Annotated in this window: 54 protein-coding genes, 1 rRNA gene and 1 pseudogene (1 of these 56 cut by a window edge); 38 read left to right on the plus strand and 18 right to left on the minus strand. The window is 69.4% G+C overall.

The features are described 5' to 3' along the window. From rrf to ACWGI2_RS15380, 10 genes are all read left to right on the plus strand, one after another. Positions 1-88, plus strand: a 5S ribosomal RNA gene (rrf, locus tag ACWGI2_RS15335); the annotation flags it as partial. Positions 89-152: 64 nt separating this feature from the next. Next, positions 153-797, plus strand: coding sequence for an HAD family hydrolase (locus tag ACWGI2_RS15340; protein WP_453695782.1), 645 nt, complete (start codon positions 153-155; stop codon positions 795-797). Positions 798-992: 195 nt separating this feature from the next. Continuing rightward, complete coding sequence (locus ACWGI2_RS15345) at positions 993-1,706, plus strand: VC0807 family protein (RefSeq protein ID WP_453695784.1); 714 nt, start codon at positions 993-995, stop codon at positions 1,704-1,706. Between the two features lie 94 nt (positions 1,707-1,800). Further along, positions 1,801-3,063: an MFS transporter gene (locus ACWGI2_RS15350; RefSeq protein WP_453695785.1), complete on the plus strand. Its 1,263-nt coding sequence runs from the start codon at positions 1,801-1,803 to the stop codon at positions 3,061-3,063. After that, on the plus strand, positions 3,014-4,189 hold the full coding sequence (locus tag ACWGI2_RS15355) for an acetoin utilization protein AcuC (RefSeq protein ID WP_453695786.1): 1,176 nt from the start codon (positions 3,014-3,016) through the stop codon (positions 4,187-4,189). The genes ACWGI2_RS15350 and ACWGI2_RS15355 overlap by 50 nt, the downstream gene beginning before the upstream one ends. A 250-nt stretch (positions 4,190-4,439) precedes the next feature. Then, the gene (locus ACWGI2_RS15360) at positions 4,440-5,255 is read left to right on the plus strand and encodes a phosphatase (protein ID WP_453397630.1); all 816 of its coding nucleotides are present in this window, start codon (positions 4,440-4,442) and stop codon (positions 5,253-5,255) included. A 132-nt stretch (positions 5,256-5,387) separates the two neighbouring features. Beyond that, a complete protein-coding gene (locus tag ACWGI2_RS15365; RefSeq protein WP_157869005.1) occupies positions 5,388-5,597 on the plus strand; it encodes a helix-turn-helix domain-containing protein in 210 nt (69 codons plus the stop codon). A 126-nt stretch (positions 5,598-5,723) separates the two neighbouring features. Then, positions 5,724-5,822 carry a 30S ribosomal protein bS22 gene (locus ACWGI2_RS15370; protein WP_003948845.1) on the plus strand — a complete coding sequence of 33 codons (99 nt, stop codon included), beginning with the start codon at positions 5,724-5,726 and terminating at the stop codon, positions 5,820-5,822. A 349-nt stretch (positions 5,823-6,171) separates the two neighbouring features. After that, positions 6,172-7,218, plus strand: a complete 1,047-nt coding sequence (locus ACWGI2_RS15375) for an NAD-dependent epimerase/dehydratase family protein (RefSeq protein ID WP_453397629.1) — start codon at positions 6,172-6,174, stop codon at positions 7,216-7,218. 14 nt (positions 7,219-7,232) lie between these two features. Then, positions 7,233-8,318 (plus strand): lysophospholipid acyltransferase family protein, encoded by a 1,086-nt coding sequence (locus ACWGI2_RS15380; RefSeq protein ID WP_453695788.1) that lies wholly within the window; start codon positions 7,233-7,235, stop codon positions 8,316-8,318. 83 nt (positions 8,319-8,401) lie between these two features. Here ACWGI2_RS15380 and ACWGI2_RS15385 read toward each other — a convergent pair whose 3' ends face one another. The 3 genes from ACWGI2_RS15385 to ACWGI2_RS15395 all read right to left on the minus strand — a co-directional run bounded on the left by ACWGI2_RS15385 (position 8,402) and on the right by ACWGI2_RS15395 (position 11,948). Then, positions 8,402-9,643: a DUF5667 domain-containing protein gene (locus tag ACWGI2_RS15385; protein ID WP_453695789.1), complete on the minus strand. Its 1,242-nt coding sequence runs from the start codon at positions 9,641-9,643 to the stop codon at positions 8,402-8,404. Positions 9,644-9,910: 267 nt separating this feature from the next. Further along, positions 9,911-10,702 (minus strand): ECF subfamily RNA polymerase sigma factor, BldN family, encoded by a 792-nt coding sequence (locus tag ACWGI2_RS15390; RefSeq protein WP_160506459.1) that lies wholly within the window; start codon positions 10,700-10,702, stop codon positions 9,911-9,913. A 301-nt stretch (positions 10,703-11,003) separates the two neighbouring features. Next, a complete protein-coding gene (locus tag ACWGI2_RS15395; protein ID WP_160506460.1) occupies positions 11,004-11,948 on the minus strand; it encodes an HAD family hydrolase in 945 nt (314 codons plus the stop codon). A 149-nt stretch (positions 11,949-12,097) separates the two neighbouring features. Here ACWGI2_RS15395 and ACWGI2_RS15400 point away from each other — a divergent pair, with 149 nt between their 5' ends. The 7 genes from ACWGI2_RS15400 to ACWGI2_RS15430 all read left to right on the plus strand — a co-directional run bounded on the left by ACWGI2_RS15400 (position 12,098) and on the right by ACWGI2_RS15430 (position 19,972). Then, positions 12,098-12,376: a glutaredoxin family protein gene (locus ACWGI2_RS15400; protein ID WP_399397822.1), complete on the plus strand. Its 279-nt coding sequence runs from the start codon at positions 12,098-12,100 to the stop codon at positions 12,374-12,376. 305 nt (positions 12,377-12,681) lie between these two features. After that, positions 12,682-13,437 carry a redox-sensing transcriptional repressor Rex gene (locus ACWGI2_RS15405; protein ID WP_160506462.1) on the plus strand — a complete coding sequence of 252 codons (756 nt, stop codon included), beginning with the start codon at positions 12,682-12,684 and terminating at the stop codon, positions 13,435-13,437. After that, positions 13,434-15,164, plus strand: coding sequence for a glutamyl-tRNA reductase (locus tag ACWGI2_RS15410; protein ID WP_453397625.1), 1,731 nt, complete (start codon positions 13,434-13,436; stop codon positions 15,162-15,164). The genes ACWGI2_RS15405 and ACWGI2_RS15410 overlap by 4 nt, the downstream gene beginning before the upstream one ends. Continuing rightward, positions 15,161-16,120: a hydroxymethylbilane synthase gene (hemC, locus tag ACWGI2_RS15415; protein ID WP_160506464.1), complete on the plus strand. Its 960-nt coding sequence runs from the start codon at positions 15,161-15,163 to the stop codon at positions 16,118-16,120. Before ACWGI2_RS15410 ends, hemC begins: the two co-directional genes overlap by 4 nt. Continuing rightward, positions 16,117-17,775 (plus strand): uroporphyrinogen-III synthase, encoded by a 1,659-nt coding sequence (locus ACWGI2_RS15420; RefSeq protein WP_453695791.1) that lies wholly within the window; start codon positions 16,117-16,119, stop codon positions 17,773-17,775. The genes hemC and ACWGI2_RS15420 overlap by 4 nt, the downstream gene beginning before the upstream one ends. A gap of 142 nt (positions 17,776-17,917) precedes the next feature. Then, positions 17,918-18,910, plus strand: coding sequence for a porphobilinogen synthase (hemB, locus tag ACWGI2_RS15425; RefSeq protein ID WP_453397623.1), 993 nt, complete (start codon positions 17,918-17,920; stop codon positions 18,908-18,910). Positions 18,911-18,994: 84 nt separating this feature from the next. Further along, positions 18,995-19,972, plus strand: coding sequence for a zinc-binding dehydrogenase (locus tag ACWGI2_RS15430; protein ID WP_453695793.1), 978 nt, complete (start codon positions 18,995-18,997; stop codon positions 19,970-19,972). Positions 19,973-19,998: 26 nt separating this feature from the next. Here the strand turns inward: ACWGI2_RS15430 and ACWGI2_RS15435 are convergent, their stop codons facing one another. Further along, positions 19,999-20,916, minus strand: a complete 918-nt coding sequence (locus ACWGI2_RS15435) for an NAD(P)-dependent oxidoreductase (RefSeq protein WP_453695794.1) — start codon at positions 20,914-20,916, stop codon at positions 19,999-20,001. Positions 20,917-22,337: 1,421 nt separating this feature from the next. Next, positions 22,338-22,868 (minus strand): DUF4232 domain-containing protein, encoded by a 531-nt coding sequence (locus ACWGI2_RS15440; RefSeq protein ID WP_453695795.1) that lies wholly within the window; start codon positions 22,866-22,868, stop codon positions 22,338-22,340. A 203-nt stretch (positions 22,869-23,071) separates the two neighbouring features. Here ACWGI2_RS15440 and ACWGI2_RS15445 point away from each other — a divergent pair. The 3 genes and pseudogenes from ACWGI2_RS15445 to ACWGI2_RS15455 form a co-directional block, all read left to right on the plus strand. Then, positions 23,072-23,257, plus strand: a pseudogene (locus ACWGI2_RS15445) (helix-turn-helix domain-containing protein); the annotation flags it as partial. Between the two features lie 285 nt (positions 23,258-23,542). Then, entirely contained in the window at positions 23,543-24,430 is an 888-nt protein-coding gene (locus ACWGI2_RS15450; protein WP_453696789.1) for a hypothetical protein, read from the plus strand. Between the two features lie 119 nt (positions 24,431-24,549). Continuing rightward, entirely contained in the window at positions 24,550-25,758 is a 1,209-nt protein-coding gene (locus ACWGI2_RS15455) for an aminotransferase-like domain-containing protein (protein WP_453695796.1), read from the plus strand. Here ACWGI2_RS15455 and argS read toward each other — a convergent pair. Next, a complete protein-coding gene (gene argS, locus ACWGI2_RS15460; RefSeq protein WP_453695797.1) occupies positions 25,755-27,527 on the minus strand; it encodes an arginine--tRNA ligase in 1,773 nt (590 codons plus the stop codon). The two genes, ACWGI2_RS15455 and argS, sit on opposite strands and share 4 nt — an antisense overlap. Positions 27,528-27,683: 156 nt before the next feature. Here argS and lysS point away from each other — a divergent pair, with 156 nt between their 5' ends. Together lysS and ACWGI2_RS15470 are read left to right on the plus strand one after the other, a co-directional pair. Beyond that, positions 27,684-29,438: a lysine--tRNA ligase gene (gene lysS / locus ACWGI2_RS15465; protein WP_453397617.1), complete on the plus strand. Its 1,755-nt coding sequence runs from the start codon at positions 27,684-27,686 to the stop codon at positions 29,436-29,438. Positions 29,439-30,051: 613 nt separating this feature from the next. Next, positions 30,052-30,261: a hypothetical protein gene (locus tag ACWGI2_RS15470; RefSeq protein ID WP_453695798.1), complete on the plus strand. Its 210-nt coding sequence runs from the start codon at positions 30,052-30,054 to the stop codon at positions 30,259-30,261. Positions 30,262-30,267: 6 nt separating this feature from the next. Here the strand turns inward: ACWGI2_RS15470 and ACWGI2_RS15475 are convergent, their stop codons facing one another. From ACWGI2_RS15475 to ACWGI2_RS15485, 3 genes are all read right to left on the minus strand, one after another. Then, the gene (locus tag ACWGI2_RS15475; protein ID WP_453695800.1) at positions 30,268-31,659 is read right to left on the minus strand and encodes a DUF2637 domain-containing protein; all 1,392 of its coding nucleotides are present in this window, start codon (positions 31,657-31,659) and stop codon (positions 30,268-30,270) included. 195 nt (positions 31,660-31,854) lie between these two features. Further along, positions 31,855-32,748, minus strand: a complete 894-nt coding sequence (locus ACWGI2_RS15480; RefSeq protein ID WP_453695801.1) for a DUF3558 domain-containing protein — start codon at positions 32,746-32,748, stop codon at positions 31,855-31,857. Positions 32,749-32,864: 116 nt separating this feature from the next. Then, positions 32,865-33,776 (minus strand): DUF3558 domain-containing protein, encoded by a 912-nt coding sequence (locus ACWGI2_RS15485; protein WP_453695802.1) that lies wholly within the window; start codon positions 33,774-33,776, stop codon positions 32,865-32,867. A gap of 182 nt (positions 33,777-33,958) precedes the next feature. Here ACWGI2_RS15485 and ACWGI2_RS15490 point away from each other — a divergent pair, with 182 nt between their 5' ends. Further along, complete coding sequence (locus ACWGI2_RS15490; RefSeq protein WP_453695804.1) at positions 33,959-35,152, plus strand: RtcB family protein; 1,194 nt, start codon at positions 33,959-33,961, stop codon at positions 35,150-35,152. A gap of 18 nt (positions 35,153-35,170) precedes the next feature. Here the strand turns inward: ACWGI2_RS15490 and ACWGI2_RS15495 are convergent, their stop codons facing one another. From ACWGI2_RS15495 to ACWGI2_RS15510, 4 genes are all read right to left on the minus strand, one after another. Continuing rightward, entirely contained in the window at positions 35,171-35,953 is a 783-nt protein-coding gene (locus ACWGI2_RS15495; RefSeq protein ID WP_453397611.1) for an SDR family NAD(P)-dependent oxidoreductase, read from the minus strand. A gap of 70 nt (positions 35,954-36,023) precedes the next feature. After that, the gene (locus ACWGI2_RS15500) at positions 36,024-36,359 is read right to left on the minus strand and encodes a YnfA family protein (protein ID WP_160506481.1); all 336 of its coding nucleotides are present in this window, start codon (positions 36,357-36,359) and stop codon (positions 36,024-36,026) included. Between the two features lie 29 nt (positions 36,360-36,388). Continuing rightward, positions 36,389-36,916 (minus strand): GNAT family N-acetyltransferase, encoded by a 528-nt coding sequence (locus ACWGI2_RS15505; protein WP_453695805.1) that lies wholly within the window; start codon positions 36,914-36,916, stop codon positions 36,389-36,391. Positions 36,917-36,992: 76 nt separating this feature from the next. Then, positions 36,993-37,847 carry an AraC family transcriptional regulator gene (locus tag ACWGI2_RS15510; protein WP_453695807.1) on the minus strand — a complete coding sequence of 285 codons (855 nt, stop codon included), beginning with the start codon at positions 37,845-37,847 and terminating at the stop codon, positions 36,993-36,995. 81 nt (positions 37,848-37,928) lie between these two features. Here ACWGI2_RS15510 and ACWGI2_RS15515 point away from each other — a divergent pair, with 81 nt between their 5' ends. Further along, positions 37,929-38,531 carry a TIGR03086 family metal-binding protein gene (locus tag ACWGI2_RS15515; RefSeq protein ID WP_453695808.1) on the plus strand — a complete coding sequence of 201 codons (603 nt, stop codon included), beginning with the start codon at positions 37,929-37,931 and terminating at the stop codon, positions 38,529-38,531. A gap of 2 nt (positions 38,532-38,533) precedes the next feature. Here ACWGI2_RS15515 and ACWGI2_RS15520 read toward each other — a convergent pair whose 3' ends face one another. Continuing rightward, positions 38,534-39,562, minus strand: coding sequence for a hypothetical protein (locus ACWGI2_RS15520; RefSeq protein ID WP_453695810.1), 1,029 nt, complete (start codon positions 39,560-39,562; stop codon positions 38,534-38,536). A gap of 230 nt (positions 39,563-39,792) precedes the next feature. Here ACWGI2_RS15520 and ACWGI2_RS15525 point away from each other — a divergent pair, with 230 nt between their 5' ends. Beyond that, positions 39,793-40,884 carry an LLM class flavin-dependent oxidoreductase gene (locus ACWGI2_RS15525; RefSeq protein ID WP_453696730.1) on the plus strand — a complete coding sequence of 364 codons (1,092 nt, stop codon included), beginning with the start codon at positions 39,793-39,795 and terminating at the stop codon, positions 40,882-40,884. Further along, a complete protein-coding gene (locus tag ACWGI2_RS15530; protein WP_453695811.1) occupies positions 40,881-41,474 on the plus strand; it encodes an FMN reductase in 594 nt (197 codons plus the stop codon). The genes ACWGI2_RS15525 and ACWGI2_RS15530 overlap by 4 nt, the downstream gene beginning before the upstream one ends. Before the next feature lie 31 nt (positions 41,475-41,505). Here ACWGI2_RS15530 and ACWGI2_RS15535 read toward each other — a convergent pair whose 3' ends face one another. Beyond that, on the minus strand, positions 41,506-41,946 hold the full coding sequence (locus ACWGI2_RS15535) for a hypothetical protein (RefSeq protein ID WP_160510430.1): 441 nt from the start codon (positions 41,944-41,946) through the stop codon (positions 41,506-41,508). 321 nt (positions 41,947-42,267) lie between these two features. Between ACWGI2_RS15535 and hemL the strand changes: the two genes are divergently transcribed. From hemL to ACWGI2_RS15585, 10 genes are all read left to right on the plus strand, one after another. After that, positions 42,268-43,605 (plus strand): glutamate-1-semialdehyde 2,1-aminomutase, encoded by a 1,338-nt coding sequence (hemL, locus tag ACWGI2_RS15540; RefSeq protein WP_453696732.1) that lies wholly within the window; start codon positions 42,268-42,270, stop codon positions 43,603-43,605. Further along, a complete protein-coding gene (locus tag ACWGI2_RS15545; RefSeq protein WP_453695812.1) occupies positions 43,602-44,285 on the plus strand; it encodes a histidine phosphatase family protein in 684 nt (227 codons plus the stop codon). Before hemL ends, ACWGI2_RS15545 begins: the two co-directional genes overlap by 4 nt. A 241-nt stretch (positions 44,286-44,526) precedes the next feature. Continuing rightward, the gene (locus ACWGI2_RS15550; protein WP_453397604.1) at positions 44,527-45,756 is read left to right on the plus strand and encodes a hypothetical protein; all 1,230 of its coding nucleotides are present in this window, start codon (positions 44,527-44,529) and stop codon (positions 45,754-45,756) included. 66 nt (positions 45,757-45,822) lie between these two features. Then, complete coding sequence (locus tag ACWGI2_RS15555; RefSeq protein ID WP_453397603.1) at positions 45,823-46,452, plus strand: TlpA family protein disulfide reductase; 630 nt, start codon at positions 45,823-45,825, stop codon at positions 46,450-46,452. 10 nt (positions 46,453-46,462) lie between these two features. Further along, entirely contained in the window at positions 46,463-47,227 is a 765-nt protein-coding gene (locus ACWGI2_RS15560; RefSeq protein WP_160510432.1) for a cytochrome c biogenesis CcdA family protein, read from the plus strand. 3 nt (positions 47,228-47,230) lie between these two features. Further along, on the plus strand, positions 47,231-49,018 hold the full coding sequence (gene resB / locus ACWGI2_RS15565; protein WP_453695813.1) for a cytochrome c biogenesis protein ResB: 1,788 nt from the start codon (positions 47,231-47,233) through the stop codon (positions 49,016-49,018). Further along, positions 49,015-50,121, plus strand: coding sequence for a c-type cytochrome biogenesis protein CcsB (gene ccsB, locus ACWGI2_RS15570; RefSeq protein WP_453695815.1), 1,107 nt, complete (start codon positions 49,015-49,017; stop codon positions 50,119-50,121). Before resB ends, ccsB begins: the two co-directional genes overlap by 4 nt. Before the next feature lie 127 nt (positions 50,122-50,248). Next, positions 50,249-50,842 (plus strand): RNA polymerase sigma factor, encoded by a 594-nt coding sequence (locus tag ACWGI2_RS15575; protein ID WP_453695816.1) that lies wholly within the window; start codon positions 50,249-50,251, stop codon positions 50,840-50,842. Beyond that, entirely contained in the window at positions 50,839-51,765 is a 927-nt protein-coding gene (locus tag ACWGI2_RS15580) for a CU044_5270 family protein (RefSeq protein ID WP_453695818.1), read from the plus strand. Before ACWGI2_RS15575 ends, ACWGI2_RS15580 begins: the two co-directional genes overlap by 4 nt. Before the next feature lie 62 nt (positions 51,766-51,827). After that, the gene (locus ACWGI2_RS15585) at positions 51,828-52,349 is read left to right on the plus strand and encodes an SRPBCC domain-containing protein (RefSeq protein WP_453695820.1); all 522 of its coding nucleotides are present in this window, start codon (positions 51,828-51,830) and stop codon (positions 52,347-52,349) included. Here ACWGI2_RS15585 and ACWGI2_RS15590 read toward each other — a convergent pair whose 3' ends face one another. Beyond that, positions 52,350-53,381: a quinone oxidoreductase family protein gene (locus ACWGI2_RS15590; RefSeq protein WP_453696733.1), complete on the minus strand. Its 1,032-nt coding sequence runs from the start codon at positions 53,379-53,381 to the stop codon at positions 52,350-52,352. A gap of 126 nt (positions 53,382-53,507) precedes the next feature. Here ACWGI2_RS15590 and ACWGI2_RS15595 point away from each other — a divergent pair, with 126 nt between their 5' ends. Beyond that, positions 53,508-53,831: an ArsR/SmtB family transcription factor gene (locus ACWGI2_RS15595; protein WP_453695822.1), complete on the plus strand. Its 324-nt coding sequence runs from the start codon at positions 53,508-53,510 to the stop codon at positions 53,829-53,831. Here the strand turns inward: ACWGI2_RS15595 and ACWGI2_RS15600 are convergent. Next, positions 53,828-54,289 (minus strand): nucleoside deaminase, encoded by a 462-nt coding sequence (locus ACWGI2_RS15600; protein ID WP_453695824.1) that lies wholly within the window; start codon positions 54,287-54,289, stop codon positions 53,828-53,830. The genes ACWGI2_RS15595 and ACWGI2_RS15600 overlap by 4 nt on opposite strands. Positions 54,290-54,403: 114 nt before the next feature. On the opposite strand from ACWGI2_RS15600, the gene ACWGI2_RS15605 reads away from it, so the two are divergent. After that, a complete protein-coding gene (locus ACWGI2_RS15605) occupies positions 54,404-55,321 on the plus strand; it encodes a DMT family transporter (RefSeq protein WP_453696735.1) in 918 nt (305 codons plus the stop codon). On the opposite strand, the gene ACWGI2_RS15610 is transcribed toward ACWGI2_RS15605, so the two are convergent. Continuing rightward, positions 55,266-55,528: the 3' end of a LysR family transcriptional regulator gene (locus ACWGI2_RS15610; protein ID WP_453695826.1), read on the minus strand. The gene runs 649 nt beyond the window's last position; only the last 263 of its 912 coding nucleotides appear in the window; its start codon lies beyond the right edge, outside the window; the stop codon is at positions 55,266-55,268. The genes ACWGI2_RS15605 and ACWGI2_RS15610 overlap by 56 nt on opposite strands.

Below are 55,528 nucleotides of genomic sequence, written 5' to 3' on the forward strand. Positions count from 1 at the left end.
CGGTTACATTCCGAACCCGGAAGCTAAGCCTCACAGCGCCGATGGTACTGCAGGGGGGACCCTGTGGGAGAGTAGGACGCCGCCGAACTATTATTGACGGGAAACCCCCGCACCCTCTGGGTGCGGGGGTTTTCTGCGTTTAGGGTCGAGTTATGCGATACGACTTGGTCATCTTCGACAATGACGGCGTTCTCGTGGACAGCGAGCCGCTTTCCAACACCATTCTCGCCGCCTATCTGACCGAGCTCGGCCACCCCACCACGTACGAGGACTCCCTCCGTGACTACATGGGGGCCGCCGTCCATCGCGTACACGATCTTGTTCTTGAGCGCAGTGGGCAGCGGCTGCCCGAGGATTTTGATGTGACCTTCCATGCTCGTGTCTTTGCCGCCTTCGAGCGGGAGTTGCAGCCCGTGGCGGGGGCCGTCTACGTACTGGAGAAGCTGGCGGCTGACGGAGTGCCGTACTGCCTTGCCTCGTCCGGGAGTCATGAGCGGATTCGTGTCGGGCATCGGCGGACCGGGCTCGACCGGTGGTTCGGGGACGAGCGGATCTTCAGTTCCGAGGATGTGGGTCGGGGGAAGCCGGCGCCGGATCTCTTTCTGTACGCCGCCGAGCGCATGGGAGTGGCGCCTGAGAGGTGTGTGGTGATCGAGGACAGTCCGTTGGGGGTGAAGGCGGCTGTGGCGGCGGGCATGGATGTGTACGGGTTCACCGCCATGACGCCGGCCGAGCGACTTTCGGGGGCCACTGAACTCTTCGGGGACATGGCGGAGTTGGCTGACCTGCTCGTATGACGTGGGGCGGGGGGAGCGGGCTGACATTTGTCATTGTCAGGTCCGGACGATCGTTTCTGTCGGCCGATGGGCGGCCGCGGCGAAGGTGAGTACGTCGAGAACGAACGCGACGCACCCAGTACGCGACGCACCCAGTACGCGACGCACCCAGTACGCGACGCACCCAGTGACAGTGACGACGGAGGACCGATCGCCGTGAGCCAGCTCGCCACCTCAGCCATAGCCGCAGGTACTGAAAAGACGCCTGCCGTTCGGCAGTCCCGCTGGGAGTCGCTGAAGCCGCTCGTCCTTGACGCGGTGGTGCCCACAGCCTCGTACTACCTGCTCAGCAAGGGTTTTGGGATGGGCACGATGGCTGCGCTCGCCTGGAGCAGCGTGGTGCCCGCCGGGCGGACGCTGTGGGGCGTGGTCAGGGAGCGGAGGGTCAATGGCCTCGCGGCGCTCATCCTGGCCGCCAACATCGTCGGGCTGCTGCTCAGCCTGCTTTCCGGTGACCCGCGCCTGATGCTCGCCAAGGACAGTGGGATCACCGCGACGATCGGGATAGCCGTGCTGGTGTCCGTGGCTGCGGGGCGGCCTTTGATGACCGTGGCGCTCAAGCCCTGGGTGACCAAGGGGAATCCGGTGCGGACCGCTGTGTGGGAGCGGCTGATCGCCGAGCGGGGGCGGTTCGCGCGGATGGAGCGGATGTTCTCGGTGATGTGGGGTGTGGCGCTGTTCGGTGAGGCGGTGGTGCGGGTCGTGGGGGCCTACACGCTGCCGGTCGACACCATGGTGTGGCTCGGTGGCGCGATCGCCGGCGTCACCATCACGGCGACGGTTTTCGCGAGCGGCCGTCTGGTCGTCGGCCCTATGGAGAAGGTGGTGAGCGAGGAGGTGAGTGAGGAGCTCGGCGCGCTCGGGCGGTGAGGACGTGGCGGGAAGGCGTCGCGGGACCGGCCGTCGGAATTGGGTGAGTGATCTATCTACCCACTGGTAGTCAGGGGTCCTACGCTCAGCAGCCATGACAGATGAGCTGCGGCGCGGCAGGGCCTCTTTGGCGTTCAGCTTCCTGGTGCAGGGCGTCACCTTCGCGTTGCTGGTGACGCGGATTCCCGCCATTCAGGATCGGTACGGGATATCCGACGGCCTGTTGCCGGTGTTCCTCGCCGCTGTGCCGATCCTCGCGGGGGTCGGAAGCGTCAGCACGGAATGGCTGGTCAAGAGGGTGCCGCCCAGCCGCGTGCTGCGGTGGTCGCAGCCCGTGGTGCTCCTGGCGCTGCTCGGGGCCGGTGCCGGCGACGCGCTGTGGCAAGTGGCCGTGGCGCTGGGGGCGTTCGGGCTCGCGGTGGGCGCGCTGGACGCGTCCATGAACATGCTCGGGGTGAGTCTGCAGCGGGCGTACGGGCGCAGCATCATGCTGGGGTTTCACGCGGCGTACAGCCTGGGTGGGATCGCGGGGGCGTCGATCGCGTGGGCGGGGGCGCACTGGGATCTGTCGCTCTTCGTCTCGTATCTGCCGGTGGTCGTGGTGCTGTTGCCGGCCGCTCTGGTGGGGAGCCGGTGGTACGTCGACGCCAATGTCAACGCCAATGTCGACGCCAATGGGGATACGGGGGGCGGCGCCGCTGATGCCGGTGAGGGGAAGGGCGGGCCCGTTGCCTTCAAGCTGCTCCTGCCGCTCTGCCTGGTGATGACCTTCGCGTACATCGGGGATTCGACCGTCTCCAACTGGAGCGCGAAGTATCTGCAGGACGTGCTGGGGAGTTCGGAGGAGGTCTCGACCGTCCCCTACAACGTCTACATGGTCATGACCTTGCTGGGGCGGGGCCTCGGGGACCTGGGCGTGCGGCGGTTCGGGGCCGTGGCGGTCGTGCGGGTCGGGTCGGTGGTGGCCGCTCTCGGGTTCGCGCTTGTGGCCGTGGCGCCCGGGGCGTGGACCGGGATCCTGGGCTTCACGGTGCTCGGGTTCGGGTTGAGCGTGATCGTTCCGCAGACCTTCGCCGCGGCGGGGCGGCAGGCTTTTGAACGTCACGGCCCTGGGGCGTCGGACGCCGCTGTCGCGCGGCTCAATGTCTTCAACTACGTGGGGTTCCTGATCGGTTCACCGCTGGTGGGCGCGCTGGGTGATGCCTGGAACTACCGCGGGGCGATGCTCGTTCCCATGGTGTTGGTGCTCGTGACCTTGTTGTACGCCCGGTCTTTCGCCCCCGGAGCGGACCGATACGGTGACGGGCATGAGCGGCCGCGCACAGCTGATGTGGGACGAGGCAGTAACGGGCTATGACTTCGGTCCTGAGCACCCGATGGACCCGGTCCGGCTCGCGCTGACCAGAAGCCTGGTCGGTGCCTTCGGGCTCGACCGTGAGTTGGACGTGGTCGCGGCCAAGCGTGCCGGTGACTCGACGTTGCGGCTCGTGCATCGCGAGGACTATGTGGAGGCGGTCAAGGCCGCGTCCGCCGATCCGGCGTCGGCGGACGGCAGCTATGGCCTCGGGACCATGGATGATCCCGCCTTCGCGGGGATGCACGAGGTGTCGGCGCTGATCGCCGGGCAGTCGGTGGGTGCGGCCGAGGCGGTGTGGCGCGGGGAAGCGCTGCATGCGGTGAACTTCGCGGGCGGGCTGCATCATGCGATGCCGGGGTCCGCTTCGGGGTTCTGTATCTACAACGATGCCTCGCTGGCCATCGCGCGGCTCCTTGAACTGGGCGCCGAGCGGGTCGCGTACGTGGATGTGGATGTGCACCACGGGGACGGGGTGCAGGCGTCCTTCTGGGACGATCCGCGGGTCCTGACGATCTCGCTGCACGAGCATCCGCGGACGCTGTTCCCGCAGACCGGGTGGCCCGAGGAGACGGGTGCGGCCGGGGACGCCGAGGGGACGGCTGTGAACGTGGCGTTGCCGGCCGGGACCGGGGACGCGGGGTGGCTGCGGGCGTTTCACGCCGTGGTGCCTGAGTTGTTGGCGGAGTTCCGGCCGCAGGTGCTTGTCACTCAGCATGGGGCTGATACGCACTTCGAGGATCCGTTGGCGCATCTTGCCGTTTCGCTCGATGCTCAGAGGGCCGTGCAGGTGGCCTGCCATGAGCTGGCGCATTCGTACGCCGATGGGCGGTGGGTCGCCCTGGGTGGGGGTGGGTACGCCGTGGTGGATGTCGTGCCTCGGTCCTGGACGCATCTGACCGCTATCGCCGCGGGGCGGGAGATCGATCCTTCGGAGATGATTCCGGAGGCCTGGCGGCAGGAAGTCTTCGCTCGTACGCGGCAGTTGGCTCCTGCGCGGATGACGGATGGGCGGTGGCCTGTCTCCTGGGCGGAGTGGGAGGACGGGTACGATCCCGCTGATCGGCTCGACCAGGCGGTGCTTGCTGCTCGCCGCTCGGCGTTTCCGCTGCGGGGGTTGTTGCCGTAGGGGGCGGTGCGGGTCGGGTGGGCCCTGCGGGGCTTTCCCCAATCCCGCCCCTTCCCGAAACTGGGGCTCCGCCCCAGTCCCCGCCTCTGACCTGGCGCCCTGTTGATCGGTGCTCGGGAGCTTCGGTGTTGTGCCCACCCGTTCCGCCCTGCGGAACGTCTGCCCACAACGGTACGGCGTGTTAGCCCAACTGTGGGGGTTTTTCTGGGTTTTAGAGGTATGCGGCGGCTCTCTGCGGCACGCTCGCAGCGTGTTGAGCACCGGAGCGTTGCGTGCGCATCTGTTGGCTGCCCGGCTGGCCGGGCCCGTAGCCACCACGCGGGAAGAGAGCCTGCGGAGCTATCGGCTCTTCGCGGCCCGTGACCCGCGGATACTGCTCGGTCTCGATCCCGAGTGGAGCTGGGGGCCCGGTGACTTGCTGGGGCTCATGGCCGACAAGTGCGGGGTCTCCGCCGATCCGCGGCACACCTCGGGGGGCGATGTCATCGACCCGGAGCGGACGCTGGCCGCGCTCGACGCCTTCGCCGAGAGGCTCGCGGACGCGGCGCGAAGGCGGCTTCCGGTGCTCTTCGGGACGGGACATCCGCACCGGCTCATCGGCTTCTACGCCGCCCTGGCGGACGCTTTGTCGGCGGCCGGGTGCACCGTTCTCACCCCCGCGCAGGGCAACAGTGTCGACATAACGACCCGGTTCGGCCTACGCACGTACAACCTTGACTACGTACAAGGAGTCGCGCTGGTGCGGGAACCCGGCGCGCGTCCCACCGGGAGTGAGACCGGCGCACACACCCACTCCCCGCTCCCGGTTCGAGCCGCTCTCGCGGCCGCCGCGGAGGGTGAAGGACCGCTTCCCGAGCTCGTCATCGGGGACCACGGATGGGTCTGCGGGGCAGGTCAGCTGGGGTTTGAGGCGATCGGTCTGGCGGATACGGACGATCCCGCGCTGTTCGTCGGAGAGGCCGAGGGGCAGGTGTCCGTCGTCGTTCCGCTTGATGACGCTGTGCGGTCTGATTACTACCGACCGCTTACTCGCTATGTACTCAATCGAGCGTGTCTGTCACAGTAGGCGGCCGATCGCTACTCCTCTTCCCCACTCGCATCATCCGCCCCTAGTCTGGGGAGTGAGCGCGCAGCGACGAAGCGTCACCGGAAGGGGAAGCCGGTGCCCGTCATGTGCGGAAGGTTCAGGTGGGGTGTCATGGCTGCAGACCAGAGGCCGCTGAACGAGGTTCAGTTCTTGACCGTGGCGGAAGTCGCCTCGGTGATGCGAGTGTCCAAGATGACCGTGTACCGCTTGGTGCACAGCGGTCATCTGCCCGCCATCCGGGTCGGAAGGTCCTTCCGGGTCCCGGAGCAGGCGGTTCACGAGTACCTCCGCGAATCCTATGTAGGAGTCGAGGCGGGCTGACCGGAGCCGGTCGATCCCCCTCGATTACGTCCCTCACCCGGGGGCGGGTAGGCTAGGGCCGACGTAGGTCGTGTGGGCCCAGTCAGCTGCCCCGCACCGAGTGATGAGAAGTGAGCGAGGGTAGTCGTGGGCTCTGTTATCAAGAAGCGGCGTAAGCGGATGGCCAAGAAGAAGCACCGCAAGCTGCTGAAGCGCACTCGCGTTCAGCGTCGCAACAAGAAGTAAGCGACAGCTGTTCAGCGCGTATCGAAGCCCTCCCGCCATCCGGCGGGAGGGCTTCGGCGTTTCCAGGGTTTCCAGGGGTACCCTCCAGGGCGTCTTCCGGCCGGATTTCGGGCCTCGGTGGGTTGCCTGGGGGCTTGTTTGGAACGTACGTACTAGGCAGGATGTGCGTCCCGATCCGGCGTACGTCCTGGTCTGGGCGTAGGGCCTGGTCTGTGCGCTTGTATGTGGCTGTCGTCACTTCCTGCATCAGGCGGTCATCACAGCGCAACATCGACCCGCTAGCGTGTGCCGGGAGAGAAATGATGGGGCGCGGCAGGACTTCGAGGGCTGGGGAAGGCAGGCGCTGATCTTGGGCAAGGTCGTGCTCGTGACCGGGGTGGCCCGACAACTGGGCGGACGGTTCGTCCGACGTGTCCTGCGCGATCCCGAGGTCGACCGGGTGGTCGCCGTGGACGCGGTCCCTCCCGAGCACCATCTGGGCGGTGCCGACTTCGTCCAGGCCGACATCCGGCAGCCCGCGATAGCCAAGGTGCTCGCCGAGTTCTCCGTCGACACCGTCGTGCACATGGACGTCACGGGCACGGCGCTGGCCGGCGGCAATCGCGGCTCGCTCAAGGAAACCAACGTCATCGGCACCATGCAGCTGCTCGGTGCCTGCCAGAAGTCGCCGACGGTCAAGCGGCTCGTGGTGAAGTCGAGCACCAACGTGTACGGCTCCGCGCCCCGTGACCCCGCGGTCTTCACCGAGACGACGCCGCCGAAGTCGCTGCCGAGCGGCGGCTTCGCCAAGGACACCGTCGAGGTCGAGGGCTACGTACGCGGCTTCGCGCGCCGCCGCCCGGACGTGGCGGTCTGCGTGCTGCGCTTCGCGAACATCCTGGGGCCCACCGCGGACTCCCCGCTCGCCGAGTACTTCTCGCTGCCGGTCCTGCCGACCGTCTTCGGCTATGACCCGCGGCTGCAGTTCGTGCACGAGGACGACGCGATCGAGGTCCTGCGCCTGGGGGCGCACGACCCGGCGCGCGGGACGCTCAACAGCGGCACGTTCAACATCGCCGGTGACGGCCTGCTGCTGCTCTCGCAGTGCTCGCGGCGCCTGGGGCGCCCGACGCTGCCGGTGTTCATGCCCGCGGTCACCTGGGTCGGCCAGGCGCTGCGCACCGTGGGCGTGACGGACTTCTCGCCCGAGCAGATCAGGCTGCTCACCCACGGCCGGGTCGTGGCCACCCGGCAGATGCGCGAGACACTGGGCTTCAGCCCCAAGTACACGACCGCGGAGACCTTCGCGGATTTCGTACGCAGTCGGGGTCCGGGACTCTTGCCGCCGCAGGCCGTCGCGGGGGCCATCGACCGGATCGCCACGCTGCCCTTCGCGGGCAACCAGAGCGCCAACTGAGGAGAGCGTCAACGATGGCGGACGCCAAGGTCATTCCGTTCGACGACGACCGGTCGCGCACGGGTGCGCAGCGCCCGTCGCGGCGCAGGGGCGCGGGCCGGCGCAAGAACGATCCGGCAGCCGTGCGTGAGGTCACGGCCATGCCGGGCCAGCAGGACGGAGAGCCGAAGATGGAGCGGGCCGAGCCGCAGCCTTCGCGCCGGGCGGCTCCTGAGGCCGGTGCCGGTGCCGGTGCCGAACCGGAGACGCGGGGCGGTGGCGGTGGTCTGGAGCGGCGTATCGCGGGTGGCCTCGCGTTTCTGCGCCGGCGGCTCACGGGTGACTACGAGGTCGACGACTTCGGTTACGACGAGGAGCTCACCGACCAGGTCCTGATGTCCCTGGTGAGGCCGCTGTACGAGAAGTACTTCCGCGTCGAGGTGAAGGGCATCGAGAACATCCCGTCGGAGGGCGGGGCGCTGATCGTCGCCAACCACTCGGGGACGCTGCCGCTGGACGGCCTGATGATGCAGGTCGGCGTGCACGACAACCACCCCGAGGGGCGGCATCTGCGGCTGCTCGCGGCGGACCTCGTCTTCATGCTGCCGGTGGTCAACGAACTGGCCCGCAAGGCGGGGCACACGCTGGCGTGCGCCGAGGATGCCGAGCGGCTGCTCGCGCGGGGCGAGCTGGTGGGGGTGATGCCGGAGGGGTTCAAGGGCATCGGGAAGCCGTTCAGCGAGCGCTACAAGTTGCAGCGGTTCGGGCGGGGCGGGTTCGTCTCCACGGCGCTGAGGGCCGGGACCCCGATCGTTCCCTGCTCGATCGTGGGGGCGGAGGAGATCTACCCGATGATCGGCAACGCGAAGACGTTGGCGCGGGTCCTTGGCTTCCCCTACTTCCCGATCACGCCTACGTTCCCTTGGCTCGGGCCGCTGGGTGCGTTGCCGTTGCCGACGAAGTGGACGATCCAGTTCGGGGAGCCGATTCCCACGGACGGTTATCCGCCGGAGGCTGCGGAGGATCCGATGCTGATGTTCAACCTGACCGATCAGGTCCGGGAGCAGATTCAGCACACGTTGTACAAGCTGCTGGTGCAGCGGCGGTCCGTGTTTTTCTGAGGGCCGCCATGCCCGCGTTCTTCTGAGGGCCGACATGAGGGAGGGCCGGACCCACCGGGTCCGGCCCTCCCTCATGCGTACCGCTACTTCGCGTCCTCTTCGTCGATCCCCAGGCCCGGCAGCAGACCGGGCAGGATCGGCGGCACCGTGACATCCGGCTTGGCCGACGGGGACTCCTTGGCGGAGGAACCGCTGTCCAGCGGGTTGCTCGGGGTCGTGTCGGACTTCGGGGGGTCCAGGAGACCGCCCGTGTTGCCGCCGAGGAGGCCGTCGTCCTCGCTGCCGCCGTCCGATGTGGAGGGGCGAGGCCTGCTGTTGTCGGCGCTGGAGCCCTCCCTCGGAGACGAATCCGGGGACGCGGGGCGGTCCGGGGCCGAGGAGCCGGAGGAGTCGCCCTGGCTCGGCTGTCCGGGGGCGTCGCTCGTGTCCGGGGTGCTGGGGAAGAGGGAGCGGAGGGGGTCCACTTCCTGGTCCATCGCGTCGAAGACCGAGGTCACCTCCTCGCCCACGTCGCCGAGCTGGACGGGCAGCCGGCTCTGCAGGTCGCTCCAGCTCCTGCGGTGCGACTCGGCGAAGGCGGACAGGGTCTGGATGTGGCCGAGCGAGCCGTCTCTCTCGTACGCCTGGTGGAGAAGGCGGTGGCCTTCCGTGGCGTCGTGCCGCATGCCCGAGAGGGCTCGCCTGACCTCGCCCAGGGATTCGTGGTCGAGGTCGCCGGTGCGGCCACGCTCCATCAGCCGACGGGCTTCGTTCAGGCGCGTCGACGCGTGGTCGAGATAGACCCCGCCCTTGTCGCTGTCGCCGTCGGCCATGCCCAGCTTGAGGTCCTCCATGCCGCGCTTCAGGCCGTACAGCGAATCGCCCGGCAGCGCGTCGGAGCTGGCCGCGGCCACCCCGCTGAACGCGCCGGCGGCCACGCCGACGGTGAGCCCACCCGCGGCGATGCCTTTCGACAGCCGGGAGCGCGGCTTCAGTTTGCGCAGTCCCGTGGCCCGGTGGGCACCCTTGCGGGACCGCTGTTCGGGCACCGAGGTGCCGATGGTCCCACCGCCCGCGGCCGTGCCCTCAAGGAGCATGGCCTCCATGGCAGCTACGAGCTGGGCCCGCTGGACCACTTTGACCTCGGGATCAAGCTCCGGCTTCGGCAGCTCGCCGAGGCCGGTCGCCAGGGTCAACATCCTGTCCGGGGCCGCCTTTTCGGACGGCATGGGATCAGGCGTGACGGAACCTTCGGACTGCTCGGCCGCCGGGCTCTGGTCGGATTGCTCCTCCAGGGCCTGGGCGAAGGCGTTCGCCCGCCGGTGTGCCGATACGTTCGCGATCACTGGCGGCACCTCCTCTCGTCATGACGGTCGACTCCCCAGGGGGTCCTGAGGGTTGCCCGACCTGAACACTTCCACACGAAAGAGTGAGCGGAGGTAGTCAGGGGGCGACCACAGGGAGCCTGCATCCCGCACAACGAGCGTCGCGGCACTTGGGTTACGGACGGAGGATGATCGGACCGCCCAAATTCCGTGACGGCCATCTGGCCGCCACGGAGCGTGAGTTGAGCGCTCCGTACGGCTACAGAGGGCGATGGACGGCGTACGGCGCTAGCGCACGTCGTCGGGGAGGAGCCGGGCAAGCGTGCGCACGGCGCGGTACTGGAGGGTCTTGATCGCGCCCTCGTTCTTGCCCATGACCCGAGCGGTCTCGGCGACCGAGAGGCCTTGCAGGAAGCGCAGGGTCACGCACTCCTGCTGCTGGGGGTTGAGGCGGCGCACGGCGTCGAGCAGTGCGGCGTTCGAGAGGGACTCCAGGACGGAGTCCTCGGGGCTGCGCTCGACCTCGTTGGCGTCGAGCATTTCGCCTGTGGTCACTTCGAGGCGGAAACGGCTCGATTTGAAGTGGTCGGCGACCAGATTGCGAGCGATGGTGACGAGCCAGGCGCCGAAGTCGCGGCCCTGCCAGGTGAACGTGCTGATGCGGCGCAGGGCGCGCAGAAAGGTCTCGCTGGTGAGGTCCTCGGCGGTCGCCTTGCCGCCGACGCGGTAGTAGATGTAGCGGTAGACCGTGTCGCTGTACTGGTCGTAGAGACGGCCGAAGGCGTCGGACTCGCCCGCCTGGGCGCGCTCGACGAGGTCCATCATGCGGGCGCTGTCGCTGTCCGCGGCGGGACGGCGGGGGGTGGGGGTTGAGGTGGCGGCAGAGGCGGAACGAGCCCGTCTGCTGACCGCCGCGCCGCTGTCCGCCAGGGCATAGACGGGCCCGGCGGGTGTGGGGACGGCAAATGCGGGGACGGCGGGGCCGGCGTACGCGGTGGGGACGAAGCCGCGCAAGCGGTCGGCGACCGTTGCGCGCAGCGTAGCCAGGCCCGAGGCGTCAACCCCGACGTGTGGGTACACGGGACTCCCAGAGGCAGAGCTTCCATCACGTGCAGTGCGGAACCGTTCACCCGTCGTAGCGACGTGTGGGGTCCGTAATGCGTCTGAGGAGAATAACGCTTCGTACAGGCGGCACTACACCCAGTTGCTCAAATCACCGATTACGTCGCTTCTGTTACCGGTCTATGCCCGTTCAAGTAGCGCACAGTGAACGCTTGTTGATCGAAAAGGGTCACATTCCGTCTAAGCACAGGGCGTGTTGTGGCCGAGTGCTACCAACGTGACTGGCGAGAGCCCGGGCGGGGTAGGACCGAGAGAATGTTCAGTGGCGGCGGCGGTGCAGGGCGATGGCCGCGGCCGTGCCGCCCGCGATGGCGCCGACGCCCGCGGCGGCCGGGATGCCGACCTTGGCGGCCTTGCGGCCGGTGCGGTAGTCCCGCAGGCGCCAGTCCCGCTCACGTGCGTGTTTGCGCAGCTTGGCGTCGGGATTGATCGCGTACGGATGCCCGACGAGCGAGAGCATCGGGATGTCGTTGTGCGAATCGCTGTACGCCGCGCAGCGGGCCAGGTCCAGGCCCTCGGCCGACGCGAGCGCGCGTACCGCCTCGGCCTTCGCCGGGCCGTGCAGGGGCTCGCCGACGAGCTTTCCCGTATAGACGCCGTCCACGGACTCCGCGACCGTGCCGAGCGCGCCCGTCAGGCCGAGGCGGCGGGCGATGATCGTCGCCGTCTCCACCGGGGCGGCCGTGACCAGCCAGACCTTCTGGCCCGCGTCCAGGTGGGCCTGGGCCAGGGCGCGCGTGCCGGGCCAGATGCGCTCGGCCATGTACTCGTCGTAGATCTCCTCGCCGATGGACATCAGCTCGGCGACGCGGTGGCCCTTGACGATGGACAGGGCGCTGTCGCGCGCGTCCTGCATGTGCTCGGGGTCCTCGACCCCCGCGAGCCTGAACCACGCCTGCTGCCAGGCGAATCTGGCCAGCTCCTGGCGCTCGAAGAACTTCCGCTTGTAGAGGCCTCGGCCGAAGTGGAAGATCGCGGCGCCCTGCATCACGGTGTTGTCGAGGTCGAAGAAGGCGGCGGCCTTGTCGTCGCCGAAGACCGGGAACTCCGGCTCCTGCTCGGCTTCGTCGGGCGCGGCGGCCTCCGCCAGTTCCTCCAGCTCCTGCGAGGACTTGCGCGCTGCCTCAGCCGAGGCCTCGCCTGCCAACACGCTCCGCGCGGTGGCGGAGCGCCTACGGGGGGTGAGCCATCCGAGAGCGGCCATGTCGTGAGCATAGCTAGTTCGTTCGGTCGTTCCGGAGTCGGCAGGATTCGGTGCTGTGAACTCTGCGCGACCGCACCGTTAAAGGGGCGCCCGAAGAGGCGACCGAAGAGACGGCCCGTGCGGCGCGTCGGCGGGGCGAGAATGGTGTCATGAGCCCGATTTTTCGCCGTACGGAGAAGAAGAAGCCCCAGGACCGGACGGTCACCCTGATCGGAAAGCCCGGCTGTCATCTGTGCGATGAAGCACAGCTGGTGATCGAGAAGGTCTGCGGCGAGCTGGGAGTCGTATGGGAGAAGAAGGACATCACTCAGGACGAAGAGCTCAACCGGGCCTACTGGGAACAGATTCCGGTGGTTCTGGTCGATGGGGAGCAGCACACCTTCTGGCGCGTGAACGAAGATCGACTGCGCCGCGAGCTCGCTCCGTAGTCCGAATCGTCACTGACCGACGAGTCCAAACGGCCCGAATGGTCCCTTAGGATCGTGGGCGGTTTTGGTCTCGGGGGCGATGATCGTGAGGAGAGTGTGCGGTTTTGCCCCCATCAAGTGAGCGCCGCAGCCTCATGTGCGCCGGTTCCCGAAAGGTGCGCCGGGGGCGCGTGACCCCGGTCACGTTGGCCGGGCAAATCGGACACCATCTTTGTGCACGCGTTCACAAAGACATAGCCTGCATTCGACGGGGCGGTCTGGGGACGTGTGACCGCCTGCAGCCCCGCTCTACCCGCAGGAGCACCGTGGCAACTGGCCGAACTCACCGACCGGCGACCCGCAGCCGAGGGATTCCCGAGGCCACCGTCGCCAGGCTTCCGCTGTACCTCCGAGCCCTCACCGCACTGTCGGAGCGCTCGGTGCCCACGGTCTCCTCCGAGGAGCTCGCGGCCGCCGCGGGGGTCAACTCCGCGAAGCTGCGCAAGGACTTCTCCTACCTCGGTTCCTACGGGACGCGTGGTGTGGGCTACGACGTCGAGTACCTCGTCTACCAGATCTCACGCGAGCTCGGCCTGACGCAGGACTGGCCCGTCGTGATCGTCGGCATCGGTAACCTCGGTGCGGCGCTCGCCAATTACGGCGGGTTCGCCTCGCGTGGCTTCCGCGTCGCGGCGCTGATCGACGCCGACCCGGCGATGGCGGGCACCCCCGTCGCGGGCATGCCGGTGCAGCACACGGACGACCTCGAAAAGATCATCAGCGACAACGGCGTCTCCATCGGCGTCATCTCCACCCCGGCGGGCGCCGCCCAGCAGGTCTGCGAGCGGCTCGTCGCCGCCGGCGTGACCTCGATCCTGAACTTCGCGCCCACCGTTCTCTCCGTGCCCGACGGCGTCGACGTACGCAAGGTCGACCTCTCCATCGAGCTGCAGATCCTCGCCTTCCACGAGCAGCGCAAGGCCGGCGAGGAAGCCGCGGCCGACGGTGCCGTGCCGCCCGCTGCCGCCAAGCAGCAGCGGAAAGGACCCGACGGGGACGTCCCCGCCGTGATGCCGGCATGAGTCTCCTCGTCGTAGGGCTGAGCCACCGCAGTGCTCCGGTGAGCGTCCTGGAGCGGGCCGCGCTCAACGTGGACGCGCAGGCCAAGCTCCTTCAGGACACGCTCGCCGCCGAGCCCGCGGCCGAGGCTGCCGTGCTCGCCACCTGCAACCGCATCGAGCTGTACGCCGACGTGGACAAGTTCCACGCGGGCGTCGCCGAGCTGTCCACGCTGCTCGCACAGCACAGCGGTGTGGGCCTCGAAGAGCTCACCCCCTATCTGTACGTCCACTACGAGGACCGAGCCGTCCACCACCTGTTCTCGGTGGCCTGCGGCCTGGACTCGATGGTCGTCGGCGAGGGGCAGATCCTCGGCCAGATCAAGGACGCCCTCGCGCGCTCCCAGGAGCTGCACACCGCGGGGCGCCTCCTCAACGACCTCTTCCAGCAGGCCCTGCGGGTCGGCAAGCGCGCGCACTCGGAGACCGGCATCGACCGGGCCGGGCAGTCGCTCGTGACCTTCGGCCTCGAACAGCTCGCCGGGCGCCAGCCGGTCGAGACCTGGGCCAAGGGCAAGCGCGCCCTGGTCATCGGCGCCGGCTCCATGTCCTCGCTCGCCGCGGCGACGCTCGCACGCGCCGGGGTCCACGAGGTCGTCGTCGCCAACCGCACCCTCGACCGGGCGCACCGCCTGGCCGAGATCCTCTCCGAGGGCGGCACGGGCACCATCGCGCGCGCCGTGCCGATGGACCAGGTGGCGGCCGAACTGACACGTGCAGATGTCGCGGTCTCCTGCACCGGCGCCACGGGTCTCGTCCTGACCGCGGAGGCCGTCGCGGCAGGCGTGGCCGACCGCACCGGCGCGCCCGTCACCGTGGGCGCGCCCCGCGTGCCCGCGTCTTCGGCCCCCTCCGCCCCGCACACGCACGACGCTGCCGCCGACTCCGACGAGGCGTGCCCGCTCGGACTCTCCGGCGACGGGGCGGCCGTGCCCCGCGGCGTCGGGTTCTCCGTCATGGGCGAGGAAGCCGTCGCCGGGATGGACGCCGCCACCCTTGAGCAGCACGCCGCCTGGGTGGACAACGCGCCCGCCGAGCGCCGCGACGACCCGGCGAGCGAGGCCGACACCATCACCGCGCTCGCCGCTGCCGTGACCGCCACGGGGCGTGTGCCCGAGCGGCGCCGCGGCCCCTCGATCGTCGAGACCGGCAACGTCCTGCTCGCCCTGCTCGACCTGGCCATGCCCCGCGACATCGACGGCGCCGTGCACCGCATCGACGGCGTACGCCTCGTCGACATCGAGTCGCTCGCCGAGGCCTCCGCAGACGCCCCCATGGCCGAGGACGTGGAGCGGGTCCGCGCGATCGTCTCCGACGAGGTCGCCGCCTTCGGCGCGGCCCAGCGGGCCGCGCACATCACGCCGACCGTGGTCGCCCTGCGCACCATGGCCGCCGACGTCGTCGCGAACGAGATCGCGCGGCTCGACGGACGGCTCCCCGGACTTCCGGAGAAGGAGCGCGCGGAGATCACCCAGACCGTCCGCCGCGTCGTCGACAAGCTGCTCCACGCACCCACCGTGCGCGTCAAGCAGCTGGCCAGCGAGCCCGGCGGCGCCGGGTACGCCGACGCGCTGCGCACCCTCTTCGACCTCGACCCGCAGACGGTCGCCGCCGTCAGCAGGGCCGACAAGATCAATGAACCCACCGATCAGAACGCATCGCAAACAGATCCGAATCGAGGCCGGGCATGACCGAGAGGGCACTGAGGCTCGGGACACGGCGCAGCAAGCTGGCCATGGCCCAGTCCGGGCAAGTGGCCGAAACAGTGAGGCAGTTGACCGGCCGCCCCGTAGAGCTCGTGGAGATCACGACGTACGGCGATACGTCCCGTGAGCAGCTGGCACAGATCGGCGGCACCGGCGTCTTCGTGACCGCCCTGCGCGACGCGCTGCTCGCCGGCGAGGTCGACTTCGCCGTCCACTCGCTGAAGGACCTGCCGACCGCGCAGCCGGACGACCTGGCCCTGGCCGCGGTCCCGCTGCGCGAGGACCCCCGCGACGTACTCATCGCGCGCGACGGGATGACCTTCCCCGAGCTGCCGAGCGGCGCGCGCATCGGCACGGGCTCGCCCCGCCGCATGGCGCAGCTCAACGCCTACGCCCGCAACCACGGACTCGCCATAGAGACCGTGCCGATCCGCGGGAACATCGACACCCGCATCGGGTTCGTGCACAAGGGGGAGCTCGACGCCGTCGTGCTCGCCGCCGCCGGGCTCCACCGCGTCGGCAGGATCGACGAGGTGACCGACTTCCTGTCGGTCGACACAGTTCTGCCCGCCCCCGGCCAGGGGGCACTGGCGATCGAATGTGCCGCGTCCAACGCGTCACTGACCGCCGCGCTCGCCGAGCTCGACGACCCGTACACCCGGGCCGCCGTGACCGCCGAGCGATCCCTGCTCGCCGCCCTGGAAGCCGGTTGCAGCGCACCTGTGGGTGCGTTGGCCGACTTGCTGGCCGACGGGCAGATTGTCAAGGAAATGCGCCTGCGCGGCGTCGTCGGGGCAACCGACGGCTCGACGCTGGTGCAGCTGTCCACCACCGGTCCCGTGCCTGAGACGCATGACCAAGCCATGGCGCTCGGCCGCGAACTCGCTGCCGAGATGCTTGCCAAGGGCGCGGCCGGTCTGATGGGGGAGCGAGCACTTTGAGCCCCACCTCGAACCTTCCCGGCCTTCCCGCACACGGGCACGTCACCTTCCTGGGTGCCGGACCCGGAGATCCGGGACTACTTACGCTGCGCGCCGTCGAGGCGCTGGCCCGAGCGGACGTACTGATCGCCGAGCCTGATGTGCTCGACGTCGTTCGCGCGCATGCCAGGGGAGGTGTGGACACACCTCAGCCAGGGGCAGTTGACGACGCGTCAGCGATCGCCGAAGCCTCGTCATTGCGAGCCGCCACCAATCTTGTCATGGAGGCAGCGAGGGGCGGCAAGCGGGTCGTGCGTGCCGTCAGCGGCGACGTCGGCCTCGACACGTACGCGGCCGAGGAGATGCTCGCCTGCGCCGCCGAGGGCATCTCCTTCGAAGTCGTGCCCGGCATCGCGGCGGCGGTCGGTGTACCCGCCTACGCGGGTGTTCCGCTGCGCGACGCCCAGGGCACGGACGTGCGTTTCGTCGACGCGCGCACCGCGTCCGACCGCTGCTGGAGCGAGGTGGGGGCATCCGACGGGACCGTGGTCGTGTCGACCTCCCTGGACTCCGTAGCCGCGGCCGCCGGTGAACTCGTCTCGTCCGGACGCAAGCCGGACACCCCGATGACGGTGACGATCGCCGGTACGACGACGCGTCAGCGCACCTGGCAGGCGACCCTCGGCACCATCGCGCAGGTGCTCAAGCAGGCGAAGGTGCTGCCGTCGCCCGACGGGGGGCAGCCCGTCATAGCCGTGGTCGGTGAGCGGTCCGCCGCCGCCCAGCGCGACCAGCTGTCGTGGTTCGAGTCGAAGCCGCTCTTCGGGTGGCGCGTACTCGTCCCGCGTACGAAGGAGCAGGCGGCCTCGCTCTCCGACCAGCTGAGCTCCTACGGAGCGGTGCCGCACGAGGTGCCGACCATCGCTGTCGAGCCGCCGCGTACGCCCCAGCAGATGGAGCGCGCGGTCAAGGGCCTGGTCACGGGCCGCTACGAGTGGATCGCCTTCACCTCCGTCAACGCGGTCAAGGCGGTGCGCGAGAAGTTCGAGGAGTACGGGCTCGACGCCCGCGCCTTCGCCGGGATCAAGGTCGCGGCAGTGGGCGAGCAGACCGCGGCGGCGCTGATCGCATTTGGTGTGAAGCCTGATCTGGTTCCTTCGGGTGAGCAGTCGGCTGCCGGCCTGCTGGAGGACTGGCCGCCGTACGACCCGGTCTTCGACCCGATCGACCGCGTCTTCCTGCCGCGCGCCGACATCGCCACGGAGACGCTGGTAGCCGGGCTCATCGACCTCGGGTGGGAGGTCGACGACGTCACCGCCTACCGGACCGTGCGCGCGTCGCCGCCCCCGGCGGACACGCGTGAGGCGATCAAGGGCGGCGGCTTCGACGCCGTGCTCTTCACCTCCTCGTCCACCGTGCGGAACCTCGTCGGCATCGCCGGCAAGCCGCACAACGTGACCGTCATCGCCTGCATCGGCCCTGCCACCGCCAAGACCGCGGAGGAGCACGGGCTCCGGGTGGACGTGATGGCTCCGGAGCCTTCGGTCCACAAGCTGGCCGAGGCGCTGGCGGAGTTCGGAACCCGGCGTCGGATGGCTGCGCTCGACGCGGGGGACCCCGTCACCCGGCCCAGCGAGCGGCGGCCTGGTTCCCGTAGGCGGCGTACGGCACCCTGAGGCTCAGGCGTACCGTTGATCACCGGCTTCGCCGAGTTCGTCCTCAAACGCCGGACAGGCTGGATATCCCAGCCTGTCCGGCGTTTGAGGTTGGGTCTGGGGCGGGCCGGAGTGCCAGACACAGCGTGAGGTGAGAGAGACAGTGACCACCAAGTACGGATCCTTCCCCGGGGCCAGGCCCCGCCGCCTTCGGACGACCCCCGCCATGCGGCGCATGGTCGCCGGGACGCGCCTCCACCCGGCCGACCTGATCCTCCCCGCGTTCGTGCGCGAGGGGATCAGCGCCCCCGTGGAGATCGGCGCCATGCCCGGCGTCGTCCAGCACACCCGCGACAGCCTGAAGAAGGCCGCCGTCGAGGCGATGGAGGCCGGGGTCTCCGGGATCATGCTCTTCGGGGTGCCGGAGGAGGAGAAGAAGGACGCCGCCGGGACCGTCGGCACCGACCCGGACGGGATTCTCCAGGTCGCCCTGCGCGACGTACGCGCCGAGGTCGGTGACGACCTCATCGTCATGTCCGACCTGTGCCTCGACGAGTTCACCGACCACGGTCACTGCGGTGTCCTCGACGCCGAGGGGCGCGTCGACAACGACGCCACCCTTGAGCGGTACGCGGAGATGGCGCAGGTCCAGGCGGACGCGGGCGCCCACGTGGTGGGCCCGAGCGGCATGATGGACGGTCAGGTCGGCGTCATCCGCGACGCGTTGGACCAGGTCGGGCACGAGGACGTCTCGATCCTCGCCTACACCGTCAAGTACTCGTCCGCCTTCTTCGGCCCCTTCCGCGAGGCTGTCGGTTCGTCCCTGAAGGGCGACCGCAAGACCTACCAGCAGGACCCGGCCAACGCCCGTGAGTCCCTGCGCGAGCTGGCGCTCGATCTCGACGAGGGTGCCGACATGGTGATGGTGAAGCCGGCGGGCCCCTACCTGGACATCCTCTCCAAGGTCGCCGACGCGGTCGACGTGCCGGTGGCGGCGTACCAGATCAGTGGCGAGTACTCGATGATCGAGGCCGCCGCCGAGCGCGGCTGGATCGACCGGGACCAGGCGATCATGGAGTCACTCACCGGCATCAAGCGCGCGGGCGCGAACATGATCCTCACGTACTGGGCCACGGAGGTGGCGCGGAAGCTGTGAAACGGGCGGCCGCTTGACCTCAAGTTTGGTTGAGGTCGCAGGGTGGTGTGCATAGACGTTCTGTCGACGTTCTGAGGAGGACGTATGCGCGCCGTTGTGCTGCACGAGTTCGGGCCCGCCGAGAATCTGACGTACGAGACCTGGCCCGACCCCCTCGCGGGGCCGGGCCAGGTGCGGATCGCCGTACGGGCGGCGGGAGTTCACTACGTCGAGACCGTCATGCGGCGCGGCGACGCGAGTGACATGGCGCCGCCGCTGCCCGAACTGCCCTCCGTCTTCGGCGGGGAAGTCGCCGGAGTCGTCGACGCGGTGGGGCCCGGGGTGGATCCCGCGTGGCTCGGCCGGGCCGTCGTGACCCCGCGCAGTGAGCCCGGCGGGTACGCCGAACTGACGGTGGCCGACCTCGCCCAGCTGCACGAGGTGCCGGACGGGCTCGGGTTCGAGTCAGCCGTGGCCATGGTGATGACCGGTTCGACGACCATGGGGCTTCTGGATGTAGCCCAACTCACCTCCTCCGATGTGGTGTTGGTGACTTCAGCCGCCGGTGGCATCGGGCGGCTCGTGGTGCAGTACGCCCGTGGCGTCGGGGCGGTGGTGATCGGTGCCGCAGGCGGGGCCGACAAGGTCGAGGCCGTCCGGGGGCTCGGCGCCGATCTCGCCGTCGACTACAACGAGCCCGGCTGGGCGGATACCGTGCGTGAGCGCCTCGACGGGCGCCAGGTGACGGTCGTGATCGACGGGGTGGGCGGCGAGAAGTCGGCCGCCGCGTTCGGGCTCATCGGCGATGGCGGGCGTTACGTGGTCATCGGCTGGTCCTCGCAGGAAGGGTTCGAGCCGGACGCGGGTGTCGTGGAGGAGCGGGGCATCACCGTCACGAACGCGCTGATGCAGCTGCTAGCCCGACCCGAGGACGGTCCCGACCGCGAGCGGCGGGCCCTGGAGGCGGCGGCCAAGGGGGAGTTGGTGCCTGCGGTGCAGACGTTCCCACTGGCGGAGGCGGCGCGGGCGCATGCGGCGATGGAACGGCGGCAGACTACGGGGAAGGTCGTGCTGGTGCCTTAGCTCTAGCCTCAGCCTCAGCCTCAGCCTCAGGCTGGCATGGCCTGGCTCTTCTTGAGGAGGGTCGCCAGGCGCGAGAGCCCGTCCGCCGCGTGGCCCTCGGCGATCGAGCGGTCCAAGAGGCCCTGGAGCGGCCTGAAGAGTTCGTCGCTGATCCCCGCCTGGGCGTATGCCGTAAGGAAGTTGGGGAGCGCGGCTTGGTTGATCTCCAGGGACGATACGTCCGTGAGGTGCTGCCCGGAGTCCAGGGCCTCGGCCATGCCGGGCACCAGGCCGTCCGTCATGGCGTTGACCCACTCCCTGAGCAGCGGCGCGAACTCCCGGGCCGGTACGCCTCCGCTGCCGATCAGCGCGTACGCCTGGGCTACGCCCATCACCATGCCGTACATCCCCGTGAGCAGGGACAGGTCGTAGAGCGCTGCGCCGCCGGGGTCGTCGCCGACCCACTTGGTGTCCGCGAGCGCCTCCAGGGTGGGGCGGTGGGTGGCGAAGGCCGCCTCGTCCGCGCCGCTGTAGAGGATGTACGCGCCGGGCGTCGCGATCATCTGGGGGACGGCCATGATGCCGCCGTCGATGTACGCGATGCCGTGGGCCGCCGCCCAGTCCGCCAACTCCCTTGCCTGGTTGGGCGTTCCGTTCGTGAGGTTCACGACCGTACGCCCGGCGAGGGCGTCCACCTCGGGGGCGAGGAGGGCGCGGACGTCCGCGTTGGTGGTGAGGCAGACGATGATCAGGGGGCTCGCGGTGATGGCTTCCCTGGGCGTGGTCGCGGGGGCTGCCCCCTGGGCGACGAGGGGCCCGGTCTTGGAGGCGGTGCGGTTCCAGACCGTGGTCGGGTGACCGGCTTTGATCAGGGCGGCGGCTAGGGCGGTGCCCATTCGGCCTAGGCCTAGGAGGGTTGTGGGGGGTTGGGGGGTGGGGGTGGGGGTGTCAGTGGGGGTTGGCATGGGGGCTCCTTGAGGGGGTGCTTCTCGGCGCTTTTGGGTACGCCCTTGATCCTCGTGGGGCCCTGCGGTTGCGACAAGTACCGACTAATTAGTGCGGTACTTACCTGCTGGTGAGTGGGTGGCTGGGGCGAGTTGCAATGCATTTAGCGTGGTACTTGGGGGTGGGTGGCTGAGCGAGCCTCCATCCCATGGGGGGACACTCGGGTCCGGTGGGGGCTGACTTTCGTCGGCTGATGTTCGGACGTGGCCATGGATGGATTGAACTCTGGGTTTTCACGTCATTGCCCCTAGCGTGGCTGGCAACAGCAACAGCAACAGCCAGAGACGCAGCAACAGGGAGGGGGGAGGGGCGCGGCGGCCGTCGCCTGTCCGCCGGTCGTTGGTGGGTTGAGGTCCAGAGGTCCAGAGGTTCAGAGGTCCAGAGATCCATTGCAGAGAAATCCCGGGCGCTCCGGAGGCGAGCTGGGTGTTTGCGGGGAGGGGTGGGATTTTCTTGCATTCCGCCCTCATGGCCCGCCACTCGCAGCACATCCGCAACTCGCAGCACCCGATGGGCCCGCGATGGGCCCGCGATGGGTCCCCGACGGGTTCTCGATGCGCGCCAATCGGCGCCAGATGGCCGGCAGAGCGTCGGCAGGTCGAAGCTAGAGCGCCGGTAGATCGCTGGCAGAGCGACGCCCATTGCCTATTGCCCACGCCCATTGCGGCAAATTCCCTCGCTCCCCCGATGCGAGCTGGGGTTTTGCGGGGAGGGGGTGGGATTTTCTCGCATCTCGTCCCCATGGCCCGCCACTCGCAGCACATCCGCAACTCGCGCCTCCGATGGGCCTGTGATGGGTCCCCGATACGCGCCAATCGCCGACAGACCGTCAGCCGGTCGCAGCTAGATCGCCGCCAGGCCGCCGCTAGATCGCTGGCAGAGCGAAGGCCATGACCTATTGCCCATCGCCCGTTGCAGGAAATTCCCACGCTCTCCGGATGCGAGCTGGGGTTTTGCGGGAGGAGGTGGGACTTTCTTGCATTCCGCCCCCAGGGCGCACTGCTTGCCCCCACCCGCACCACTCGCCCCCCCCAGCCCGCGCCCGCAATGAAAGTCCCGCCCCCAGCCCCGCCCGCAACGAAAGTCCCACCCCGACCCCCACTCCCCCTCCTCGTTGCTGCTGTCTTTTGGCGCGAGTGGCGCGAGTGGCGCGAGTGGCGCGAGCGGGTCGTTGGTTGTTGGTTGTTGAGGGATTGCTGAATCTGGGGCCCGTTCGGACATCAGCCGACGAAAGTCAGCCCCCACCGGGCCCGAGTGTCCCCCCAAGGGATGGAGGCTCGCTCAGCCACCCACCCGCAAGTACCACGCTAATCAGTAGTTCCCTACGGTTGCTGCTTCGCTGCGGCGAGGGGCTTCACCGCAGCGTCACCACATCACCACATCACCACATCAGCGCGTCCGACGCCGACGTCTGCCAGTACGTTACGAACGCCGAGCTGTCCACGTACACGCCTGCCTGCGGAAGCTTCGCGTCCGCCGGGGTGCCCACGCTGCCGTTCATCGCGCTGTTGGAGAAGTGGACCTCCAGCTTGTGGGCCTGGGAGCCGTTCGTGCCCTCGGGGGATGACGTGCCGATGGCCGCGTACGCCGTCTGGCCCGGCTTGAGGGTGACGACCGCCTGGGGCATGCTCGCGTCGAGCCACGGAGTGGCCGCTTGGGCCTCGTCGAAGCGGAGGAACGGGGCGCCGTACGCGTAACACGTCTTCGTGCCCGTGTTCTTGGCCTTCAGGAGCAGGTGGTTGATGGGGCGGTCGACCTCCTGCACGGTGACCTTTGTGGTGGCGGCCGTGCACGTGACCGGCGCCGCCTTCGCGGCGGGGGTCGCGGCCGACGCGGCGCTGCCGAGCGCGGTGAGCGAGAGGGCCGCGGTGAGGGCTGCGGCAGTTGCGGTTGCCTTGGTGCTGAATCGCATGGCTGGTCTCTTTCGGTGTGACGGGAGCGACGCGAGCCGCGCCGAGAGGCTCCCGGATGTGGCGTGCTTGTATGGCCACAGCTTGTGCGGGGTTTTGTCCCAGGGGCCAGCGTGGGACGGCAGTTGGGGACGTTGGGACAGTCGTACGGCTGTGAACTGCGGAAACTCCGTTCCATGGAACGGCCGGATGGGATGGAGAGAGCGTGGGGGCGGGCGATCTCGCGGAGTTGCTGCGGGAGCTGAAGGAGAGGTCGGGGCTCAGTTACGGGGCGCTGGCCAAGCGGTTGCATGTGTCGACCTCGACGCTGCACCGGTATGTGAACGGGTCTGCCGTACCTACGGAGTTCGCTCCGTTGGAGCGGCTCGCCCGGGTGTGCGGGGCCTCGCGGGAGGAGATGGTCGAGGTCCATCGGCGGTGGATCCTGGCCGATGCGTCGCGAGGGGATCGGGAGCGGGGCCGTAGGGAGGGGACGTCCGCTCCTGCTTCTCCTGCTGCTGGTGGTGTTGTTGCGGCTGCCGGTGCCGTGGGCGATGGGGGCGACGAGAGTCCCCGTGATCGTGCTCCCGGCATCGTTATCGGCCCTGTCCCTGCCGTAGTTGGGAAGCGGGTGCCCCGGGCCCGTGTGCTCGTTGCCGTCGGTGTTGTTCTTGCCCTTGGTGCCACCGTCGTCGCCGTGCAGGCCTCATCCGGCGGCGGTGACCGTGACCATGTCTCCACCGGCTCCCCGAGCGCGGAGGGTGGGGAGTTGGACCGAAGCCCGGACGCCGTGTCCGCGTCGCCCTCCGAGAAGGAGCCCGGCAAGGGCAAGGGCGGCAAGGAGACGGCGGCATCCGACAAGCCGGAGAGCGGGGGCAAGGGCAAGGGTGAGGGCAAGGGTGGTGGGGGCGAGCCCCGAGGGCCCGGGGGTGCCGGCGGGGGCACCGGTGCTGTTCCGGTGACCGTTTCCACTCAGCCTCAGTACTGGGATGCTCCCTGCGGCCATCCCTACCTCGTCGACAAGGGCCCCGGCAGTCTCTCCCCGCCCCCCAATGAACAGGACGCCCCCGGCTGGGTGTCCGCGAACGGCGCGGTTTCCGCCCGGGATCAGACCGTGAAGCTGACCGTGCAGGGGACGGGCAAGGACACCGTCGTCCTGGAGTCCCTGAACGTCCGCGTCGCCGGAACCAGCGCGCCCCTCGCCTGGAACAACTACAAGATGGGTTACCTCGGCGTCGGCTGCGGCGGCAGCGTGCCCCAGCACTCCTTCGACGTCAACCTGGACGCGTCGGTGCCCCGCCCGACGCCACAGGGTGGGGAGAGCGGCTTCCCCTACAAGGTGAGCGCGAGCGACCCCGAGGCGTTCTACATCAACGCGACCGCCAACACCCACTACGTACGGTGGTACTTGGAGCTGGAGTGGTCGAGTGGCACCCGGCACGGCACGGTTCGCATCGACGACACGGGCAAGCCGTTCGCCACGAGCGGCGACCAGGGCCGTCCCGTCTTCGGGTACTCGCTCGACAGCAAGAAGTGGATGAAGACCAATCGCGATGACGACCAAGGGGCTGACTCAGCCCAGTAGTTGCTGGCCAGCTGGGGCCTGACCGGCGGAGTCCGCATTCCGGAATGGCGTGTGTAGACCGCACTTACGTGCCTAGGGTGCGAATCGAGCCATCCGACCGTGCCGAAGGAGCCGTCGCCGTGACCGTCACCGAGCCCGCCCCCGCCGTCGCACCCACCCCGCCGCTCGCCTCGCGTGCCGCCTCGGTTGGGGGCTCTCCGGTACGGGACATCCTGGCCGTGACCGCTAGGCCCGAGGTCATCAACTTCGCGGGCGGGCTTCCCGCCCCCGGTCTCTTCGACAAGGACGGCATCGCCGCGGCCTTCCACGCCGTGCTCACCGAGCAGCCCGAGCGCGCGCTCCAGTACTCCACGACCGAGGGCGAACCCGCCCTGCGCGCCGCCATCGCCGAGCGGTTCTCCGTGCGCGGGCTCGCGACCGGAGTCGACGACCTCCTCGTCACCACCGGATCGCAGCAGGCGCTATCCCTGCTGGCCACCGCCCTCATAGAGCCCGGCGAGGTCATCCTCGTCGAAAGCCCCTGCTATCTGGCCGCACTTCAGGCGTTCGGCTTCGCGGGCGCCCATGTCGTGCCCGTGCCCTGCGACGAGGCCGGGATCGACCCCGACGCCCTCGACGAACTCGTCGCCCTGCACCGGCCCAAGCTGCTCTACACCGTCCCCACCTTCCAGAACCCCACCGGCCGCACCATGCCCGCCGGGCGCCGCGCCGCGATCGCGGACGTCGCCGCGCGGCGCGGTCTGTGGATCGTCGAGGATGACCCGTACGGGGAGCTGCGTTTCGAGGGTGAGCGCGTGCCGTGGATCGCCTCGTACCCCGGGGCCGAGGACCGCACCGTACTGCTCGGCAGCTTCTCCAAGGTCATGGCGCCGGGCATGCGGCTCGGCTGGCTGCGGGGGCCCGCCGCGCTGCTGCGGGCCTGCGCCATCGCCAAGCAGGCCGCGGATCTGCACACGCCCACAGTCAACCAGCTTGCCGCGGCGCGGTACTTGGCGGACAGCGACCTGGACGCGCATGTCGCGCACGTCGCGGGGGAGTACCGCGTGCACCGTGACGCGATGCTCGCGGGGATCGGGGACGCGTTGCCCGAGGGGTCCAGCTGGCTCCGGCCGGAGGGCGGCATGTTCGTCTGGGCGAAGCTGCCCGATGGGTACGACACCGCCGCGCTGCTCCCCGAGGTCGTCAAGCATGACGTGGCGTACGTGCCGGGGGCGCCGTTCTTCGCCGGGGAGCCGGACCCGGCGACGCTGCGGATGTGCTTCGTGACGCAGTCCCCCGACGAGATCGCCGAGGGACTGCGCAGGCTCGGGGACGCGCTTCGCGGTTAGAGGCGCTCAGGCGTCCTGATGCCGAGGAGCGCCATGCCCTGGTGCAGCGTGCGGGCGGTGACGTCGCAGAGGAACAGGCGGTTCTCCGCGATGTCCTGCGGCGGCTTCGGCTTGATGACCGGGCACTTGTCGTAGAACGTCGTGAACAGCGACGCCAGTTGGTACAGGTACGCGGCCAGCTTGTGCGGCGCGTACTCCTGCGCGACCTCCGCGATCGTCTCCGCGAACTGGTCGAGGTGGAGGCCCAACGCCCGCTCGGCGTCCGCCAGTTCGAGCTCCGGGTGCGCCTTGGGCGAGACGTCGTCGGCCTTGCGCAGGATCGACTGGATACGGGCGTACGCGTACTGGAGGTAGACGCTCGTGTCGCCGTTCAGGGACACCATCTGGTCCAGGTCGAACTTGTAGTCGCGCACCGCCGACGTCGACAGGTCCGCGTACTTCACCGCGCCGATGCCCACCTGGGCGCCGCGCTCGGCGATCTCCTCCTCGGTGAGGTCCTTGGCCTTCTCGCGGACGATGGCCGACGCCCGGTCGATCGCCTCGTCGAGGAGGTCGATGAGGCGTACGGTCTCGCCCTCACGCGTCTTGAACGGCTTGCCGTCCTTGCCGAGGACCGTGCCGAAGCCGAGCTGCACCGCTTGGACGTCCTCGGTCAGCCAGCCCGCCCTGCGGGCCGTCTCGAAGACCATCTTGAAGTGCAGGGACTGCCGCGCGTCCACCACGTACAGGAGCGTGTCGGCCTTGAGGTTGAAGACGCGGTCGCGGATCGCGGAGAGGTCCGTGGCCGCATACCCGAAGCCGCCGTCGGACTTCTGGACGATCAGCGGGGACGGGTTGCCGTCCGGGCCCTTCACGTCGTCGAAGAAGACGCACAGCGCGCCGTTCGACCGGACCGCGACGCCGGACTCCTCCAGCATGCGGCAGGTCTCCGCCAGCATGTCGTTGTAGCCGGACTCGCCGACGATGTCCTCGTCGGCGATCTCCACGTCCAGCTTGTTGAAGACCGAGTAGAAGTAGACCTTCGACTCGTCCACGAACCGCTGCCAGATCGCGAGGGTCTCCGGGTCGCCCGCCTGGAGGTCGACCACCCGGCGCCGGGCCCGCGTCTTGAACTCCTCGTCGGAGTCGAAGAGCACCTTCGACGCCTTGTAGACGCGGTTGAGGCCGGACATCGCCTCCTCGCCCGCCTGCTCGGTTCCGTCGGCGGCCTGGTGGCCCAGCGCGTCCGGGTGCTCCAGCAAGTACTGCACGAGCATGCCGAACTGAGTGCCCCAGTCGCCGATGTGGTGGCGGCTGACCACCTTCTCGCCGGTGAACTCGAGGATCTTGACGACCGAATTGCCGATCACCGAGTTGCGGAGGTGGCCGACGTGCATCTCCTTGGCCACGTTCGGCTGGGCCCAGTCGACCACCGTCGTGCCGGGCTTCTCGGCGTACGGCACGCCGAGGCGGTCGCCGTCGGCGGCGCGCGCGGCGAGGTTCTCGGTGATCGCCTTGTCGGTGACCGTGACGTTCAGGAAGCCGGGGCCCGAGACCTCGACGTCCTTCAGCAGGTCAGGGGCGTCGATCGCGTCCACGACCTTCGTCGCGAGCTCGCGCGGGTTCGCCTTCGCCTTCTTGGCGAGGGCCAGGATCCCGTTGGCCTGGTAGTCGGCCCGGTCGCTTCGTCGCAGCAGCGGGTCGGCGGAGCCGGCCTCCGGCAGGGCAGCCGAGAGGGCGTCCGCGAGGCGCTGGTGGACGGAGGCGGTGAGGGACGTGACCGAGGCCATGAATGGGTGCCGTTCTGCTCGGGTGCCTGGTTGCTGGGGGTCTAGAAATTCGAGTATCCCACGGGGTGAAAAGCGGTTTTCGCGGTTGCGGGGCGACCTGGGAGAATGACTCCGACAAGCGGTACTCACGTAGAAGCAGAGCAGAAGAAGAAAGGCGTGCCGATCGTGGCTCAGAGCACTGATACCACCGACTGGGTCTCCCGCTACGCGGACGAGGTCATCGCCGAGTCGGAGCGTCGTGCCCCGGGCAAACCGGTCGTCGTCGCCTCCGGGCTCTCCCCCTCGGGCCCGATCCACCTGGGCAACCTCCGCGAGGTCATGACCCCGCACCTGGTCGCGGACGAGATCCGGCGGCGCGGGCACGAGGTCAGGCACCTGATCTCCTGGGACGACTACGACCGGTACCGCAAGGTCCCGGCCGGCGTCCCCGGCATCGACGAGTCCTGGGCCCAGCACATCGGCAAGCCCCTCACCTCCGTGCCCGCCCCGGCCGGTTCCGCGTACGCGAACTGGGCCGAGCACTTCAAGGCGGCCATGACCGAGGCGCTCGACGAGCTGGGCGTGGAGTACGACGGGATCAGCCAGACCGAGCAGTACACCTCGGGCGTCTACCGCGAGCAGATCCTGCACGCGATGAAGCACCGCGGTGACATCGACGCGATCCTCGACCAGTACCGCACCAAGAAGGCCCCCGGGAAGGGCGGCCAGAAGCAGTCGCAGAAGCCGGTCGACGAGGCCGAGCTGGAGGCCGCCGAGGGGTCCGGCGCCGCGAGCGAGGACGACGGCAGCGGCGGCGGCAGCGGGTACTTCCCGTACAAGCCGTACTGCGGCGCGTGCGAGAAGGACCTGACCACGGTCACGTCGTACGACGACGAGAGCACCGAGCTTTCGTACGTGTGCGCGGACTGCGGGCACACCGAGACGGTCCTGCTGAGCGAGTTCAACCGCGGCAAGCTGGTCTGGAAGGTCGACTGGCCCATGCGCTGGGCGTACGAGGGCGTCATCTTCGAGCCGAGCGGCGTGGACCACTCGTCTCCCGGTTCGTCGTTCGTGGTCGGCGGGCAGATCGTGCGCGAGATCTTCGACGGCGTGCAGCCGATCGGTCCCATGTACGCGTTCGTCGGCATCTCCGGGATGGCGAAGATGTCGTCGTCGAAGGGCGGCGTGCCGACTCCGGCCGACGCGCTGAAGATCATGGAGGCGCCGCTGCTCCGGTGGCTGTACGCGCGCCGCAAGCCGAACCAGTCCTTCAAGATCGCCTTCGACCAGGAGATCCAGCGGCTCTACGACGAGTGGGACAAGCTGGACGCGAAGGTCGCGGACGGGACCGTGCTGCCCGCTGATGCCGCCGCGCACTCGCGTGCGGTGCGGACTGCCGCGGGCGAGCTTCCTCGGACTCCGCGTCCGCTGCCGTACCGGACGCTCGCGTCCGTCGCGGACGTCACGGCGGGCGCCGAGGACCAGACGCTGCGGATTCTGCGGGACCTGGACCCGACGGACCCGATCTCGTCCCTGGACGAGGCGCGGCCCCGCCTGGACCGCGCCGAGAACTGGATCACCACCCAGGTCCCGGCCGAAGCGCGCACGATCGTCCGCGCGGAGCCGGACACGGAGCTGCTCTCGTCCCTGGACGACGAGGGCCGCGAGTCGCTGCGGCTGCTCCTGGACGGCCTTGACTCGCACTGGTCCCTCGACGGGCTCACGCACCTGGTGTACGGCGTGCCGAAGGTGCGGGCAGGGTTCTCGGCGGACGCGACGGCGAAGGAACTCCCCCCGGAGATCAAGGTCGCGCAGCGGTCCTTCTTCGCCCTGCTGTACCGCCTCCTGGTAACCCGGGAGACGGGCCCGCGCCTGCCCACGCTGTTGCTCGCCGTGGGCGCGGAGAGGGTGCGAAAGCTGCTGGGCGCGTAACGCTAACCGCTTTGGCGGTACGGGGTAGGGGGCGCCGTCCAGTGACCTGGGCGGCGCCCCCTTCGCGTGCCGTGGGGGGAGGCCTGGGGCTTGGGGCTGCCTCGCTTCGCGTGCCGTGAGCCAGGCTTCGGGTCTGGCGGCGTTGGTCGGGCGTTGCCCGCCTTTGCGTGCCGTGGACTGGACCGCCGCTTCGCGGCGGAGTTCTCCCACCCACCCACCCGTTACCCCGCGGGGCAATCGGGTGGGTGGGCGGGAAGGCCTGTTCGGGAACGGGTGGCCGTGGGGTGATCGGGCGGGTGGGTGGGAGAGGCCTGTTCGTGCAGGGGCGCTGCGGGGTGATCGGGTGGGTGGGCGGGAAAGCTTGTTCGGGGCAGGTGAGGCTGCGGGGCAATCGGGTGGGTGGGTGGGGGACATCCGCCGCGAAGCGGCGGGCTTGGGAGGGGGCGCGGTGGCGTTCTCGCCGTCCAGCGGCGGGCTTGGCAGGGGCGCGGCGTGGGGACGCGGTGGAGTTCGGGGCGCGCGGCCGTGGGGGAGGGAGCTGCATCCTTTGGTGTACGTGGAGATCGATCCCGGGCAGGACGCGCAAGGCCCCGGGGCCCGTGATCGTGGACGTATGAAGGAAATCATCGCCATCGTCGGATGGGTCGTCGGTATCCAGGGAGCCCTCGGCGCCGCCGGCCGCATCTTCGGGGACGAGTCGTGGGGCCTCATCCACAAGTGGTGGGACGTACCCACCCCCGGATACATCGCCCTCTTCGCCGTCGGCGCCGCCCTCGCCATCTGGGGCGAGACCTCCAAGAACCGCGCCCGCAGCAGGACCTGAACCCCGCTAAGCGCTGTACTGCGAGTCCAGCTCCTCCTGGTAGCGGCCCCGGAAGTCACGCAGGTACGGGCGCAGCGTGCTCTCCGCCGGAGGGCCGCCCGCCTGGCCCGTGACGCCGTACAGGTCCATCAAGTACAGGCCGAACTGCCGGGCGTTGGGGTAGTCCCCGAGCTCGCTCACGTACTTGCGGAACGCCGCGAAGTACGCGTCGTCACGCGAGACGTCCTCCGGGAGGCCGGACGCGTCGGGCAGCTCATCCAACTCGGCCTCCACGGCCCCCGGCACGGCCTCCACCGCTTCCGCGGACTCCTCCCGCGGCCCCGGAATCAGATGCTGACCCCCCAGCGGGCGCGTGCGGCCCGGCCCCGCGGGGACCGGGAACGCGGGCTCGGGAGCAGTCGCCGCCCCGCCCTGCTCGTCGAAGTACGCCTGCTGCTGCTCCAGGTACTCCTGCTGCTCGACGTAGGCCTGCTGTTCCGCATAGGCCTGCTGGTCCGCGTACCACTGGTCGTGCGGCTCTTCAGGAACGTACGAAGGCTGCTGAGCCGCGAACCACGGGCTCACGTGCGCCCCCGGGGCCTCCGGCTGCTGCTCCTGCGGCTCTGGCTCGGGCTCCGGCTGGGCCTCGGCCTCCAGCCGCGGCGCGGGCGCCGACGGCGTGGTCAGCTCCGGGCGCTGCTGCACCTCCGGCGCCGGCGGCAGCAGGGCGGGCTCGATGCCCGCGGCCGCGAGCCCCGCGGGAGCCGTCTCCGCGAGCGGTACGCCGAAGCGGGCCAGGCGCAGTGGCATCAGGGATTCGACGGGGGCTTTGCGGCGCCAGGAGCGGCCGAAGCGGGCCTGGAGGCGGGCCTGGTAGATGAGGCGGTCCTGTTCCAGCTGGATGACCTGCTCGTAGGAGCGGATCTCCCAGAGCTTCATCCGGCGCCACAGCTTGAACGTGGGTACGGGCGACAGGAGCCAGCGGGTGAGGCGTACGCCTTCCATGTGCTTGTCGGCGGTGATGTCCGCGATCCGGCCCACCGCGTGCCGCGCCGCCTCGACGGCGACCACGAACAGGATCGGGATGACGGCGTGCATGCCCACGCCCAGCGGGTCGGGCCAGGCGGCCGCGCCGTTGAAGGCGATCGTCGCCGCCGTCAGGAGCCACGCCGTCTGGCGCAGCAGCGGGAAGGGAATGCGGATCCAGGTCAACAGGAGGTCGAGCGCCAGCAGGACGCAGATGCCCGCGTCGATGCCGATGGGGAAGACCACCGAGAAGCTGCCGAAGCCCTTCTGCTCGGCGAGCTCGCGCACGGCCGCGTACGACCCCGCGAAACCGATGCCGGCGATGACGACCGCACCGGCGACGACCACGCCGATGAGTATTCGGTGCGTGCGTGTCAGCTGCATCGCGGCCACCCGCGAACCCCTCCCTGTTCGGTTTGTTGCGAGCGACAGCCTGGCACACGCATGCGGAAGCCGGTGTGCCGGTACGGCAGGAGCCCGGCCACCAGGGGGCCGGGCTCCACAACTTCCGTGCAATCGCCGCGAGTTGCGTGCGAGTCACGCGCGAATTACGCGCGAGACGCGCACGCGGGCGCTACGCGCCCGGCGTCAGCTCTTGGGCTTGGAGCTGGACTTGGACTTGGAGCCCGAGTCCTTGGAGCCCTCGGAGGCCTTCGGGTCCTCGGAGCCCTTCGGGTCCTCGGAGCCCTTCGGGTCCTCGGAGCCCTTCGGGTCCTTGGAGCCGCTGCCCGAGCCCTCGCTCGTGCCGCCCGCCTTGTTCGCGGAGACGACCGCCTCGGCGGCCTCCTTCGCGGCCTTCTCGGCGTCCTTGGACAGGTCCTTCGAGCTCGGAGCCTTGTCGCCCGCCAGGCCCGCGCCGTTGTAGTCGATCGTGACGACGGCGTTCTCCACGCGCGTCACGACCGTCTGCTGCTTGAAGTTTTCCTTGTCCTTCTTCAGGTCGTAGTGCACGACCGTCGTCTGGTCGCCAAGACCAGGCACCGGCTCCGTCTTGACGCTCTTCGCGCCCTCCGTCGCCTGAGCGTCCGCGACCTGCTTCGCGAAGTTGCTCTGCGCGCGCTTGGCGCCGCTGCCGAGCGACGCGTCCGAGTCGAAGCGCATCAGCGAGACGCGCAGCCAGCGGAACTGCGAGCCGTCGACGCCGTTGTTCTCCAGGCTGTCCCAGGAGCAGGTGCCGCGCGCCGACGTGTCATCGGACGTGCCCGCCTTGCCCGACTTGTCCTTCGCCTCCGGGACGAGGTCGCCGAGCGTCTTCTTCGACAGGACGTCGCAGGGCTCGGGCAGCTTGCCGAACGCCGCCTTCTCCACGGTCGCGGCCTTGTCCTTGCCCGGGGCGGAGGCGGAAGCCTTTGAACCCGAGTCCTTCTTGGCCCCGTCCGAGCCCGAGCCGGAGTCGGAGGAGCAGCCGGAGGCAATGAGGATCACCGGTACGGCGGCTGCGCAGGTGAGTATGCGGGTGAGTCGCTGTGCTGGTCGGTGCATGGTTCCTTCACTCAAGTCACTCAAGACGGCTGTCGTCGGTTCGATGGGCCACGGTACGCCGTGCCCGACGCGGACGACTCCGCTTCGGGACAGCCGACGGCCCGTCCGAACCATCCCTAATCGGAGAACCTGTCGGCCAGGCTTCCGGCCAGTTCCTGCGCCTTGTCCTGCATTTCCTTGCTGTCGGGCAGCTCGGTGCGACGCCCCGGCTGCTCGTCGTACTCGACGGTCACGATGACGTTCGACGTGCGGAACACCACAGTCACCGTGCGGTGCCGGGTCGCCGAAGCGGACGTCGTGAGCGCGTCGTCGACGAAGGCTTCGTCGCCCAGGTCGTCGAGGGTGCGGGGCAGGAGGGCGGGAGGGGTGACGGCGTCTTCCGACGAGTTGCTGGAGTCGCTGGAGTCACCGGAGGCGCTGTCACCCGCGTCACCCTTGTCCTGACCATCACCCTTGCCGGACTCGTCCGCATCTGAGGTGGCGCCGTCGGACGGCTTGGGGCCCGACCCCTCCTCGTCATCGGCGGACGGGGCGTCGGACGAGGTGCCGGACGAGGCGTCGGACGGGGTGTCGGAGGGCTCGGGCAGATCCGCCTTCTGCACCTTCGACGCGTAGACCTCCGTCGCACGGGTGTCATCGCTCACGGCGTTGTCGTACGAGACGACGCGCTCGAAGTCGACGAGCAGATGGTGGGTGGCGTCCGAGGACTCCACCTTCCAGCGGCAGCCCACACGCCGGTCGGTGTCGTACGTGACGGTGGGCGCACCCTCGTACGCCTTCTCCTGCTGCTCCTCGTCCGGCATCTCCTCGATGCCGGGCAGCATCGAGTCGAGCGTGCCGCGGTCGACCTGGCCGCAGGGCTCGGGGAGCGTGCGGTACTTGCCGGGCTCGGCGGCCGCGGTCGTCCCGCCGGTGTCGCCGGGCTTCGAGTCGTCCGGCTCCCCGCCGAGCGCGCCTCCGCCCGTACAGCCGGCGAGCAGCGCCGCGATGAGAGCCGCGACGCCTGGTACGTAGGCCTTCCGCTGCACCGTATGGGCTCCTTCTCGCCGGGGATATTGGGTTGCCGCTGGTGGGCGACCGGTGGACACAATGTGTATCGCACGCAATGCCGTGGACGCCGGTCCGTGATCCCTTTCGTTGACCTTGGCGCCGGTATTTGCGCTTCAAGACTTTCGATACTTTGATGCAACTACGGGGGAATGAGGACGTTATGTCGTACGTGGAGGTTCCAGGGGCAAAGGTACCGATCCGGATGTGGACGGACCCGGCCTCGGTGGAGGACGTCGCACTCCAGCAGCTCCAGAACGTGGCGACCCTGCCCTGGATCAAGGGCCTGGCCGTCATGCCGGACGTCCACTACGGCAAGGGTGCGACGGTGGGCTCGGTGATCGCCATGCAGGGGGCGGTGTGCCCTGCGGCGGTGGGTGTGGATATCGGCTGCGGGATGTCCGCCGTCAAGACCTCTCTGACGGCGAACGACCTGCCGGGGGATCTGTCGCGGCTTCGGTCGAAGATCGAGCAGGCGATTCCGGTGGGGCGGGGGATGCATGACGATGCCGTGGATCCGGGGCGGCTGCATGGGTTCGGGACGTCCGCGTGGGACGACTTCTGGTCGCGCTTCGACGGGATCGCCGATGCGGTCAAATTCCGTCAGGAGCGGGCGACGAAGCAGATGGGAACGCTCGGATCCGGAAACCACTTCATCGAATTCTGTCTCGACGAGTCGGGATCGGTCTGGCTGATGCTGCACTCGGGCTCCCGGAACATCGGCAAGGAACTGGCCGACCACCACATAGGGGTGGCTCAGAAGCTGTCGCACAACCAGGGACTCGTCGACCGCGACCTGGCGGTCTTCATCGCCGACACCCCGCAGATGGCGGCCTACCGGAACGACCTCTTCTGGGCGCAGGAGTACGCGAAGTACAACCGCTCGATCATGATGGGGCTCTTCCAGGACGTGGTCCGCAAGGAGTTCAAGAAGGCGAAGGTGACCTTCGAGCCGGTGATCTCCTGCCACCACAACTACGTCAGCGAAGAGCGGTACGACGGGATGGACCTGCTGGTCACGCGGAAGGGCGCGATCCGCGCCGGTAGCGGAGACTTCGGGATCATCCCCGGTTCGATGGGCACCGGTTCGTACATCGTGCGGGGCCTCGGAAACGCGGCGTCCTTCAACTCGGCCTCGCACGGCGCCGGTCGGCGGATGAGCCGGAACGCGGCGAAGAAGCGTTTCTCGGTACGGGACCTGGAAGAGCAGACGCTGGGCGTCGAGTGCCGTAAGGACTCGGGCGTCGTGGACGAGATCCCGGGTGCGTACAAGCCGATCGAGAAGGTCATGGATCAGCAGAGCGACCTGGTCCAGGTCGTCGCCAAGCTCAAGCAGGTCATCTGCGTGAAGGGCTGAACAGCAGGCTGGGCCGCCCTACAGCTCCCGGTGGATCTTCGTGTTGGAGGCCTGGGCGCGGGGGCGGACCACCAGGAGGTCGATGTTTACGTGGGGCGGGCGGGTTACCGCCCAGGTGATCGTGTCCGCCACGTCCTCCGCCGTGAGGGGGGCCGATACTCCTGCGTAGACCTTCGCGGCCTTCTCCTCGTCGCCGCCGAAGCGGGTCGTCGCGAACTCCTCCGTCTTGACCATGCCGGGGGCCACCTCGATGACGCGCACCGGAGTGCCGACGATCTCCAGGCGGAGGGTCTCGGCGAGGACGTGCTCGGCGTGCTTCGCGGCCACGTAGCCACCGCCGCCCTCGTACGTGCCGTGGCCGGCCGTGGAGGAGAGGACCACGACCGTGCCGTCGCCGCTCGCGGTGAGTGCGGGGAGCAGGGCCTGGGTGATGTTCAGGGTGCCGATGACGTTCGTCTCGTACATCTGGCGCCAGTCGGCGGGGTCGCCGGTGGCGATGGTGTCGGCGCCGAGCGCGCCGCCCGCGTTGTTGACGAGGACCGCGACCTTGCGGAAGGCGGTGGCGAACTCGTCCACGGCGGCGCGGTCGGTGATGTCGAGCGCGTACGCCATCGCGTCGTGCCCCGCGGCCGTGATCTCGGCGGCGAGGGCCTCGATGCGGTCCTTGCGGCGGGCGGTGAGGACGACGCGGTAGCCGGCGGCCGCGAGTCCGCGCGCGGTGGCGGCGCCGATGCCGCTGCTCGCGCCGGTGACGATCGCGATGCGGGTGGCGGCGGGCGCGGCGTTCGCGGCGGCGGTCATGGCTGCTCCTATGGCGTACGTACGTTCTGTCCTGATCCTCGGCCAAGGATAGGCGGGCCGCCCGTGGTCCTCAGCGGCCTCGCGGCGCGTACATGATGACCGCCATGCCCGCGAGGCAGATCAGCGCCCCGGTCACGTCCCAGCGGTCGGGACGGTAGCCGTCGGCGACCATGCCCCAGGCGATGGATCCCGCGACGAAGACGCCTCCGTACGCGGCGAGGATGCGGCCGAACTCGGCGTCGGGCTGGAGCGTGGCCACGAAGCCGTACACGCCGAGTGCGATGACGCCCGCGCCGATCCACGCCCACCCTTTGTGTTCGCGCACTCCTTGCCAGACGAGCCAGGCGCCGCCGATCTCGAAGAGTGCGGCGAGGGCGAAGAGGGCGGCGGAGCGGGCGATGAGCATGGGGGAATCGTGGCACGGGGCGGAGTCCGTCAGGGGGTGTCGGCGCTGCTCAGGTCGACGCTCCAGTCGTTGCAGCGCATCCAGTGGCCCTTGGGGTACTCGAAGTCGCACGTGCCCTGGAGCGTGAAACCGGCTTTCCTGCATACGCCGTTGGAGGCGGTGTGGTCCTGGGACGGGAACGCATGGAGATGGCGGCGGGGGTCGGCGGAGCGGGCCTCGGCGATGACGAGGCGTGCGGCTGCCGCCGCGATGCCGCGGCCCTGGAACTCGGGCAGTACGCCCCAGCCCGTCTCCCACGCGGGCTCGCCCTGCCAGGTGGTCTCCCAGTAGCCGATGGAGCCGACGGCGTCCGTGCCGAGGGCTATGCGGAACATCTGGCCGCGGCCGTTCATCGTGAGGTACCTGCGGTGCCGGGCCAGCAGCTTTTCTTCCGTCTCCGGCCCGCCCAAGTGGGCGGTCATCTCGGCCGAGTTGTTCGCGACCAGCAGGGGGAGGTCGTCCTCCGACCAGGGTTCGAGGTGTACGGGTGCGGGGGCTCGCGGCGGCGGGTTCTCCATGCCTTGACGCTAGACGGTGCCTCTGACAATCGCCCCGTGGCGGGTTCTCTCCCCCCGGCCACGCCCGCCCCAGCTCTCAGCCAGCCTGTGCGTACGCCGTCGGCGGTACGCCCACCGTTGTTGTGAAGTCCCTGATCAGGTGGGCCTGGTCGGCGTAGCCCAGCTTTGCCGCCAGTTCCGCCCAGTCCACCTCCGCGTCCGTTTCCGCGCGTTCCAGCGCCTCGTGGATCCGGTGGCGCAGGATCAGCCACTTCGGGCCGACTCCCACGTACGCCGAGAAGAGCCGCTGCAGGGCCCGGACCGACAGGCCCTCCGCCCGTGCGAACGTACCGACCCGGCGGATCCCGCGGTCCGTGCGGATGCGTTCCGCCAGGGCCATGGCGAGGTCGGCCTGGGGGTCGGGCGTGGGCCCGAGGCTCAGCAGGAAGGCGTCGAGTGCCGCCACGCGCGCGTGCTCCTCGGCGGGGGAGAGCACCGCGTCCAGCGCGCCCTCGGGGACCCCCCCGAACACCTCCTCCAGGGGCAGCAGCCGTCGCCCCGTCCACGTGGACACCGGCGCCGAAGGGGCGAACGGCCGGAAGCCGCCGGGACGGAACTTCACCCCGCACACCCGGCCCCGCCCTTCCAGCTTCTGTGTGAAGAGGCCGAGCCCGATCCCCGCCACCTCGGCGAACGGCTCCTGCCCGGGGAGCCGCTGGAAGACGACGTTCACGGACGGGTGCGGCACGATGTGTGAGGCGTACGGCTCGGTCAGGTCCCAGTCGATCAGCCAGTACTGCTCCACGTAGGAGCGCAGTACGTCCGCGCCCGGAGCGATGCGGCGGAAACGCACGCGGGCGAAGAGCCCGGCGGCGTCGACGATGCCGCGGGTGTCGGTCCGCGGCCCCGGCCCGGGAGCCGACCCCGAGGCGGAAGCGGAAGCGTCGGCCATGGCTGGATCGTATGCCGGGGCCTCTCGCCCGTGTCGTGTTTCTTCAAGCCACGGGAGCGGCCGCCGCCCTACCGTCACGCCATGAGTGAGAACAGCTTGGCCGACCTCCTGAAGGCGGCCACCACGCACGCCGTCCCCGTGGTCCGCGCCATCCCCGAAGAGCGCCTCGACGCCCCCACCCCTTGCGCCGAGTACGACGTAAAGGCCCTGGTCAACCACCTTCTCCAGGTGATCGTCCAGTTCCAGGCGCTGGCCGCGAAGCAGGACTCCGACTTCAGCGGATCCCCCGACTACGTGGCCGAGGGCCCCGACTGGCGCGACCGTTTCGCCGACGAGGCGGGGAAGCTGGTCGCCGCCTGGGCCGCGCCGGGAGCCGATGAGGGCACCACGGGCGCGATGTCCATGCCCGCGAAGACAGTCGGCTGCATGGCGCTGCTCGACCTGACGGTGCACGCCTGGGACCTGGCCCGCGCCACGGGGCAGGAGTACGAGCCCGCCCCGGAGAGCATCGGCGTCGTCGCCGTGCTGCGGGAAACGGTCGCGGGGCTGGGTCCGACCGCCCGGAAGATGGGCGTCCTCGGGGAGCCGGTCGCCGCACCCGAAGAGGCCTCCGAGCTGGAGCGGCTCCTGGCGGAGACGGGCCGGGACCCCCACTGGACCCCGCAGGCCCCCACCGCGACCTAGGCCTAGTCCTTGCCCGGCCGCCCCCGCCCCAGCCCCGTCTCCTCGCGAGCGCGCAGCTCTCCGTGGAGACGGGCGAACACCGCGCACACCAGCGGCATGACCAACGGCGGCAGCAGGAGCAGGCCCACGGCCGTGGGCACGATCATCACCAGCACGCCGGTGATCCATACGTTGTCGTCGCTGAGCCACAGCATGCCGAGCCCGGCGAAGTGGGCGAGAGGGGCGGCCGCGTACCCGGCCAGGAGGACGACGAGTGCCGCGCCCGCGGTGAGCAGCGTGCCGAGGCCGAGGGTGCGCGTCCGCGCGCGGCGGGTCAGTACCCACGAGCGGTACAGCGCCACGAACGGGGAGCGGCGCTCAAGGACCGTCTCGGCGGTGGCCAGCGACAGGCGGAAGTACAACAGCGGGCCCAGGTACATGACGGCGATCGGCAGCACCCACCCCACCAGCGTGTAGAGCGGGGTGGCGGTTTCGCCGATGGGCGTGGGCTCGACTCCGGGCACCTCGCCAAGTTCGACGGTCATCCACAGGACGTAGCCCGCCAACGCCATGGCGCCCACGGCCAGACCGCTCAGAGCGTTGACCGCGAGGGCGGCGGGAAGGCGCCGCCGGGTACGCCGCCACAGCTCGCGGACGGTCAGTGGCCCGCCGTCGCGCGCGTCGGCGTGGGAGTCGTGGGAGTCGTGCGAGGCGGCGACCGCGTAGGCGGTGTGCAGGACGGAGACGACGAGGAGGGCCAGGACGAGCAGCAGCAGCGACACCACGAGACCGACCCTCACCAAGGGGAACCAGCCGCCGTCGGCGTAGGCCACGTAGGAGTCCTCGTTGGCGATGTTGCGGTCCGCGTAGTCCCGGACGCCCTCGAAGGTGTCCCATGTCGCCGTGAATCCGCCGGCCACGATCGCGCAGCCGAGCACGGCTGTCAGGGCGGACACGCGGAGGGTGAAGCCGTACGGTGCGCCGCGGTGGTGTCCGGTGATGCCGAGTGCCCCGGCGATGCCGCCGCGCGGCTGGTTTCCTTCGTGTGCCATGAGCCGGCCTTGCCTCCGTACCTCCGTGCGGCTGTGTGGTGACTGCACGCAAGACGCTGTGCGGGGCGGGTGGGGTTCCCGGGGCGGACGAGTCCTGGGCGGTGTCCTGGCCGCTGTCCCGGGCCGGAGCGTGGCCCGGGAATACCCCCTGGCCCTCCACCGTTCCGTAGGTATAGTTGAAGTGTCAACAACCTGCGGAGAGTGAGTCAGCCATGCAGTCCGGATCCGGCATGCAGTTCGGGATCTTCAGCGTCGGCGACGTGACGCCGGACCCCACGACAGGCCGCACCCCCACCGAGCACGAGCGCATCAAGGCCATGGTGGCCATCGCGCTGAAGGCCGAGGAGGTCGGGCTCGACGTCTTCGCGACCGGCGAGCACCACAACCCGCCGTTCGTCCCCTCCTCGCCCACCACGATGCTCGGCTACATCGCCGCCCGCACCGAGAACCTGATCCTCTCCACCTCCACCACCCTCATCACCACGAGCGACCCGGTGAAGATCGCCGAGGACTTCGCGATGCTCCAGCACCTGGCCGGCGGCCGGGTCGACGTGATGATGGGCCGCGGCAACACCGGCCCGGTGTACCCGTGGTTCGGCAAGGACATCCGCCAGGGCATCAACCTCGCCGTCGAGAACTACGCGCTCCTGCACCGCCTGTGGCGCGAGGACGTCGTGACGTGGGAGGGCAAGTTCCGTACGCCCCTTCAGTCGTTCACCTCGACGCCCCGCCCGCTGGACGGCGTCGCGCCCTTCGTCTGGCACGGCTCCATCCGCTCCCCGGAGATCGCCGAGCAGGCGGCGTACTACGGAGACGGCTTCTTCCACAACAACATCTTCTGGCCGCAGGAGCACACCAAGAAGATGGTCGACCTCTACCGCCGCCGGTACGCGCACTACGGCCACGGCACCGAGGAGCAGGCGATCGTCGGGCTCGGTGGTCAGGTCTTCATGCGGAAGAACTCCCAGGACGCGGTGAAGGAGTTCAGGCCGTACTTCGACAACGCGCCCGTCTACGGGCACGGCCCGTCCCTGGAGGAGTTCACGTCCCAGACGCCGCTGACCGTCGGATCCCCGCAGGAGGTCATCGAGCGGACGCTGTCCTTCCGCGACGCCGTCGGCGACTACCAGCGCCAGCTGTTCCTGATGGACCACGCGGGCCTGCCCCTCAAGACCGTCCTGGAGCAGCTGGACATCCTCGGCGAGGAGGTCGTCCCGGTCCTGCGCGAGGAGTTCGCCAAGAACCGCCCGGCGAACGTCCCGGACGCACCGACGCACGCCACCCGCGTGGCGGCATCTCAGGCCGAGGAGGTCACCGCATGAAGCTCGTCGTCGTCTCCGCGGGACTGAGTGTCCCTTCCTCCACCCGCCTCCTGGCCGACCGCCTGTCGGCGGCCACCGGACGCCACGCCGACGTGGAGATCGAGGTCGTCGAACTCCGCGACCTGGCCGTGGAGATCGCGCACAACTACGTCACGGGTTTCCCCGGCCCGGAGCTGAGTGCGGCGGCCCAAGCGGTGAAGGAGGCGGACGGTCTGATCGCCGTCACTCCGGTCTTCTCGGCCTCGTACAGCGGTCTGTTCAAGTCGTTCTTCGACGTTCTGACCGTCCTGGACAAGGACGCCGTCGCCGGTACGCCGGTCCTGATCGCGGCGACCGGCGGCACCCCACGGCATTCGCTGGTCCTGGAACACGCGTTGCGCCCGCTGTTCGCGTACCTGCGGGCGGTGGTCCTGCCGACGGCCGTCTACGCGGCGTCCGAGGACTGGGGCGCGGACGGCCTGGACGAGCGCATCGAGAGGGCGGCGAAGGAATTGGCCGGAATCATGCGGCCCGCGCCGGTCCAGGACGAGGAGCTGATCGAGGGGTTCGTCCCCTTCGAGCGGCAACTGGCGGCGCTGCGGCCGGAGTAGATCCGGCGTACGCGCGAGGGTCGCGGGGGCGTCAGGGCCACACCAGGCAGTACGCCTGATGCCCCGCGTCATGCAGCCGGTGGCTGAAGTCCTGCCATTCGTGCAGCAGTTGGTAGACGTTGAACGCGTCGCGCGGGCCGCCGCGGTCGGGGACCGTGGACCAGATGAACGCCGCCGCGCCGACCGACTCCTCGCCGACGCCGCGCAGCGGGTCGACGACCGTCATGGGGAGCTTCACGACGGCGTAGTCGGGGTGCAGGACGACCAGTTCGAGCGGGGGCACCTTGTGCAGGGGTATGCCTTCGATGCCGGTCAGGACCATCGCGGCCACCGTCTCCGGCTTGATCTTCGTGAACATGCCGCCCATGCCGAGCTCGTCGCCGCCGAGCTCTTCGGGGCGCATCGAGATGGGCACGCGGGCGGCGGTCGCGCCGTCCGGGGCTCCGAAGTACTTGTAGGTCACCCCGCCCACCCGGCCACTCCTGGTTCCCGCCCGGTCCTGCTCCGAATCGCCCCGTGCCAAGGCCTCCGCCTCGGCCGCTTCCGCCTCGCGCCGGTGCTTGCCGATCCGCCGGGCACGCCGCGGACCCAGGCCGTCGGTCCCCTCGCCCAGTCCGCCACCGCGATGCATATCTCCACCCGACTGCTTTTCCAGGGCGCCCGCCCCTGCTTTTCTAGGCCTCGCGGCCCCCGCCGCGCAACCCGATCATCGTGTCAGTGACCTCCCCCACGGTCACCGGCTAAAACGTGGAGTGAAACACCTGTCCGCAGGATGTCCGAAGCCTCTGACACCATGGTTCATGTGAGCTTCCCGTATAGCGCCCCAGTTTCGCAGACTCTTTTCGACCGTGCGGCGGCCGTGACGCCCGGCGGTGTGAACTCTCCCGTGCGCGCTTTCCGCGCTGTGGGCGGTACGCCCCGCTTCATGGTGTCCGGTACCGGTCCGTACCTGACGGATGCCGACGGCCGTGAGTACGTCGACCTCGTCTGCTCGTGGGGGCCGATGATCCTCGGCCACTCCCACCCCGATGTGATCGCCGCCGTGCAGGAGGCCGTCGCCCGCGGCACGTCCTTCGGTACGCCCGGCGAGGGCGAGGTCGCGCTCGCCGAGGAGATCGTCGCGCGCATCGAGCCCGTCGAGCAGGTGCGGCTCGTCTCCAGCGGTACGGAGGCGACGATGTCCGCGATCCGTCTCGCGCGCGGGTTCACCGGCCGCGCCAAGGTGATCAAGTTCGCCGGGTGCTACCACGGCCATGTCGACGCGCTGCTCGCCTCCGCCGGGTCCGGTGTGGCGACTCTCGGGCTTCCGGACACCCCCGGAGTCACCGGCGCCCAGGCGGGCGACACGATCGTCGTTCCGTACAACGACCTCGAAGCGGTGCACGAGGCGTTCCACACGTACCCCGGTGAGATCGCGTGTGTGATCACGGAGGCGTCGCCCGGCAACATGGGCGTGGTGCCGCCGGGGCCCGGCTTCAACCAAGGCCTCAAGGACGCGTGCGCGAAGAACGGCGCGCTGTACATCTCGGACGAGGTGATGACCGGCTTCCGTACGTCGAAGGCGGGCTGGTTCGGCGTCGACGGGGTGCGGCCCGATCTGATGACCTTCGGCAAGGTCATGGGCGGCGGCTTCCCGGCCGCCGCTTTCGGTGGCCGGGCGGACGTCATGGAGCACCTCGCGCCGGTCGGTCCCGTCTACCAGGCGGGCACCCTGTCAGGGAACCCGATCGCGACGGCCGCGGGCCTCGCGCAGCTGCGGCTCCTGGACGACGCCGCGTACGACAGGGTCGACACCGCCTCCGGGCAGCTGCGCGCCCTTGTCACCGACGCGCTCTCCAAGGAGGGTGTCGCGCACCGGCTGCAGAACGCGTCGAACATGTTCTCCGTCTTCTTCACCGAGCGTGAGGTGCGCAACTACGACGACGCGAAGACCCAGGAGTCGTTCCGCTTCACCGCGTTCTTCCACTCGATGCTGTCGCAGGGCGTGTATCTCCCGCCGTCGGCCTTCGAGTCCTGGTTCGTGTCCAGCGCCCATGACGAGCAGGCGATCGAGCGGATCGCCGCGGCCCTGCCCGCGGCGGCGCGCGCGGCCGCCGAAGCCACTGAACCCACCACGGAGGCCACCGCATGAGCGCGGGCAGCGAGCTCACTGTCGTCCACCTGATGCGCCACGGCGAGGTGCAGAACCCTGACGGGATCCTTTACGGGCGCCTCCCGGACTACCACCTCTCCGAGCTGGGGCGGCAGATGGCCGACCGGGTCGCCGAGTACCTCGCCCCGCGTGACGTCACGCACGTCGTGGCTTCGCCGCTCGACCGCGCGCAGGAGACGGCGACGCCGATCGCCAAGGCGCAGGGCCTGGATCTGGCGACGGACGGGCGGCTCATCGAGGCGGGCAACGTCTTCGAGGGCAAGACCTTCGGCGTCGGCGACGGCGCGCTGAAGAAGCCGGAGAACTGGAAGCACCTGTTCAACCCCTTCAAGCCGTCCTGGGGCGAGCCGTACGTCGAGCAGGTCGTGCGGATGATGGGTGCCCTGGACGCGGCGCGGGACGCGGCCCGCGGGCATGAAGCGGTGTGCGTCAGCCATCAGTTGCCGATCTGGATCGTGCGGAGCTTCGTGGAGAAGCGCCGCCTGTGGCACGACCCGCGCAAGCGGCAGTGCACGCTCGCCTCGCTGACGACGTTCACGTACCGCGGCGACAAGATCGTCTCCGTGGGGTACACGGAGCCCGCGCGGGATCTCGTTCCCGCGCATCTCCTCGCGGGCGCCAAGCCGGTGAAGGGGAAGGCGAAGGCGTTCGGCGCATAAGCGCTCCGCTGGTATTGCCGTCGATTGTCTGCGGCGTCGTCTTGGCTGGGCGCGCAGTTCCCCGCGCCCCTTCGGGGCGCCCACGCCAGGTAATCGGCTCGCGACTGTATGTCCGTTCTCGGTAAAAGACACTCAATATGTGTCTACTTGTCGGAACCCCATTGTTCGTCGCGCCCTCTAACGGGGCGTCCCTCATGCATGGATGCGTGCAGGGCTGCAGGGCGCGACGAATGGGGATGGAATGCGCGACATCAGTCGCAGGGGAATACTCGGCCTCGGAGTCGGGACCGCGGCCGCTTTGGGACTCGCCGGCTGCGGCACGGGCGGCGGCAGTCATTCGGCCGGTTCCGCGGGGCGGGCGAAGGACGGCCAGGGCGGCGACAAGCACCCGGCGAAGCCGATCGGTGACGGTTCGACCTCGTACACGGGGAAGCAGCCCAACCAGCCGGGCAAGCCCGTTCCCCTGCAGCCGGGTGAGACGCCCCCGCAGTTCGTGATCTTCTCCTGGGACGGTGCGGGCGAGGTCGGCAACGGTCTCTTCCCGCGCTTTCTGAAGCTGGCCGAGGACCACGAAGCGCACATGACGTTCTTCCTCTCCGGGCTTTATCTCCTGCCCGAGTCGAAGAAGCGGCTCTACAAGCCGCCGAACAACGCGGTCGGCGCCTCCGACATCGGCTATCTCACCGACGGTCACATCAAGGAGACGCTGAAGTACGTCCGCCAGGCCTGGCTCGAAGGCCATGAGATCGGCACGCACTTCAACGGGCACTTCTGCGCGGGCAGCGGCTCGGTGGCCAACTGGACTTCCGCGCAATGGCAGAGCGAAATCGACCAGGCCACCTCCTTCGTCAAGGAATGGCGCACGAATACCGGCTGGACCGATCTGCCCTCGCTGCCTTTCGACTACGACAAGGAACTCGTCGGCGGCCGTACGCCCTGCCTCCTCGGCCAGGAGAACCTGCTGCCGACGGCGAAGAAGCTCGGCTGGCGTTACGACGCCTCGTCGCCCGGCGGCCGTCAGCGCTGGCCGCAGAAGAAGATGGGCGTCTGGGATCTGCCGTTGCAGGCGATGCCGTTCCCCGGGCACTCCTTCGAGGTCCTGTCGATGGACTACAACATCCTGGCCAACCAGTCGCAGAACTCCACGAAGGCCCCGCCGGCCAACTACCCGGGCTGGCGTAAGCAGGCCACCGAGTCCTACATCGCCGGATTCAAGCGCGCCTACGAGACCAACCGCGCGCCGTTCTTCATCGGCAACCACTTCGAGGAGTGGAACGGCGGCATCTACATGGACGCCGTCGAGGAAGCCCTGAAGCACATCGCGGGGAAGAAGGACGTACGCCTGGTCTCCTTCCGGCAGTTCGTCGACTGGCTCGACGTCCAGGACCCGAAGGTCCTCGCCGACCTCCAGGGCCTCGACGTCGGCCAGGAACCCGCAGGCGGCTGGAAGGGACTCGGAAAGGCCGTCTGAAATGGGACTTTCCGCAACCCCGGGGGGTGCGGAAGATCCCCGAAACAGACATGCGAAACTTTTCACATGAGTGCCGCCTGCCGCGCCCCCCACAGCACGAACCGCAGCCGTAGCCGCAGCCGCGCCGCCCTTCTGGGCGCTGGGGCCGCGGTCGCCGCGCTGACCCTGTCGGCGTGCAGCTCCGGCGGCACGTCGGGCGGCTCCGGGAACACGAACTTCGTCACCGGCTCCGACGGCATCGCGACCGCGGGCAAGGGCGAGCGCCAGGACGGGCCGAAGCTCGAGGGGGAGACCCTCACGGGCAAGCACCTCGACGTCGACGACTACAAGGGCAAGGTCGTCGTACTGAACGTGTGGGGTTCCTGGTGTTCGCCCTGCCGGGCCGAGGCGCCGAACTTCGCGAAGGTCTCGAAGGACCTCAAGGGCAAGGACGTGCAGTTCGTCGGGATCAACACCCGCGATCCGCAGAAGGGCCCCGCGCTGACGTTCGAGAAGGAGTGGAAGATCTCCTACCCGAGCCTGCACGATCCGATGGGCAAGCTGATGCTGCGCTTCCCCAAGGGCACGATGAACCCCAAGTTCATCCCCTCCACGATCGTCCTCGACCGCGAGGGAAAGATCGCGGCACGCTCGCAGCAGGCGCTCAGCGAAGAGAAGCTGCGCAAGATGATCGACCCGCTGATCGCGGAGAAGTGATCTCCCGGTGATGTCCACTCTCGCCGCCGTCGGCGAAGCGAACCAGACCGTCATGAACGGAGCGCTCGTCCTCGCGCTGCCCATCGCGGCCCTCGGCGGTCTCGTCTCCTTCTTCTCCCCGTGCGTACTGCCGCTCGTGCCGGGCTATCTGTCGTACGTCACCGGGGTCGGCGGCACGGACCTCGCGGAGGCCAAGCGGGGGCGGATGGCCGCGGGCGCCGGGCTCTTCGTGCTCGGGTTCACCGCCGTCTTCGTCTCCACGGGCGCGCTCTTCGGGTTCGTCGGGCAGAACCTCCAGGACTACCAGGACGTCATCACCAAGGTGCTCGGCGTCCTGATGATCGCGCTCGGCATCTTCTTCATGGGGCTCATGCCCTGGCTGTCCCAGCGGGAGTTCCGCTTCCACAAGAAGCCGGCCGCGGGGCTCGCGGGGGCTCCGGTGCTCGGCGCGCTGTTCGCCGTGGGCTGGGCGCCCTGCGTGGGGCCCACGCTGACGTCCGTCAACTCCCTGGCCCTCGACCAGGGCAGCGCGGGGCGCGGGGCCATACTGAGCGTCGCGTACTGCGTGGGGCTCGGGCTGCCGTTCATCCTCGCGGCGGTCGCCTTCCGCAAGGCGCTCGGTGCCTTCAGCTGGGTGAAGAAGCACTACGTCTGGGTGATGCGCATCGGCGGCATCATGATGATCGCGACCGGGCTGCTCCTCGTCACCGGAGTGTGGGACAGCATCGTGCAGCAGATGCAGGTCTGGTCCAACGGCTACACGGTGGGGATCTGATCCATGAGCAAGACCGAAGCCCCTGAAGAGCAGAGTGACCTGGGCGCCGCGGGCTCCCAGCTGTCCACCGCTCCCGTGGACCGGGCGATGCCGGGCTCCTTCGGGGGCAAGCGCGCTCCCGGCGCCGCCGGGTGGCTCGTCTGGACCGGCCGCGAGGTCGTCGGCTGGGTCCGGTGGATGTGGCGGCAGCTGACCTCGATGCGGGTCGCGCTGCTCCTGCTGCTGCTTCTCTCGCTCGGCGCGATCCCCGGCTCGCTGATCCCGCAGACCAGCATCGACGAGCTGAAGGTCCAGGACTTCAAGAAGGCGCACACCACGCTCGGACCGCTCTACGAGAAGTTCCAGCTGTTCGACGTCTACAGCTCCGTGTGGTTCTCGGCGATCTACATCCTTCTCTTCATCTCCCTCATCGGCTGCATCGTGCCCCGCACCTGGCAGTTCGTGGGCCAGCTGCGCGGCCGGCCGCCGGGCGCGCCCAAACGGCTCGACCGGCTGCCCGCGTACACCACGTGGCGCACCGAGGCCGGGCCCGACGAGGTCCACGAGGCGGCGCTCGGTCTGCTCAAGGGGCGGCGCTTTCGCGCGGACCTCACGGCGGGCAAGGGCGCCGCGGGGGCGTCCGTCGCCGCGGAGAAGGGCTACCTGCGTGAGGCGGGCAACCTCTTCTTCCACATCTCGCTGATCGTGCTCCTGGTGGCCTTCGCCGTCGGCGCGCTGTTCAAGTCCGAGGGCGGCAAGCTCATCGTCCAGGGGGACGGGTTCTCCAACACCCTCACCCAGTACGACAACTTCAAGTCCGGCAACCTCTTCAACACCGACGACCTGGCGCCGTTCAGCTTCAAGCTGGACAGCTTCGAGTCGTCGTTCGAGAGGAAGGGCCCCGAGAAGGGGACGGCCCGCACCTACCGGGCCAACGTCACCTACAGCGAGGGCATCGACGGCCCCGAGAAGAAGCAGGCCATCGAGGTCAACAAGCCGCTCGAGGTCGACGGCTCGAAGGTCTACCTCATCGGCCAGGGCTACGCCCCGACCGTCACCGTGCGGGACGGGAAGGGCAAGGTCGTCAGCAGGCAGTCCACGCCGCTCCTCCCGATCGACTCCAACGGCACGGCCACCGGCGCGATCAAGATCCTCGACGGCTACCGCGACAAGAACGGCAAGAAGGAACAGCTCGGCTTCAACGCCTTCTTCGTGCCGACGTTCGCGGGCGCGGGCCAGGGCCAGATGTTCTCCCAGTTCCCCGCACTGGACTACCCCGTGCTCGCGCTGTCCGCGTACCACGGAAGCCTCGGTGTGGACTCCGGTCTTCCGCAGAACGTCTATCAGCTGGACACCAGCAAGATGACCAAGTTCAAGGACTCCAAGGGCGAGCTCCTCAAGCAGCGGATGCGGCCCGGCGAGACGATGAAGCTGCCCGACGGCGCCGGCTCGATCACCTTCGAGAAGGACATCAAGCGCTGGGCGACCTTCCAGATCTCCCAGCAGCCCGGCAGCATGTGGGCGCTCGTCGGGGCGGTCTCCGCCATCGTCGGCCTCGCCGGATCGCTGTTCATCCAGCGCCGCCGCGTGTGGGTGCGGGCCGTGCGGGGCGTCGACGGCGTCACCGTCGTCGAGATGGCAGGGCTCGGCCGCAGCGAGTCCGCCAAGCTGCCCGAAGAGCTGGGCGATCTCGCCGCGCACCTTCACGAGAAGGCGCCGAGCGCGCCGGATCCAGACCATGCCGATCATGCTGATGCCGAGCATGCCGACTCCACCCCCGATGTTGTTCCTGCCGAAGGGGCTGAGAAGTGAATCTCGCCACCACCCTCGCCGCCGAACCGAACGAGAACCTCGCGAGCATCAGCAATGTGCTGGTGTACTCCGCGATGGCCGTCTATCTCCTTGCTTTCTTCGCGCACATGGCGGAGTGGATCCTCGGCAGCCGCAGCAAGGTCGGCCGCACGGCCGCCGCGCTGACGCCCCGGGCCGAGGCCGCCGCCAAGGCTCCCGGCGTCACCGTCAAGGCCAAGGGCGGCACCGCCGTCCTCGACCGCCCGAAGTCGGCCCCCAAGGTCGTCACCCGCTCCGTCACCGGAACCCGCGATGTGCCGGACGGCCCCGGCGCGGCGGCCGGTGACGAGAAGGGCGACCTCTACGGCCGTATCGCCGTGTCCCTCACCGTGCTCGCGTTCCTCGTCGAGTTCGGTGGTGTGCTCACCCGCGCGCTTTCGGTGCAGCGGGCGCCGTGGGGCAATATGTACGAATTCAACCTGACGTTCTCCACGATGGCCGTCGGTGTGTACCTCGTGCTCCTGGCGCTGAAGAAGAACGTCAGCTGGCTCGGCCTTCCGCTGGTCACCACGGTCCTCCTCGATCTCGGTCTCGCCGTCACTGTCTTGTACACCGCCAGCGACCAGTTGGTTCCCGCCCTTCACTCGTACTGGCTGTGGATCCACGTCTCCACCGCGATCTTCTGCGGCGCGACGTTCTACCTGGCCGGCGTCGCGACGATCCTCTACCTCTTCCGCGACTCCTACGAGAACAAGCTGGCCTCCGGCGGTAAGCCGGGCCGCTTCGCGACCTCCGTCCTGGAGCGCCTCCCGGCCGCGGCCTCGCTCGACAAGTTCTCGTACCGCGTGAACGCCGCGGTCTTCCCGCTGTGGACGTTCACGATCATCGCGGGCGCGATCTGGGCGGGCGACGCGTGGGGCCGCTACTGGGGCTGGGACCCCAAGGAGGTCTGGTCCTTCATCACCTGGGTCGCCTACGCCTGCTACCTCCACGCCCGCGCAACAGCAGGCTGGAAGGGCCGCAAGGCCGCCTACCTGGCCCTGATCGCCTTCGGCTGCTGGCTGTTCAACTACTACGGCGTGAACATCTTCGTCACCGGCAAGCACTCGTACGCGGGCGTCTGAGGCCCTTCTCGCACGGCTTCCGAGGCCGGTTCCCGTGACCCAGGTCACGGGAACCGGCCTTTGTCGTACGGACAGATAAGAGGGCGTGGAGACGAATCAGGGGGAACTTCAGGCACACCGGAGAGCGTTGCGCGTCCGCATCAGGGACGGGGACGCCGACGCCTTCGGTGAGCTCTTCGACGCGTACGCGCGCTCCGTCTACAACCACGCCTACCGGCTGACGGGGGACTGGTCGGCGGCGGAGGACGCGGTGTCGCTCACCTTCCTCGAGGCCTGGCGGCTCCGGGGCAAGGTCGACGAGGACGGCGGTTCGTTGCGGCCGTGGCTGCTCGGCGTCGCCACGAACGTGACCCGCAACGCGCGGCGCGCCGCCCGGCGGCACGCGGCCGCGGTCGCACGGCTGCCGCGCGACCAGGCCGTGGCCGACTTCGCCGACGAGGTCGCCCAGCGCATCGACGACGCGGAGCAACTCGCCCTCGTACGCGCGGCGTTGGCGACGCTGCGCCGTGCCGAGCGCGAGGTTCTCGCGCTGTGCGTGTGGTCGGGGCTCAGTTACCCGGCGGCGGCCGAGGCACTCGGGGTGCCGGTCGGGACCGTACGCTCCCGGCTGTCGCGGGCCCGTACAAAACTCGCGAAACATATGGAACCGCCTTCCGTGCGCGGACAGATGAGAGATGACCGCACCACCGCGGTCAGGCCCATCAGGGAGGGAAACCGATGAGTGATTTTCCCGAGCGCGACCTTCCGCCGGGCCGTCATCAACTGCTCAGGGAGCACCTGTTGACCGAGATCCGGCAGAACGAGAAACAGAGCGAAGAGAAGCCCCCGAAGACCCGCAAGAGCTGGTTCCGCCCCGCACTGATCGCGGGAGCGGTTGCCGCGTCCGTCGTGGCGGGCGTACTCGTCGCCTCGCCGTTCGGGGATCAGGCGGCGCAGGCGGGACCGCCCTCGAAGGAGACCGTGCGGATGCTGGAGGAGATCGCCGCGGCGGCGAAGGAGCAGCCCGCGCCCAAGGATGTCCGGGACGACCAGTTCGTCTACATCAAGAGCAAGGTCGGCTACATGGCGTCGGGGGAGGGCAAGACGCAGATCCAGCCCATCCACGAGAGGGAGTACTGGCAGTCCGTCGACGGCAAGCACACGGAGATGCTGCACGAGCCCCAGAACGACTTCACGAACGAGCCCATGCCGCCCGACCTTCCCCTGGTGGAGGGGGACGCCAGCTACCGCAGCCTGCAGAAGCTGCCGACCGATCCGGTCAATATGCTGGACTGGCTCCACAGGGTGAGCGACGGCGGCAAGAGCGAGGACCAGAACACCTTCGTCCTCGTCGGCGACCTCTCGTACGAGTCTCTGATGCCGCCGAAGCAGGCCGCCGCCCTCTACCTCGCCGCGTCGAAGATCCCCGGCGTCAAGCTGATCGAGGACGCGGTCGACGCGGAGGGGCGGCACGGCATCGCGATCGCCCGTGAGGACGACGGGGAGCGGCAGGAGCTGATCTTCGACAAGAAGACCAAGCAGTTCATCGGTGAGCGTCAGGTCGCGGTCGAGGACCTGCCGACCGGCTTCGAGAAGGGCACCGTGACCGGCCGCAGCGCCATCCTCGAGCGCACGATCGTCGACAAGGCCGGCCAGCGCCCATAAGCAGCCGCCCATAAGCGGTCCCCGGGAGTGCGGAACGGGGCGTACCGGGCCAGGCTTGGGCCATGACGGCGACCATCGGGCAGGGCACGAGCAGGACCGAGCGCTCCACCGGTGCCGGGGGGCCGACCCAGCACCTCCATTACGAGCTCCATCTTCCCCACCCTGTGGAAAAGGTCTGGGCGGCGGTGGCCACCCCGGAGGGTCTTCCGGGGTGGCTGGCCGCCGCCGACGTGTTCGAGCCGAGGCTCGGCGGCGCGGTCACGCTGCGCTGGCTCAACGGGGAGGAGTCGGCCGTCCACTCGGGGCACATCACCGCGTGGGACCCGGAGCGGGTCGCCGAGTACACGATCGACCTGCACGGGCGGTGCCGCTTCCACCTGGAGGCGGCCGACGGAAACACCGGTACGACCGTCCGCTTCACGAACGAGTTCGCCGGCGACGACGAGCTGCGCCTCGACTGCCTCGCCGGGTGGCACAACCACTTCGAGTTCCTCGTCGACGCGCTCGACGGCCGCCCGAAGGACTGGTCGACGTGGAGCCTGCAGCCATGGCGAAAGCTGCGCGACGCCTACAAGACGGTGTGATCAGCCCGCCACCCGCAGCAGCAGCTTCCCCGTGCTCGCCCGCGCCCCCATCAAGCGATGCGCGGCGGCAGCGTCCGCCAGCGGGAACTCCGCCGTCACCGGCAGCTCCACCGTCCCGTCGGCCACCTTCGCGAAGGCCCGCGCGGCGACCTCACGCAGGGCCTCGGGTGCCGACTTGGCGAGGGACAGGATCGAGAAGCCGGAGACTCCGAGCCCCGTCCCGTACAGCTCCGGCTGGCCCACCCGCCACGGCTCCGCCGAGCTCGCGTTGCCGAAGGAGACGAGCCGTCCGAATACGGCGAGCGCGGCGAGGCCGCCGCGGAAGGTGTCGCCGCCGACCGGGTCCAGGGCGAGGTCCACCCCTCGTCCGCCGGTCGCCGCGCGCACCTCGGCGGCGAAGCCGTTCCCGGATGCCCCGGAGCCCCCGGAGCCCCCGGAGCCCCCGGAGGCCTCGGAGTTCCCGATGAACATCTCGTCGTATCCGTGCTTCAGCGCGTACTCCGCCTTCGCCTCGCTCGATACGACGCCGTACACCGCGCCCGCGCCGCCCGCCTTCGCCAACTGGCCCACCACCGTGCCGATTCCGCCCGCCGCGCCCTGAACGAGAACCGTCTCGCCCGCTCGCAGCCTGCCCACCTCGTGCAGCAGCGCGTGCGCCGTGGGCAGGACCGTGGGCAGGGTGGCGGCCGTGCGCAGGTCCACGCCGCTCGGCACGGCGAACACCGTCGTCGCATCGGCGAGCGCGACCTCCGCGTACGCCCCGCCTTCGGTGAGCGCGGCGACCTCCTGGCCGACTTCGAAGCCCTCGACGCCCGCGCCGAGTGCCCGGACGTGCCCCGAGACCTCCAGGCCGGGTACGTAGGGGAGCGAGGGGACGCGGTAGCCCTCGCCGCGCGCCTTCAGGTCGGCGAAGTTCACGCCCGTGTAGGCGACGTCCACGGTGATCTGGCCCGGGCCCGGCTCGGGGATGCTCGTGTCCACCGCCTTGAGGACCTCGGGGCCGCCGTACTCCTGGAGCTGGATCGCGCGCATGGTGGGCATGGGTGAGCACCCTTCGAGTGGTCGATGCGAGTGTTCAATGAGAAGCGAACACTCGGAGTGTATGGTTTTCATCGAACACTCGGCAAGGGGCTGAGGGAAGGCCGGAAGGGATCGGACGTGGCGAACACCCACCACCGCGCGGCGCCGGTGCACGTCCACCCGGACGAGGTGCCCGTGCTGACCGCGCTCACCGCGCTGGCCGACCCCGTACGCCTCGAACTGGTACGGGAGTTGGCGTCGTCCCCCGACTGGAACCGCGCCTGCGGCAGCTTCGACGTACCCGTCGGCAAGGCGGCGCTGAGCCATCACTTCGGGGTGCTGAGGGGGGCCGGCCTCGTCGAGCAGCGGGATGAGGGGCCGCGACGGGTCAACCGGCTCCGCCGGGAGGAGTTCGAGGCGCGCTTCCCGGGGCTGCTCGCGCTGGTCCTGCGGCCCGACTAGTCGGCGCCGATGTCCTCGCGCCACAGCTCCGGCCGTGCCGCGACGAAGTCCCGCATCATCGTCACGCACGCGGGATCGTCGAGGATCACGATCTCCACGCCGTGCTCCGCCAGCCAGTCGTGGCCGCCGTGGAACGTCCGCGCCTCGCCGACGACCACCCGCGAGATCCCGAACTGCCGCACCAGGCCGCTGCAGTACCAGCAGGGCGAGAGCGTCGTGACCATCGTCGTCCCGCGGTACGTGCGCTGCCGTCCCGCGTCCCGGAACGCCGTCGTCTCCGCGTGCAGGGTCGGATCGCCGTCCTGGACGCGGCGATTGTGCCCGCGCCCCAGCAGTGCCCCGTCCGCGCCGTAGAGCGCGGCGCCGATCGGGATGCCGCCCTCCGCGAGGCCCTGCCGGGCCTCCTCGACGGCGGTCGCGAGCCACGCGCGGGCCTGTGCCTGATCCAAGTGGTCCATGTGCGCACCTTCCCTCCGGAGCCATCGTCCCCGCCGATGACCCCATCGGCAGGACGCCCCACTGGCTCGTGGACCAGCGCATACGTCCGCTCGTAGCTTCAGGGCATGAACTCCATGGCCTCAGAGAACAAGGGCACGCTCCAGCTCACCGCCGCGATGGTGCTCTCCGGCACCCTCGGGATCTTCGTCGTCGAGTCGGGTGCGTCGGCCTTCAACGTCGTGTTCTTCCGCGTGCTCTTCGGCGCCCTCGCTCTGGGGGCCTACGCCTTCGCCCGCGGCTACTTCCGCGACCACGGCCTCACCCCGAAGAAGCTCGGACTCGCCGCGCTCGGCGGCGCGTTCATCGTCTTCAACTGGGTGTTCCTCTTCAAGGCGTACGAGGCCACCTCGATCTCCCTGGCCACCGTCGTCTACCACACGCAGCCGTTCCTGCTCGTGCTGATGAGCGCCCTCGTCTTCCGTGAGCGGCTGACCAGGCATCAACTCATGTGGCTCGCCACCGCGTTCGCCGGTCTCGTGCTCGTCTCCGGGGTGCGTCCCGGCGACCTCGGCTCGCTCGCCGGCATCGGCCTCGCGCTCCTCGCCGCCCTGCTCTACGGCCTCTCCACGCTCGTCACCAAGCGCATCACCGGAGTGCGACCCCACCTGATCGCCCTCGTCCAAGTCCTCGTCGGCATACCGCTGTTGCTGCCCTTCGCCGACTTCGGCGCGATGAGCGGCACCGGTGCGGGCTGGGGCTGGCTCGTCGGGCTCGGCGTCATCCACACCGGCCTGATGTACGTCCTGATGTACGCGGCGTACGCCAAGCTGCCGACCGCCAAGATCGCCGTACTCGCCTTCACCTACCCGGCGGTCGCGATGGTCGCCGACTGGGCCGTCTACGGGCACCACATCGGCCTCGTCCAGGCGCTCGGCGTACCGCTGATCGTCCTTGCCAGCCTGAAGGTCAACCGCTCCAAGTCGCCCCAGGCGGTGGCTAGTTCACCGTCTCCGCTGCCTGCTCCCGCACCAGCCGCACCGACTGTTCGATGAACAGCCGCACATGCGCGGGAAGCCGCTTGCCCGAGCGCCACGCCAGCTGCGTGTGCAGGACGAACGGCGGCTCCCACGGCAGCGCGACGAGCACCCCCGAAGCCAGCTCGTCCCGCACCGCCATCCGCGGCAGCAGCGCCACCCCGAGGCCACCGGCGACACCCCGCTTGGTGGCCTCGATCGTGCCGAACTCCATGAAGGGCGGCG

The organism is Streptomyces sp. NPDC054866 (assembly GCF_053610745.1).

Bases quoted from the DNA above. Each gene is read 5' to 3' on its own strand.
- ACWGI2_RS15520 (WP_453695810.1), bottom strand. From the start codon at position 39,562: ATGGCACACGAAGGAAACCAGCCGCGCGGCGGCATCGCCGGGGCACTC.
- ACWGI2_RS15550 (WP_453397604.1), top strand. From the start codon at position 44,527: ATGCGCGACATCAGTCGCAGGGGAATACTCGGCCTCGGAGTCGGGACC.
- ACWGI2_RS15430 (WP_453695793.1), top strand. From the start codon at position 18,995: ATGCGCGCCGTTGTGCTGCACGAGTTCGGGCCCGCCGAGAATCTGACG.
- ACWGI2_RS15495 (WP_453397611.1), bottom strand. From the start codon at position 35,953: ATGACCGCCGCCGCGAACGCCGCGCCCGCCGCCACCCGCATCGCGATC.
- ACWGI2_RS15350 (WP_453695785.1), top strand. From the start codon at position 1,801: ATGACAGATGAGCTGCGGCGCGGCAGGGCCTCTTTGGCGTTCAGCTTC.
- ACWGI2_RS15395 (WP_160506460.1), bottom strand. From the start codon at position 11,948: ATGGCCGCTCTCGGATGGCTCACCCCCCGTAGGCGCTCCGCCACCGCG.
- ACWGI2_RS15585 (WP_453695820.1), top strand. From the start codon at position 51,828: ATGACGGCGACCATCGGGCAGGGCACGAGCAGGACCGAGCGCTCCACC.
- resB (WP_453695813.1), top strand. From the start codon at position 47,231: ATGAGCAAGACCGAAGCCCCTGAAGAGCAGAGTGACCTGGGCGCCGCG.
- hemL (WP_453696732.1), top strand. From the start codon at position 42,268: ATGGTTCATGTGAGCTTCCCGTATAGCGCCCCAGTTTCGCAGACTCTT.
- ACWGI2_RS15340 (WP_453695782.1), top strand. From the start codon at position 153: ATGCGATACGACTTGGTCATCTTCGACAATGACGGCGTTCTCGTGGAC.
- ACWGI2_RS15500 (WP_160506481.1), bottom strand. From the start codon at position 36,359: ATGCTCATCGCCCGCTCCGCCGCCCTCTTCGCCCTCGCCGCACTCTTC.
- ACWGI2_RS15555 (WP_453397603.1), top strand. From the start codon at position 45,823: ATGAGTGCCGCCTGCCGCGCCCCCCACAGCACGAACCGCAGCCGTAGC.
- ACWGI2_RS15505 (WP_453695805.1), bottom strand. From the start codon at position 36,916: ATGGAGAACCCGCCGCCGCGAGCCCCCGCACCCGTACACCTCGAACCC.
- ACWGI2_RS15545 (WP_453695812.1), top strand. From the start codon at position 43,602: ATGAGCGCGGGCAGCGAGCTCACTGTCGTCCACCTGATGCGCCACGGC.
- ACWGI2_RS15560 (WP_160510432.1), top strand. From the start codon at position 46,463: ATGTCCACTCTCGCCGCCGTCGGCGAAGCGAACCAGACCGTCATGAAC.
- ACWGI2_RS15530 (WP_453695811.1), top strand. From the start codon at position 40,881: ATGAAGCTCGTCGTCGTCTCCGCGGGACTGAGTGTCCCTTCCTCCACC.
- ACWGI2_RS15510 (WP_453695807.1), bottom strand. From the start codon at position 37,847: ATGGCCGACGCTTCCGCTTCCGCCTCGGGGTCGGCTCCCGGGCCGGGG.
- ACWGI2_RS15440 (WP_453695795.1), bottom strand. From the start codon at position 22,868: ATGCGATTCAGCACCAAGGCAACCGCAACTGCCGCAGCCCTCACCGCG.
- hemC (WP_160506464.1), top strand. From the start codon at position 15,161: ATGACCGAGAGGGCACTGAGGCTCGGGACACGGCGCAGCAAGCTGGCC.
- ACWGI2_RS15435 (WP_453695794.1), bottom strand. From the start codon at position 20,916: ATGCCAACCCCCACTGACACCCCCACCCCCACCCCCCAACCCCCCACA.
- ACWGI2_RS15490 (WP_453695804.1), top strand. From the start codon at position 33,959: ATGTCGTACGTGGAGGTTCCAGGGGCAAAGGTACCGATCCGGATGTGG.
- ACWGI2_RS15580 (WP_453695818.1), top strand. From the start codon at position 50,839: ATGAGTGATTTTCCCGAGCGCGACCTTCCGCCGGGCCGTCATCAACTG.
- ACWGI2_RS15400 (WP_399397822.1), top strand. From the start codon at position 12,098: ATGAGCCCGATTTTTCGCCGTACGGAGAAGAAGAAGCCCCAGGACCGG.
- ACWGI2_RS15470 (WP_453695798.1), top strand. From the start codon at position 30,052: ATGAAGGAAATCATCGCCATCGTCGGATGGGTCGTCGGTATCCAGGGA.
- ACWGI2_RS15365 (WP_157869005.1), top strand. From the start codon at position 5,388: ATGGCTGCAGACCAGAGGCCGCTGAACGAGGTTCAGTTCTTGACCGTG.
- ACWGI2_RS15380 (WP_453695788.1), top strand. From the start codon at position 7,233: ATGGCGGACGCCAAGGTCATTCCGTTCGACGACGACCGGTCGCGCACG.
- ACWGI2_RS15590 (WP_453696733.1), bottom strand. From the start codon at position 53,381: ATGCGCGCGATCCAGCTCCAGGAGTACGGCGGCCCCGAGGTCCTCAAG.
- ACWGI2_RS15480 (WP_453695801.1), bottom strand. From the start codon at position 32,748: ATGCACCGACCAGCACAGCGACTCACCCGCATACTCACCTGCGCAGCC.
- ACWGI2_RS15600 (WP_453695824.1), bottom strand. From the start codon at position 54,289: ATGGACCACTTGGATCAGGCACAGGCCCGCGCGTGGCTCGCGACCGCC.
- ACWGI2_RS15605 (WP_453696735.1), top strand. From the start codon at position 54,404: ATGGCCTCAGAGAACAAGGGCACGCTCCAGCTCACCGCCGCGATGGTG.
- ACWGI2_RS15355 (WP_453695786.1), top strand. From the start codon at position 3,014: ATGAGCGGCCGCGCACAGCTGATGTGGGACGAGGCAGTAACGGGCTAT.
- ACWGI2_RS15515 (WP_453695808.1), top strand. From the start codon at position 37,929: ATGAGTGAGAACAGCTTGGCCGACCTCCTGAAGGCGGCCACCACGCAC.
- argS (WP_453695797.1), bottom strand. From the start codon at position 27,527: ATGGCCTCGGTCACGTCCCTCACCGCCTCCGTCCACCAGCGCCTCGCG.
- ACWGI2_RS15525 (WP_453696730.1), top strand. From the start codon at position 39,793: ATGCAGTTCGGGATCTTCAGCGTCGGCGACGTGACGCCGGACCCCACG.
- ACWGI2_RS15410 (WP_453397625.1), top strand. From the start codon at position 13,434: ATGAGTCTCCTCGTCGTAGGGCTGAGCCACCGCAGTGCTCCGGTGAGC.